A 55,593-nucleotide genomic window follows, 5' to 3' on the forward strand; every position below is an offset into this window, starting at 1 on the left:
GCCGGCGCGGGCCGGCCGGGCCGCACCCTGCGGCGGCGGGCCGGTGCCTCGGAGGTGCCGTAGCCGACGAGGACATTGCCCGAGCCCTCCGAACGGGAACCCTCCGAACGGGGGCCTTCCGAGCGGGAGCCCTCGCCCTGCGTGCGGGTGCCCTCGGCCGCGGCGCCCGGCTCGCCCTGCCGGCCGGCGGGACCGGCGGGACCGGCGGGACCGTCATCGGATGGCTCCCCCACCGCGACCGTCAGCAGCGGCGCGCCGACGGGCAGTTCGGTGCCCTCCTCGCCGAAGCGGGCGGTGACCACACCGCCGTAGGGGCAGGGCACCTCGACCATCGCCTTGGCCGTCTCGACCTCGACGACGGGCTGGTCCACGGTGACCACGTCACCGACCTCGACCAGCCAGCGCACGATCTCCGCCTCGGTGAGCCCCTCACCGAGGTCGGGGAGCTTGAACTCCAGCACCTGTGCCATCAGCCCTCGGCCTCCCATTGCAGACGCCCCACGGCGTCCAGGATCCGGTCCACTCCCGGCAGGTGATGGCGCTCCAGCATCGGCGGCGGGTACGGGATGTCGAACCCGGCCACGCGCAGCACCGGCGCCTCCAGGTAGTGGAAGCAGCGCTCGGTTACCCGCGCGGCGATCTCCCCGCCCGGACCGCCGAAGCCGCCCGACTCGTGGACCACGACCGCGCGTCCGGTGCGCCGCACCGAGGCGGCCACCGTCTCGTCGTCGAACGGCACCAGCGAGCGCAGGTCGACGACCTCGAGGTCCCAGCCCTCGGCCTGAGCCGCCTCGGCCGCCTCCAGGCAGACCGGCACGGACGGCCCGTACGTGATCAGTGTGGCGCTGCGTCCCTGCCGCCGCACCACGGCACGGCCGATCGGCTCGACGGGGGCCGGCTCCTCCGGGTTCCAGGAGTCCTTCGACCAGTACAGCCGCTTGGGCTCCAGGAAGACCACCGGGTCGTCGGAGGCGATGGCGGCGCGCAGCAGCCCGTAGGCGTCGGCGACGGTGGCGGGGGTGACGACATGCAGACCGGGCGTGGCCATGTAGTACGCCTCGGAGGAGTCGCTGTGGTGCTCCACGCCGCCGATGCCGCCGCCGTAGGGGACGCGGATGGTGAGGGGCAGCGGCATCCTGCCGCGGGTGCGGTTGCGCATCCGGGCGACATGGCTGACCAGCTGCTCGAACGCCGGGTAGGCGAAGGCGTCGAACTGCATCTCCACCACCGGCCGCAGCCCGTACATCGCCATGCCGACCGCGGTGCCGAGGATGCCCGCCTCGGCCAGCGGGGTGTCCGTGCAGCGGTCCTCGCCGAACTCCTTGGCGAGGCCGTCGGTGATCCGGAAGACGCCGCCGAGGGTGCCGACGTCCTCGCCCATGACGTGCACGGACGGGTCGTCGGCCATGGCGTCGCGCAGGGCGCGCGTGAGGGCCTGCGCCATGGTGGCCGGCTTGACGGCGACAGTCGTCATCGCTGGGTCCCTTCCGGCTCGGCCTCCGCCTCGAGCTCGGCCCTGAGCTGGGCCTGCTGCTCCCGCAGCTGCGGGGTGGGCTCGGCGTAGACGTGGGCGAAGAGGTCCATGGGGTCGAGGGCGGGGTCCTGGTTCATCCGCTCGCGCAGCGAGGCCGCCATGGTCTCGGCGTCCTGGCGGGCGGCGGCGATGCCGTCCTCGTCGAGCAGGCCGCGCGCGGTCAGCTCGCGCTCAAGGAGCTGGATCGGGTCGTGCTGCTTCCAGGTCTCCACCTCGGCGTCGCCGCGGTAGCGGGTGGCGTCGTCGGCGTTGGTGTGCGCCTCCACCCGGTAGGTGATGGCCTCCACCAGGACCGGGCCGCCGCCGGAGCGGGCGTGCCGCACGGCGTCACCGAGCACCTCGTGCACGGCGGCGGCGTCGTTGCCGTCGACCAGGCGGCCCGGCATGCCGTAGCCGACCGCCTTGTGCGCCAGGGACGGCGCGGCGGTCTGCTTGGCGAGCGGGACGGAGATGGCGAAGCCGTTGTTCTGGACGAGGAAGACGACGGGGGCCTGCCAGACGGCGGCGAAGTTCAGCGCCTCGTGGAAGTCGCCCTCGCTGGTGCCGCCGTCGCCGACCATGGCGAGCGCCACCACGTCGTCGCCCTTGAGGCGGGCGGCGTGCGCGAGGCCCACCGCGTGCGGCAGCTGGGTGGCGAGCGGGGTGCTCAGCGGGGCCACCCGGTGCTCGTAGGGGTCGTAGCCGGTGTGCCAGTCGCCGCGCAGCAGGGTGAGCGCCTCCACCGGGTCCACGCCGCGGGCGACCACGGCGAGGGTGTCGCGGTAGCTGGGGAAGAGCCAGTCGCGCTCCTGCAGCACGAGCGCGGCGGCGACCTCGCAGGCCTCCTGGCCGGTGCTGGAGGGGTAGACCGCGAGACGGCCCTGCTTGGTGAGGGCGGTGGCCTGCGCGTTGTAGCGGCGGCCCTTCACCAGCTCGGCGTACAGCCGGCGCAGCAGCTCCGGACCGGCCTTGGCGGCCGCCTCGGTGCCGAGCACCCGGTAGGGCTCCGCGTCCGGCAGCAGCGGCACGGGGTCCGTGCGGGGCTGCCAGGCGGGCGGCGGGGTCGGCCGGTAGGCACCCCGCTGCTCCATGACCGTCATGACGGCACCTCCTGTGGGAGCAACTCGGCCAGGCGCGTCGCCTGTGACACGCCTCACCAACCGATTGTTCGGTCGCCGGCACATTTTGGCTACGGGTGGCATCAGGCTGTGGACAAACGGTTCCTCAGGACCTGAGATAAATGCAGGACGTCCACATGAGAGAGGCGGGGGCGGGTGACTTCTGAACAAATGGCCGGGGGGTCGGAGGGGACGGGTCAGCTACCGCCGCCGCGGCCGCTGGACTCGATCGATCAGGACATCCTGCGCATCCTGCAGGCGGACGGCCGCGCCTCGATACGGTCGGTCGCCGAACGCGTCCACGTCTCACGGGCCAACGCCTACGCACGGATCAACCGGCTCGTCGAGGACGGCGTCATCCGCGGCTTCGGCGCCCGCGTCGACCACGAGCGCGCCGGCCACGGCACCTCCGCCTACATCACCCTGAAGATCGTCCAGAACTCCTGGCGCACGGTCCGCGAACAGCTGCGGCAGCTCCCCGGCGCCTCGCACATCGCCCTGGTGGGCGGGGACTTCGACGTCCTGCTGCTGGTGCACACCCCCGACAACCGGGCGCTGCGCGAGCTGGTCCTCACCCGCCTCCAGGCGATCCCGGAGGTGCTCAGCACCCGCACCCTGCTGGTGTTCGAGGAGGAGGATCTGGAACCGCAGGGGTGAGGCAGGAGGTGGCCCTTGTGGCGCCGGACGCCTGGGCCTGCAGGGCGCCACGGAGCGGACGGGGCTCGGTCGAACGGCCTAGCGGTCCACTCCCCAGCGCCAGAGCAGCTCGCCGCCCACGGGCACGGCGGCCCAGCGTTCGGTGGCGGCGTCCAGTCGCGGCCCGGTCCTGGCCAGTGCCTCCGCGTCGAGCGGCGCCGTCCCGACTCCGCGGCCCTCGATGGGCAGGCCGCTCCACGCCCGGTAGGCCCACGCCACACGCAGCTCGGCGTCCATCACCGCGTCCCCGCCCCGGCGCAGCACCTTCATCCCGGACCGGCGGTGGCGGCCGGGCGTGACCAGCTCGAAGCCGAGGAAGGTGGCGCCGCGCGCCATCGCGCCCCAGAAGCCGTCGTCGATCCCGAGGGCGGTCTCCACCACCGCATGGACCAGGTCGTGCGGCATCTTCGGTCCGTCGGGGTGGGCGGGCAGCCGGACGTCCGGCCCCTTCTCACGCCGCACCAGGATCTCGTGCTGGTTGTCCGGCAGCTTCCGGAAGGACATCTCCATCGGCAGCGAGGGTAAGCGGCCGGCCGCCTGCCGCCCACCGGATTTTCACCGGCGGGGATTTTCACTGCTGGGGTCTCACACCTTCGTGCCGGCGGAACTCACCCGCGCCCGTCGGCCGCCCTGCGCAGTCCCCCGAAGGCGAGCTGGGCCACCGCGTCGGCCACCTCGCGCTCGCTCATGCCGCGCACATCGGGCCGGTACCACTCGACGATCGAGTTGATCATGCCGAAGACCAGCCGGGTCACCAGGCCCGCGTCGATGTCGTCGCGCACGTCCCCGTCGGCCGCCGCCTCCTTCACCATCTGGGCCACCCGGTGGTCGAACTCGCGCCGCCGGTCCAGCGCCCACCGCTCGGTGTCCGTGTTGCCGCGCACCCTCAGCAGCAGCGTCACGTACGGCAGTTCGGCGATCAGCACCTCGACCATGCGCCGCACCACGTACTCCAGCCGCTCGGCGGGGCGGCCCCGGCGGGCCTGCTCCTCGCCGAGGATGCCGAACAGCTCGTCCAGCGCCCGGCTCACCGCCCGCCGCAGCAGCTCCTCCTTGCCGGAGACGTGGTGGTATATCGACGACTTGGAGATCCCGGCCGCCTTGGACAGATGCTCCATGGAGGTGCCGTCGTAGCCGCGCTCGTTGAACACCTGCACGGCGACGGACAGCAGGGTCTCCGGGGTGTACGTGTCCCGCTTGGCGGTGGTGCTGATGTCGCGCTTGGCGGTGGTCATGGGGTGCCCTCCCGCTTCTCGGTGGCGTAGGCGTGCCGGTACAGCGCGAGCGACGGCGCATAGCGCCCGCAGGCATCGCGCCGGTGCAGCTCGTCGAGGAGGTAGCAGGCCCATGTGCGGCCGAGCTTGCGGTCCCACTCGAAGGGCCCCAGAGGGTAGTTGACGCCGAGACGCATCGCGGTGTCGATGTCCTCCTCGGTGGCCACGCCCTTGGCGACGGCGTCGTGGGCCAGGTCGATGATCCGCGCCACCGTCCGCGCGACGATCATGCCGGGGACGTCGCCGATGACGCTGACCTTCTTGCCGAGCGCCTGGAACAGCCCGGTGGCCTCGGCGAGGGTTTGCGCGGGGGTGTCCCGGTGGTGCGCCAGGGCGATGCGCGTGGCCTTGCGGTAGTCGAGGGCGAGGTCGAAGTGGACGACGTCGCCGGACTCGACCGTGGTCCGTCCGTCGGCGAGGGCCAGCCGTCCGCCGCCGGGCAGCACCAGACCAGCGCGGCCGCCGCCCTCGGCGGGCTTCTGCTCGCGCACCTCGATGCCCGCCTCGCGGATCAGTGCGAGCAGCTCGGCGGCCGGGCCGAGGTCGCCCTCGGCGGTGACCTGCGCGGGCGCCGGGGCCTGCGGCGCGGTGTGCGGCTCGGGGCGCTCGGCGCCGTCGCGGTAGTCGTACCAGCCGTGGCCGCTCTTGCGGCCGAGCCTGCCGGACTCGACCAGGCGGCGCTGGGCCAGCGAGGGGGTGAACCGCACGTCCTGGAAGAACGACTGCCACACCGAGCGGGTGACGGACTCGTTGACGTCCTGTCCGATGAGGTCGGTCAGCTCGAAGGCGCCCATCCGGAAGCCCCCGGACTCGCGCAGCACCGCGTCGATGGTGGCCGGGTCGGCGCCCCGGGACTCGTAGACGGCGAAGGCCTCGGCGTAGAAGGGCCGGGCGATGCGGTTGACGATGAAGCCGGGGGTGTCGGCGCAGGCCACCGGGGTCTTGCCCCAGGCGCGGGCGGTCTCACACGCGCGCTCGGCGCATCCGGCGTCGGTGGCGAAGCCGGAGACCACCTCGACCAGCGGCATGAGCGGCGCCGGGTTGAAGAAGTGCAGGCCGACGAAGCGGCCGGGCACGCGCAGGGCGCCGCCGATGGCGGTGACGGACAGGGACGAGGTGTTGGTGGCGAGGAGGCAGTCGTCGCCGACGATGTCCTCCAGCGCCCGGAACAGCTCCTGCTTGACGTCGAGGCGCTCCAGGACGGCCTCCACCACCAGCGTGCAGCCGGCGAGTGAGGCGAGGTCGTCGACGGGCGTCAGTCCGGCGCGGGCGGCGTCCCGGTCGGCGGGGGTGAGCCGTTCCTTCTCGACGAGCCGGTCGAGGCGGGCGCCTATCGCTTCGGCCGCCTCCCGGGCCCGCCCGGGTGCGGCGTCGTAGAGCCGCACGGTGTGGCCCGCGACCAGCGCGACCTGGGCGATTCCCTGGCCCATGGTGCCGGTGCCGACGACGGCCACGGAGCTGCTGAGGTCGAGTGCTGTCATGAGCGCGATCCTCCCGCACGGGTTTTCCACAGATGCGGCGGACCCCCTTGTCCCGACCGATCGTTCGGTTACTCTAGCTCTGACCGCGCATTCCTGCCCACCTTTCTGCCAGGTCAGGAACTCGACGAAGAGTTCTGAAGACGAGGAGTTGGTCCCGTATGGCCGCCGAACTGACCGCGCACGAGCTGATCGCCCGGCACCGGCCCACCCTGGACCAGGCGCTCGAAGCGATCCGCACCCGCGCGTACTGGTCCCCCCACCCCGAGCACCCCAAGGCCTACGGGGAGAACGGCAGCCTGGACCTGGCCGCGGGCAAGGCCGCCTTCGACGCCCTGCTCGGCACCCGCCTCGACCTCGGCCAGCCCGGCACCGACGGCTGGGTCGACGGCGAGATCTCCCCGTACGGCATCGAGCTGGGCGTGAGCTACCCGCACGCCGACCTCGACGTGCTGCTGCCCGCCATGAAGGCGGGGATGCGCGCCTGGCGCGACGCCGGCGCCGAGGTGCGCGCGGTGGTCTGCCTGGAGATCCTCAAGCGGATCAGCAACCGGACGCACGAGTTCGCCCACGCGGTCATGCACACCTCCGGCCAGGCGTTCATGATGGCCTTCCAGGCGGGCGGCCCGCACGCCCAGGACCGCGGCCTGGAGGCGGTGGCCTACGCCTACGTGGAGCAGGTGCGCACCCCGGACACCGCGGAGTGGACCAAGCCCCAGGGCAAGCGCGACCCGCTCGCGCTGACCAAGCAGTTCATCCCCGTCCCGCGCGGCATCGGCCTGGTCATCGGCTGCAACACCTTCCCGACGTGGAACGGCTACCCGGGCCTGTTCGCCTCCCTCGCCACTGGCAACGCCGTCCTGGTCAAGCCGCACCCGCGGGCGGTGCTGCCGCTCGCCCTCACCGTGCAGGTGGCGCGCGAGGTGCTCGCCGAGGCCGGCTTCGACCCCAACCTGGTCGCGCTCGCCGCCGAGCGGCCCGGCGAGGGCATCGCCAAGACCCTGGCCACCCGCCCGGAGATCCGGATCATCGACTACACCGGCTCCACCGAGTTCGGCGACTGGCTGGAGACCAACGCCCGCCAGGCGCAGGTCTACACCGAGAAGGCCGGCGTCAACACGGTGCTCGTCGAGTCCACCGACAACTACCAGGGCATGCTCTCCAACCTGGCGTTCTCGCTGTCCCTGTACAGCGGCCAGATGTGCACCACCCCGCAGAACCTGCTGATCCCCCGCGAGGGCATCACCACCGACCAGGGTCCCAAGTCCTACGACGAGGTCGTCGCCGACCTGGCCAAGGCCGTCGACGGTCTGCTCGGGGACGACGCGCGCGCCAACGCCCTGCTCGGAGCGATCGTCAACCCGGACGTCAAGGCCCGCCTGGAGGCCGCCGCCGGCCTCGGCGAGGTCGCCCTCGCCTCCCGCGAGATCACCAACCCGGAGTTCCCGGGCGCCGTGGTGCGCACCCCGGTGATCGTGAAGCTGGACGGCTCCAAGCCCGACGCCGAGGCCGCCTACATGAGCGAGTGCTTCGGCCCGGTCTCCTTCGCGGTCGCCGTCGACTCCGCCGGCGACGCGCTGGAGCTGCTGCGGCGCACCATCCGCGAGAAGGGCGCCATGACCGTCGGCGCCTACACCACTTCCCCGGAGGTCGAGGAGGGCGTGCGCGAGGTCTGCCTGGAGGAGGCCGCCCAGCTCTCCCTCAACCTCACCGGCGGGGTGTACGTCAACCAGACGGCCGCCTTCTCCGACTTCCACGGCTCCGGCGGCAACCCGGCCGCCAACGCGGCGCTGTGCGACGGCGCGTTCGTCGCCAACCGCTTCCGCGTGGTCGAGGTGCGCCGGGAGGCGTGAGCCTGATGGCCTGAAGCTGAGCCTGATGGCCTGAAGCTGAGCCTGATGGCCTGAAGCTGAGCCTGATGGCCTGAAGCCCGGGCCGGCCCTGGGCTTCAGGCGGGTGCGCCCCCGAAGGCGCTCCAGTGGTACAGCGTCATCGCCACGCTGGTGGCGAGGTTGTAGCTGGAGACCTGGGGGCGCATGGGCAGCGCCACCAGATGGTCCGCCCGCGCCCGCAGCTCGGGCGTGAGCCCGGTGCGCTCGGAGCCGAAGGCGAGCAGCGCGTCGTCGGGCAGCTTCAGCGAGCGGATGTCCTCGCCCTCCGGGTCCAGCGCGAACAGCGGGCCCGCGGGCAGCTCGTCCACGGTCAGCCGCTCCACGGCGGTCGCGAAGTGCAGCCCCGCCCCGCCGCGCACCACGGTGGGGTGCCAGGGGTCGAGCGTGCCGGTGGTGACGACCCCGGTCGCCCCGAAGCCGGCGGCCAGCCGGATCACGGCCCCGGCGTTGCCCAGGTTGCGCGGCTGGTCGAGGACCACGACCGGTGCGGTGCGCGGAGTCCGGGTCAGCCGCTCCAGATTGCCCGCGCGGGACGGCCGTACGGCCAGGGCGGCCACGGCGGTGGGATGGGGGCGCGGGACCAGCGAGGCGTACGTCTCCTGCGGCACCTCGGTCAGCAGTCCGGCCAGTCTGTCCCTGACGTCCGGGGCCAGCTCGTCGGCCAGGGCGAGCGCGGCGGCCTTGTCGGCGGCGACCGCGACGGGGACCCCGGCGCCGAAGCGCAGCGCGTGCTTGAGGGCGTGGAAGCCGTCGAGCAGGACGGCACCGTCGGCCATCCGGCGCCAGGCGGCCACGGAGTCCGCCGGGGTGGTCGGAGGCTCGCCCTTGCGGGGCTCGTCCTGCGGGTCGGTCATGCCCAGCAGCCTACGTGCGCGGACGCGGGCCTCCTCCGGGTGCGTGGGGGGAGGGCTCGGGGGCGGAGGCCTGGGCGTTCCGGGTCTCCTGCGCCTCCCGAGCGGGATCGTCAGAGAGCCGTTGCGGCGGAAGAGGGGGCCTCGGGGGCGGGCCTTGCTTCGGGGAGGGCCTCGAATGCGGGACTTGCTTCGGGGAGCCCCGCTCCGCGAGCTGCTGCCTCGGGAGCCGCTGCCGGGGAAGGGGCAGGCCGCCCGTGGGGCCGCGCCCGAGCAGCCGGGCCCGTGCGCGTGCCGCTCCGTCGCCCAGGCGGCGCAGGAACGAGGTGGGCAGGAAGACCATGTCCACGGCGATCATCGCCAGCGAGAAGAACGGCAGCCCCAGCACGACCGCGATCACCGCGTGCTCGGTGATCATCAGCGCCAGCAGGACGTTCTTCACCCGCCGGTTGAACAGCGTGAACGGGAAGGCGACCTGCACGATGACCGTGCCGTAGGTCATCAGCATCACCAGGGTGCCGCTGGAGGCCAGCAGGCCGGCGAGGCCGGGCCAGGGGGAGAAGTACTCCAGTTGCAACGGGTAGTAGACGGCCGTGCCGTCCTGCCAGCGGGAGCCCTGGACCTTGTACCAGCCGGCCGTGGCGTAGATCAGACACGCCTCGGCCATGATCACCAGCAGGGCGCCGTTGTGCACGAGGTTGGCGACGACGTCCAGCAGGATCCGCGGCTGGGGGCTCCGGCCGAGGCGCCCGGCCAGCCACCACAGGGCCTGCGCGGCCCAGACCGTCCACAGCAGAACGGGGATCAGGCGTTCACCGTCGTCCATCCGGCCCGCCAGCGTCATGGCGAGCAGCAGAACGCCGGACACCGCCCACAGCGCCGGGCCGGCCCGGTCCCGCACCCGCTCACCGCACGCCAGGGCCTCCACCGCACGGCGGGCGCGCCAGGCGTCCAGGGACCACACCTGGCCGCAGCGCGTGAACACGAGGTACACGGCCATCAGGTGCAGCACGTTGTCACCGCCGTCGCCCATGAAGATGCTGCGGTTCTGCAGCGACAGCACGCCCACCATGAACAGCACCGACATGGTGCGGGTGCGCCAGCCGAGCAGCAGCAGCACGCTCCACAGCATCGCCAGCGCGTAGAGGAGCTCGAACCAGCCCCGGCCGTCGAACCACAGCAGCGCGGTGAACGCGCCGTTCGAGCCGACCAGCTGCTCGGCCAGGTCCGAGCTCCAGGGGCCCTCGGGCCCGTACAGCTCATGGCGGTGCGGGAACTCCCGCAGCAGGAACAGCAGCCAGGTCAGGCTGAAGCCGATCCGGAGCACGGCGGTCTGGAAGGGGCCGAGGGCGGAGTCGGCCACGCGCGCGATCAGGCCGGACACGGCCAGCGAGAGGCGGTTCATCCGGCACCTCCCCGTGCCGTGTCCTCGCCGTTCCCGGCGCCTCCGGCTTCCCCGGTTTCTCTGGCTTCGCCGGCTTCTCCGGCTTCTCCGGCGTCCCCGGCATCCCCGGCGTCCTTCGGTACCGACCACCAAGGCAGGGTGCGGTACACCGGCGCCGTGGAGATCTTCTCGTCACTCCACTCCGGAGGCGGGACGTTCGCGGTGCGGGAGCGGATCTGCACCTGCTGGATCACACCGCCGTCGCCGGCCACGTCCGCCCGGTCCAGGCGGAGCACCGCGATCCGGCGCAGATAGGACTCGGAGAGCGCACCGCGCAGGCCCACCGGACGGTTCTTCTCGTCATGGGTCGCGACGAAGAAGTCCCAGGCGCGGCGCAGCTCGTTCTGCTGGGTGTGACTGGGCAGCGGATTGCCGTCGATGGCCCGCCCGTCCTCGGCGGACAGGTCGTACCAGCGGGTGGTGCGCACTCCCCCGTCCGGGGTGCCTATCTCGGCGCGGACCTGGACGCCGATGTTCTGCTGCAGCGGGTTCGGCGCGAAGAGCTTCCAGTTCTGCTCGAACTCGGGGTAGATCCACTCCTCGATCACCTCGCCGTGCTCCTTGCTGACCGTGTTGGGCGGAGCCACGTGCAGGAACGTCATCCCGAGATGCGCGCAGACGGTCACCGCGACGGCGGCCAGCGCCACGGCGGCGGCGATCCGGTAGCGGAGCGACAGGGCGGCTATGCCGGTAGGGGGGTCGGGCGGTGAGGCCGGCAGTGGTGGGGGTGAGGATTTACGGGAGGAGCCGGAGACGGGGTGGGGGTTGACGGGGGGCCAGCCGGGGGTGGGGGAGTAGGGCGGGGGTGCGGGTGCGGCCACCTGCGCTGGCGGGGGCGTGACGGCACCGGGACCGTTGTCGCCGGAGTCGTGCGGTGCGGCGGCATCGCTGCCGGGGGCGTCCGCCTCGCTCATGCCGCCGCCGTCGCCGTGTGTGGGAGCCGGCACCCTGCCGTCCGCAGCGGTCGGAGTGGTCGGGCCGTCGTTGCCGGCCACCGGCCGGTCGGCGTCGGCCCGGTCCGCAGGTCCCTCGTCCTGCACGGCCGACGTGTCGACGTCGTCGGCCGGCGCCTCGCCGGAGCCCGGCTGCTCGGAGACCGGCTGCTCGAAGAACGGCGCCTCGCCGGAGACCGGCTGCTCGGAGACCGGCTGCTCGAAGAACGGCGCCTCGCCGGAGACCGGCTGCTCGGAGAACGGCGCCTCGCCGGAGACCGGCGGCTCGGAGACCGGCGGCTGGGCGACCGACTGTTCGGAGATCGGCGGCTGGGAGGTCTGTCGCCGGGCGGCCTGCTGCGGAGAGGCCGACTGCTGCGGGGCCTGCTGCCCCGGCGGTATCCGGGACGCGGTGCCGGAAGCGGAGGCCGATTCCGGTGCGGGCTCCGGCCGGCCACGGCGCGCGTCGGGACCGCTCGGCTCGGCCGGCTCACGCCGGGCGTCCGAGCCTTCGTCGTACGCGTCCATTCCGCCCCGTCCCACGGTCTCGTTCCCTCGCCGCCACCGTCCGGCGGCCGATCAGCCGCGAGGCCCGGCGGTGGCGCCACATCCTCGCTGATCCTCTGCGGTCCTCTGCGGTCCTCGGGTTCCTCTGGGTTCCACTGGGTTTTTCTGAGTTCCACTGGGTCCTGTGGAGTTCCACTGGGTCCTGTGGAGTCCGCTCCTCCGCATCGCACGGAACGGTACTCAGCTCCGGCCACCCGAGCCCAGTCCGTGCGGCCGGTCCGTGCCGTGGCCGTGACCACATCGCAGCGCGTCGGGTGCCGTGCTCCCGTCCGGGCCCGCTCCCGCCGTCCGTCCACAGGCAGCCCCCGCAGGTTATCCACAGCGGTTGACACCGTGCGGCCCCCGACCCACCATGGAATCGCACGAACCGAACGATCGGTCGGGAGCGTGCTCCGAGAAGCACCCAGGTCGAGGGGGACCTCATGGCGACAGCAGCCGCCCACGAGACGGCCCGCAGCCAGCCGTCCGGCGCACCGGAAGGCGCCGACGACAGCACTGCGGAGTTCCAGCGCGCCTTCGACGCGGCGGTGGCCGCCGACGAGCGGATCGAGCCGCGCGACTGGATGCCCGACGGGTACCGGGCCACGCTGATCCGGCAGATCGCCCAGCACGCGCACTCCGAGATCATCGGCATGCAGCCGGAGGCCAACTGGATCACCCGCGCGCCCTCCCTGCGCCGCAAGGCGATCCTGATGGCCAAGGTGCAGGACGAGGCCGGCCACGGCCTGTACCTGTACAGCGCCGCCGAGACCCTCGGCACCAGCCGCGACGAGCTGCTCGACAAGCTGCACTCCGGCCGCCAGAAGTACTCCTCGATCTTCAACTACCCGACGCTGACCTGGGCGGACGTCGGCGCGATCGGCTGGCTGGTGGACGGCGCCGCGATCACCAACCAGGTCCCCCTGTGCCGCTGCTCCTACGGCCCGTACGCGCGGGCGATGGTCCGCATCTGCAAGGAGGAGTCCTTCCACCAGCGCCAGGGCTACGAGCTGCTGCTCGCCCTGAGCAAGGGCACCCCGGAGCAGCACGAGATGGCCCAGGACGCGGTCAACCGCTGGTGGTGGCCGTCGCTGATGATGTTCGGCCCGCCCGACGACGAGTCGCAGCACTCCGCGCAGTCGATGGCCTGGAAGATCAAGCGGCACTCCAACGACGAGCTGCGCCAGCGCTTCGTCGACATCTGCGTCCCCCAGGCCGAGTCCCTCGGCCTCACCCTCCCCGACCCGGACCTGAAGTGGAACGAGGAGCGCGGGCACTACGACTTCGGCCCGATCGACTGGTCGGAGTTCTGGGAGGTCCTCAAGGGCAACGGCCCGTGCAACGAACAGCGGCTGTCCCGGCGCAGGCGGGCCCATGAGGAGGGCGCCTGGGTCCGGGAGGCTGCAGCGGCCTACGCGGCCAAGCACACCACCGGCGGTTCCGGCACCAGCGTCCGCCCCGGCCCGGGCGGCACCACCGGCGCGAACGGCGAGACGAACGTGAACGGCGAGAACGTGAACGGCGAGACAGGAGCGAAGCGAGCATGACCACCACCGACTGGCCCCTGTGGGAGGTCTTCGTGCGCTCGCGCCGGGGCCTGTCCCACACCCACGCCGGCAGCCTCCACGCGCCGGACGCGGAGCTCGCCCTGCGCAACGCACGCGACCTGTACACCCGGCGCGGCGAGGGCGTCTCCATCTGGGTCGTGCCGTCGTCCGCGATCACCGCCTCCTCGCCCGACGAGAAGGACCCGTTCTTCGAGCCGAGCGCCGACAAGCCCTACCGGCACCCCACCTTCTACGAGATCCCCGAGGGGGTGCAGCACCTGTGACGACGACCCCCGTCAAGGACCCCGCCCTCGCCCCGGCCGCACTGGCCCTCGGCGACGACGCCCTGGTGCTCTCCCACCGCCTCGGCGAGTGGGCCGGCAACGCCCCGGTGCTGGAGGAGGAGGTCGCCCTCGCCAACATCGCGCTCGACCTGCTCGGCCAGGCGCGGGTGCTGCTGTCGATGGCCGGCGACGAGGACGAGCTGGCCTTCCTCCGCGAGGAGCGCGCCTTCCGCAACCTCCAGCTGGTGGAGCAGCCCAACGGCGACTTCGCCCACACCATCGCCCGCCAGCTGTACTTCTCCGTCTACCAGCACCTGCTGCACACCGAACTGGCCGGCGGGGACGGTCCGTTCGCCGCGCTGGCGGCCAAGGCCGTCAAGGAGACCGCCTACCACCGCGACCACGCCGAGCAGTGGACCCTGCGCCTCGGCGACGGCACCGAGGTCAGCCACGACCGGATGCAGCAGGCCGTGAACGCGCTGTGGCGCTACACCGGCGAGATGTTCCAGCCCGTCGAAGGCCTCGACGTCGACTGGAAGGCCCTGGAGACCGCCTGGCTGGAGCAGATCGAGGACGTGCTGCGCCGGGCCACCCTCTCGGTGCCCGAGGGGGCGCGCACGGGAGCCTGGTCGGCCGGCGCGGGCCGGCAGGGCCTGCACACCGAGCCGTTCGGCCGCATGCTCGCCGAGATGCAGCATCTGCACCGCAGCCACCCGGGGGCGTCATGGTGACCACCACCACTCCGCTGGAGGAGGAACTGCTCGAGCTGGCCGGGTCGGTCCCCGACCCGGAGCTGCCCGTGCTGACCCTGCGCGAGCTGGGCGTCGTCCGCGCGGTGCACGCCCGAGCGGCGGACAGCGTCGAGGTCGAGCTGACCCCGACCTACACCGGCTGCCCGGCCATCGAGGCGATGTCCCTCGACATAGAGCGCGTGCTGCGCGAGCACGGCATACGCGAGGTCACCGTCCGCACGGTACTGGCGCCCGCCTGGTCCACCGACGACATCACCGAGGAGGGGCGGCGCAAGCTGCGCGAGTTCGGCATCGCGCCGCCGCGCGTGCGCAAGGCCTCCGGCCCGGTCCCCGTCGCCCTCGGCCCCACCCGGGACGCCGGCCCGTCCGCCGCCGGCGAGTCCGCCGCCGGGCCCGACGAGCTGGAGGCCGTCCGCTGCCCGCACTGCGGATCCGCCGACACCGAACTGCTCAGCCGCTTCTCGTCCACCGCGTGCAAGGCGCTGCGCCGCTGCCTGGCCTGCCGCGAACCGTTCGACCACTTCAAGGAGTTGTGATGGCCCGCTTCCACCGGCTCCGGGTGGCCGCGGTCGACCGGCTCACCGACGACTCCGTCGCCCTCACCTTCGCCGTCCCGCCCGAGCTGCGCGAGGAGTACCGGTACCTGCCCGGCCAGCACCTGGCGCTGCGCCGCACGGCCGACGGCCAGGAGATACGGCGCACCTACTCCATCTGCTCCCCCGCGCCCGGCGGCGAGGGACCGAGCACCCTGCGCGTCGGCGTGCGCCTGGTCGAGGGCGGCGCCTTCTCCACCTACGCCCTGAAGGAGATCAACCTCGGCGACGAACTGGAGGTCATGACCCCGGCCGGCCGCTTCACCCTCCAGCCGGCGCCCGGCCAGTACGCGGCGATCGTCGGCGGCAGCGGCATCACCCCGGTGCTGTCCATCGTCTCCACCCTGCTCGCGCGCGAGCCCCGGGTGCGGTTCTGCCTGATACGCAGCGACCGCACCGCCGCCTCCACGATGTTCCTCGAAGAGGTCGCCGACCTGAAGGACCGCTACCCCGACCGGTTCCAGCTGGTCACCGTGCTCTCCCGCGAGGAACAGCAGGCCGGGCTGCCGTCCGGCCGGCTCGACCAGGAGCGGCTGACCGGGCTGCTGCCGGCCCTGCTGCCCGTGGAGCAGGTCGACGGCTGGTTCCTGTGCGGCCCGTACGGGCTGGTCGAGGGCGCCGAGCGCACCCTGCGGTCCCTCGGCGTGCCCCGCGCCCGCATCCACGAGGAGATCTTCCACGTGGACGCGAGCCCCGCCCCCGCCCGGCCGGCCACGGCCCCCGCCCACAGCACCGTCACCGCCCTGCTCGACGGACGCGGCGGCACCTGGCCCGTCCAGGACGGCGAGTCCTTGCTCGACACGGTGCTGCGCAACCGCCCGGATGCCCCCTACGCCTGCAAGGGCGGCGTGTGCGGGACGTGCCGCGCCTTCCTGGTCTCCGGCGAGGTGCGGATGGACCGCAACTTCGCCCTGGAGGCGGAGGAGACCGAGGCGGGCTACGTCCTGGCCTGCCAGTCGCACCCGCTGACCGAGAAGGTGGAGCTGGACTTCGACCGGTAGGGCCGGAGAGGGAGAATCCGCAGAATCCGCAGAGAAGGTCCGCGGCGCACACCCGGACCACCCGGAGCCACCCGGAGCCGCACGGACCTTCTCTTCTACTGAAACCTGTTCTATCTTGACGCCCCGTCAGGTCGGCGTCGGACCGGCGCACCCGTGCGCCGCGAGAGGACAGGGACCGTGGACTTCACCCTCACCGAGGAGCAGCAGGCGGCCGCCGAAGCAGCACGGGGCGTCTTCGCCTCCGTCGCCCCGGACACCGTGCCCAGCCCCGCCCTCACCCCGGGCGCCGTCGCCGACGGCTGCGACCGCGCGCTGTGGACCCGGCTCGCCGAGGCCGACCTGCTGAGCCTGCTGCTCGCCCCGGAACACGGCGGATCCGGCCTGGACCCGGTCGCCCTGTGCCTGGTGCTGCGCGAATCCGCGAAGGTATTGGCCCGCGTACCGCTCCTGGAGCACAGCGCCGCCGCCGCGGCCGTCCAGGCCTACGGCAGCCCGGAGGCCAGGTCCGAGCTGCTCGCCCCCGCCGGCCGCGGCGAGATCGTCCTGACCGTCGCCCCGCACGGCCGGACCGGCCACGACCCGGCCGAACGCGCCGTCACCGCACACCGCGACGGCACCGGCTGGGTGCTCGACGGCACACAGACGGCAGTGCCGTGGGCGTACGACACAGACATCGTCCTCGTGCCCGCCCACACCGAAACCGACCGGACCGTCCTCGCGCTGGTGCGCAGGGAACAGGAGGGAGTCACCCTCGCCGAGCAGTTCTCCACCAGCGGCGAGCGGCTGGGCGAGCTGCGCCTTGACTCCGTGCGCATCACCGACCGCGACCTCATCGACGCGGACGGCGCCTGGGACTGGCTGCGCCATCTGCTGACCATCGGAACCTGCGCCCTGGCCCTCGGCCTCGGCGAGCAGGTCCTGCGCATGACCAGCGACTACACCGGCAAACGCGAACAGTTCGGGCACCCGCTGGCGACCTTCCAGGCCGTCGCCATGCAGGCCGCCGACCGCTTCATCGACCTGCGGGCCATGGAGGTCACCCTCTGGCAGGCCGCCTGGCGCATCGCCTCCGGAACACCGGGCGCGCTGCCCACCGCCGCGGACGTCGCCGTCGCCAAGATCTGGGCGGCGGAAGGAGTGCGCCGGGTCGTGCAGACCGCCCAGCACCTGCACGGAGGCTTCGGCGCCGACGTGGACTACCCACTGCACCGCTACCACGCCTGGGCCAAGCACCTGGAACTCACCCTCGGCCCCGCAGCCGCCCACGAGGAGACCCTCGGGGACCTGCTGGCGGCCCATCCGCCGACCTGACGGGCCTGACGGGGGGGACGATGCAGGACGACGGGAGGCGACGGTAGACGGGTCCGCCCGTCCTGCGACGGAACCGCCAGCGGCAGCCCAAGAACTCGAGAGCTACTCGGGAGCTACTCGAGAACTACAGCACGTGCCCAGTCTGTCCGTCGTCCGTGACGACCGGACGCCCGGCGGCCTCCCACTCCTGCATACCGCCGTCCACATTCACGGCGTCGATGCCCTGCTGCACCAGATACATCGTGACCTGGGCGGAACGCCCGCCGGAACGGCAGATCACATGCACCCGGCCGTCCTGCGGCGCCGCCTCGGTCAGCTCGCCGTAGCGGGCCACGAACTCACTGATCGGGATGTGCAGCGCGCCGGCCGCATGACCGGCCTTCCACTCGTCGTCCTCACGGACGTCCAGCAGGAAGTCGTCGTCCTTGACGTCCGCGACCCCGACCGTGGGCACAGCAGCTCCGAAACTCATGTCTGAGACGCTACCCGAAGAGACGGCACCAAGGCTCACGCCAGCAGCGAGGCCAGCTCCGCCTCACGTTCGGCCAGCTGGGCGCGCAGCTGCTCGGCGATCTCGTCCAGCAGGCCGTCGGGGTCGTCCGGGGCCAGCCGGAGCATGGAGCCGATCGCGCTCTCCTCCAGCTCCTTGGCGAGCACGGTGAGCATCTCCTTGCGCTGGGAGAGCCATTCGAGGCGGGCGTACAGCTCCTCGGCGGCGCTCCGGGCACGCTTCAGCTGCGGCCCCGCGGCCCACTCCTCCGCCAGCTCCTTCAGCTCGTCCACGCTGCCACGGGCGTAGGCGGCGTTGACGCGGGTGATGAACTCCTCGCGGCGCTCGCGCTCGGACTCCTCCTGCGCCAGGTCGGGGTGGGCCTTGCGCACCAGCTCGCGGTACAGCTTGCGGGCCTCTTCGCTGGGCCTTACCCGCTGCGGGGGCTTCACCGGCTGATCGGTGAGCATGGCGACGGCCTCGGGGAAGAGCCCCTGGTCGTCCATCCAGCCGTTCATCAGCTCTTCCACGCCGGGTATGGGCGCCAGCCGGGCGCGCGCCTCCTCGGCACGGCGCAGGTCCTCGGGGTCGCCGGTGCGGTCGGCGCGGGCCTGCAGGATCCGGGCGTCCAGCTCCTCGAGACGGGCGTACATCGGTCCGAGCTTCTGCTCGTGCAGCCGGGAGAAGTTCTCGACCTCGATGCGAAAGGTCTCCACGGCGATCTCGAACTCGATCAGCGCCTTCTCCGCAGCCCGGACGGCCTGCTCCAGCCGCTCCTCGGCCCGCGCAGCCTTCTCACCACCGGGGGCCTGCTCCGCCCCGGCGGCACCATCCTGCACACCTTCCGACTCCATCACCCGCCCAGCGTAGGGCACGGGCACTCGGAGCACGGATCCACGTCCTTGTCCTTCCGGGACCTCCGGGGGCCTCCCCCTCCCCCCGCCCCACCCCTCCCCCTCACCCCCTCACCGGTCAAGCCACTCAGTCAGTCCGCAGCCCTCACCCACGCCGGAGTCAGCGCGTCCACGCCCGCAGCCTTCACCCAGGCACGCACACCGCACCCCCTCCCACACCCCCGCACCGGCACGACCACCTCACGCAGACGCCCCCACGACGCAGACGCCCGCACGATCCCCTCAAGCAGCAGGTAGCAGTCCCCACGCACACCCGCCCGCCGTCAGACCCCCAGCTCCGCCGCGATCCGCCCCGAGCGCACCGCGCTCAGCAGGTCGGCGTGGTCGGCCTCCGTGCGGTCGGCGTAGGCGACGGCGAACGCGGCTATCGCCGTGTCCAGCTCGTCGTTCTTGCCGCAGTAGCCGGCGATCAGGCGCGGGTCGGCGCTGTGGGAGTGGGCGCGGGCGAGCAGGGCGCCGGTCATGCGGGCGTAGTCGTCGATCTGGTCGGCCGCCAGCGCCGCCGGGTCCACGCTTCCCTTGCGGTTGCGGAACTGCCGCACCTGGTAGGGCCGCCCCTCGACCGTCGTCCAGCCCAGCAGGCTGTCGCTGACCACCTGCATCCGCTTCTGGCCGAGCACCACCCGCTTGCCCTCGTGCTCGGTGTCGGGCACCTCGAAGCCGGCCGTCTCCAGATGCGGCACCAGCGCCGACGGGCGGGCCTCCTTCACCTGGAGCACCAGCGGCTTGCCCCGGTGGTCCAGGAGCAGGACGACGTAGGAGCGCGTGCCCACGCTGCCCGTGCCGACGACACGGAACGCCACGTCGTGCACCGCGTGCCGGGCCAGCAGCGGAAGGCGGTCCTCCGGCAGCGTGGTGAGGTACTGCTCCAGGGAGGCGGCCACGGCCCTCGCCTCCTCGTCCGGGACTCGGCGCAGTACCGGCGGTGCGTCGACGAACCGGCGCCCGCCGTCCGCCGTCGGCTCGGTGGACTTGGCGGCGAAGCGGCCGCTGGTGTTGGCGCGGGCCTTCTCCGCGACTCGCTCCAGGGTGCCGAGAAGGTCGTGGGCGTCGGTGTGGGAGACCAGCTCCTCGTCGGCGATGGCGTTCCACGCGTCCAGCGCGGGAAGCTTCGACAGCAGGCGCATGGTGCGGCGGTAGGCGCCCACCGCGTCGTAGGCCGCCTCCTGGCACACGGCCTCGTCCGCGCCGGCCTCCCGGCCCGCGAGCACCAGCGAGGCGGCGAGCCGCTTGAGGTCCCACTCCCAGGGACCGTGCACGGTCTCGTCGAAGTCGTTCAGGTCGATGACCAGGCGGCCGCGTGCGTCGCCGTACAGGCCGAAGTTGGCGGCGTGGGCGTCGCCGCATATCTGGGCGCGGATCCTGGTGATGGGCGTGCGGGCCAGGTCGTAGGCCATGAGGCCGGCCGAGCCGCGCAGGAAGGCGAACGGCGTCGCCGCCATCCGGCCCACCCGTATCGGGGTGAGCTCGGGCAGCCGGCCACGGCCGGACTCCTCGACGGCGGTCACCGCATCGGGGCGGGAGGCGTCCAGCTCGAGCCTGGCGTGGGCGCTGCGCGGCACCACCCGGCGCAGGGCCTTGCCGTCCGCCTTGGGCGACCCCGGGGCGGGCCACTCGGCGAAGCCCGGCACGCGCGGCAGCCGCCGCCCGGCACCGGGGCTCCCGTCGGCACCCGAGGCGGACGCGTCCGCCTTCGGTCCGCCCTGCCGCCCCACCGTGTGCGTCCCCTCCACCCCGGCAACGACCTCGCTCACAGCAACCGCCTCCCCCGTACGCAGGTCAGGTCCGTCCGCGCTTCACGGCGAAGCGTCGGAATCTTCGATCGATGGAGACCGTACAACCGGCAACGGAACGGCGTCAGACCCTGTGGACAACTCAGCAGTTGTGGAAAACCCAGCGGATCCGGCGAGACGCAGCCGGCGAACCCCGCAGACAGCCCCAACCCGCCTCCGCACCCGGCGAACCCCGCAGACAGCCCCAACCCGCCTCCGCACCCGGCGAACCCCGCAGACAGCCCCGCTCACCCCCGTCTGCGCAACCGGCGAACACCGCCAGCGGCCCCCAACCCCGCCTCCGCAACCAGCGAATACCGCAGGCGGTGCGGGCCCCCTTCCCGACCACCCCGACCCGCTACCCGGCCTCCGCGACCGGCTCCATCCGCCCCTGCGCCACCAGTCCGGCCGCGCGGTTCTCCGCGATGTCCAGCCGCGCCAGCACAGCAGGCACGGCGATCCCCGGCAGCAAGTGATGGAAGAGAATCACCACCCGGCGTTCCAGATCCTCCCGCTGGCAGCGCAGCTGGGACAGCAGCTGCACCCCCGAGAAGCTGGCCACCAGCAGTTCCGCCGTCTCCGCCGGGTCGACGTGCGGCAGCAGTTCGCCGCCGGCCTTCGCCTCGTTCAGCAGGCGCTCGGTCTGGTCGATCCACATGCCGAAGGCCGGGGTGCGGTCCAGGCCCAGCGCGCCCTGGTCCAGGGCGAGTCCGACGCTGGCCCGCACCAGTGGCTCCGTCCGCAGCCGCAGCGCCAGCACCAGACCGGAGTCCACCAGCTCCTGCAGCTTGCTGGACTGCGGCGGCAGGGAGACCGCCAGCTGCTCCTCGAAGATGCCGAGCGCCAGCTCCTCCTTCGACCCGAAGTGGAAGTACAGCGCCCCCTTGGTCACACCAGCCCGTTCCAGGATCTCCCCGATGGTCGCCGAGGTGTAGCCGCGTTCGTCGAAGACGGCCGCCGCCGCCTCCAGGATGGTCCGCCGTGTGCGGATCGCGCGCTCCTGTCGCGCCATCGGGTGCCTCCTGATCTCCGTGGATCTCTGCTCTCGCGCCGTCGATCGCCTGGACCGCCGCGAGGTCGTGCTGCCTCATCGTGGCGCCATTGCGATGCGGTGATGCCCGTGCTGCGTTCCGCCGGCGCTCTGCGGGCGCGGCGTGGGTGCGCTCGTCCGTCGCTCGTCCCGGCGAAGTGGATCACCCTTGGAAAAAAACCGTCCCGTCCGTATCTTAGTTCGACGTCCACCGGTGCCAGTTCGTAGATCCCGGGGGGGGTTCCCGCATGCCGAAGAAACGCGCCTCGAGCGCGCCCAGGGAGGATCAGACCGGACAGCAGGGCATGGCCGCAAACGCGGCTGGCGGAGACGGTGGAACCAGCACTCGCATCACCCCCGAACTCGCCCACCGCCCCCGCGCCTTAGACGTCTTCCCCACGGACTGGACCCGGCTCTCCGGCACCCGCTTCCGGGTGACCGCCCACTGGCCCGACGACCACCCGTTCTTCGGCCCCGTCGACGACCGCCACCAGGATCCGATGATCGTGGGCGAGACCATACGCCAGACCTCCCTGGCCCTGGCGCACGCGGCGTTCGACGTCCCGGCGGACACCCATTTCGTCATGTGGGACCTGGATGTCACCACGGACCCGCAGGCCCTGCGCCGCGCGGACGCGGCCGAGCCGGTCACGGTGGACGTCGTCTGCTCCGAGATACGCCGCCGGGGCCGCGGCCTGAGCAGCATGCGGACGACGATGGAGTTCCGTCGCGCGGGCCGCCTGGTCGCACGCGGCACCGGCAGCACCGGCTGCACCTCACCGGCCGCCTACCGCCGCCTGCGCGGCGACCGGTTGGCCGCGCGGGAGAAACCCGTACCGCTCCTGCCCGCGATCTCCCCCGACGAGGCCGGCCGCCCCCACGACCAGGACGTCGTCCTCGCCCCGCTCGATGCACCCCAGCCGCATCCCGGCGCCCACCACGGCGGCCGAACCGCCACCTGGCTGCTGCGCGTCAACACCGCCCACCCGGTGCTCTTTCCCCGCCCCAACGACCACGTCCCCGGCATGGTCCTGTTCGAGGCGGCCCGTCAGGCGGCCACCGCGGCCACCGGCAAGCGCCCCTTCCTCCCCAGCGACATGTCGGCCTCCTTCAACCACTACGCCGAACTGCACAGCCCTTGCCTGATCGAGGCCGAGGTCCTCGAGAAGGGTGAGGACGAGACCGCGGTCCGCGTCCACGGCCACCAGGACAACCAGACCGTCTTCACCGCGGTCCTCACCTCCGGCGCCTCCCGACTCGCCGACCCCGCCCCCGCCCCCGCCCCCGGCACCGGAGTACAGCCGCAGCCATGACCGTGCATCTCCTCGTCACCGGCGCAACCGGCTTCATCGGCGGCCGGGTCGCCGCCGCGGCCCACCGCCGCCCAGGCGTACGCGTCAGCCTCCTCACCCGCCACGCCGCACCCGTCCCCACCACGGCACAAACCACGACAACGACCACGACCAAGGCCACGGCCAAAGCCACGGCCACAACCACGGCCACCCCGGCGACCGTCCCCGGCGACCTCGCCGACCCCCTCTCCCTGCACGGCAGTTGCACCGGAGTCGACGTCCTCGTCCACTGCGGCTCCCTCGTCACCGGCACCCCGGAAGCTGTCGCAGCGGTCAACGACCAAGGAACCAAAGCCCTGATGGAGGAGGCGATACGCGCGGGTGTCCGCCGCATCGTCTACGTGAGCACGGCCGCCGTCCACGGCAGAGGCCCCTTCCGCGGCGTACGCCCCGGCGAGGCACCGATCGCGCCGGCCTCCGCCACCAGCGCCACCCGGGCCGCGGCCGAACGGCATGTCCTCGACGCGGGCGGCCTGGTCCTGCGCCCCCACCTGGTCTACGGCACCGGAGACCGCTGGGTGATCCCCGGACTGGTGGGCCTGCTACGCGAGTTGTCCGCCACGCTCACCGACTGCGCGACGCTGCACTCGGTGATCGACGTCGACACCCTGGGCCGCGCGGTCGTCGCCGCGGCCCTCTCCTCGTCCCTCGCCCCCGGCGCCCACTACGTCAACCACCCTGACCCGGTCACCGCGACGGACCTGCTCGCCGCCGTCGCCACCCAGGTCGAGCGCCCACCGGCCGGAGCCGCCATCGACGTCCCCACCGCCCGCGCCCGCGCCGCCGGCTCACCCATGGCCCGGCACCACCTCGGCATGCTCACCGTGGACCACTGGTTCACCGACGACGACTTCTGGAAGTCGGTGGACTGCTCCCCGGGCAAGGGCTTCCCCCGCACCTTCCCCCAGGCAGCCCCCTGGTACCGCTCCTATCTGACCCGCCGCTGACGACCGCGCGGCCGCACGCACACATCCCCCACTCACCTACCGTCCGCGCGGTGTGCGGCGTGCGGCGCCGGCACCTCTGCTCGCCCGTGCGCCGCTCCCCGCAACCAGAACGGCGCCGCCGGCCGGGGCGGCGCCGCTCCCGTCGTCCTGTCTGCCCCCTACCGCGCCGTGCCGACCGGACGGCTCGGGTGCACCTCGCGTTCCAGACGGCCAGGACCGTTCCCGGACCGAACTTGTCGTCGAACAGCTCGAACAGCGGGTACTGCAGCACCAGGATGCTGAGACCCGTGATCCAGAACGGCGCGGACGGGGCCCACTGCGGGGCGTACTGCGCCATGTGCAGGGGATGCCGACCACGAAGCCGAGCGACAGGAACCAGAAGGCGGCAGACAGCAGGAAGTAGCGGGTGGCGCCGCGCACCTCGATGCCCTTGAACGCGGTCAGGCTGATCAGAGGGACGCGGCCGGGCCCGGCCTCCGGATCCTTGCCGAACCGGGTCCTGGGGATGAGAGCGGTGGTGATCAGGCAGAAGCCGAGGCAGAGGGGCGAAGACCACGCAGAAGAGGGTCCGCAGGTCCACGTCCGTCAGGACGGCGCCGAGCAGCGCACCGCCGAAAAGGCCGACCTGCCCGGCCATCTGGAACGCGGAGAACGCCTTGGGCCGTTCCTCCTCGGGAAAGGACACCAGCACGTTCTTCAGCCCCGGGAACGACGTCCCCGAGCCGAAGCCGATGAAGAACGCGAGCACGCTGTACACGAGCACGCCATCGGCGAAGCCCATGAGCCCGAGGGCCACGGCTTCCAGCGCGGTGCCGAGGAACACACCCCCGCGGCCCCCGGCGCGTGCCGCGACCCCCTCATAGCAGAAGGTGGCGAGCAGGCGGCCGACGTACGTCATACACATGACCACGCCCGCCCAGAACCCGCTGTCGGTTCCGCCGAGGGTGGCGACGAGCACCGGGAACCAGATGTAACTGCCGGCGTTGGCGAGCAGGATGCCGCCGACCACATCGGGGACGACTCCGTGCGGCACGAGAAGGACAGAGCCGTCGGCCGGCTGCTGAACTACTACCCGGGCGCGACCACCGAGGCGTGCCGGATTCTTTTCCGGGACTGCGCCAGTGCGCCTCCGCTCCGGTCGGCAGCGCACCCGGGCTGCCTGCCTTCGGCGGAGACGCGCAGACCGCCCGGCACTGGTACGACCGGGAGAGCAGGGTGCTGCAGGCCGCCGTCCGGCTGGGGCAGCAGCACGAATTCCATCGCCTGGCCAGCTATCTGGCCAGAAACACGGTGCTCCATCTGCACGCGCAGGGAGCCTTCCGGGACTTCCGTGAACTCGCGCAGATCGCGGTGGCGGCGGCCCGGAGGGCAGCCGACGCCCAGGCCCTGTGTCTGAGCCTGGCCCTGGCCTCGGCGCACCAGATACTCGGAGAGTTCCAGTCGGCGACGGAGGCCGCCGAAGAGGGTCTGCGAGTGGCCAGGTCCCACGGGGACACCGTGAGCGAAGCAGCGTTCCTGGACCTGGTCGGCTGGGCGCACATCGTGCTCGGCCGCCTGTCCGAGGGATACGACCTCCTGCTGAGCGGCATCGCACTGCACCGCGAACTCGGAGCCTGCAGACGGGAATCCATCGCCCTGTGCAATCTCAGCACCCTGCTCCTGTAGCAGGGGCGGACCAGGGACGCGATCGCCACCGCGGAACGGGCGGTCCGGCTGTGCCAGAAGGTCGCGGGCGTGAGGGCATCGCCTTCATCGCCTTCGCCCCGCTGGGCCGGGGCTTCCTGTCCGGGCTGATCTCCGGCCCCCAGGACCTGCCGAGGGCCGACGGACGGCACCGTCTGCCGCGGTTCAGGCCCGAGGCCATCGGCGCCAACCAGGTCATCGCCGGCAAGGTGCGGTCGGTCGCCGAACGGCTCGGCGCGACCGCGGCACAGGTGGCGATCGCCTGGGTGCTCGCCCAGGGGGACCACGTCGGCGCCATCCCGGGCACCAAGACCCTCCGCCACCTCGAGGAGAACGTCGCGGCCGGCTCCCTCGCCCTGCCGCCCGACGCGCTGGCGGAGCTGGACGCCCTCCCCGAGCCCGTCGGCGCGCGCTGACCGGCCGACCCCGTCCGATCCCCCTCAGGACCGGACCGACATCCGATGACAAACCCCAGCAGATCTACCCCACTAAGGAGTCCCATGCGCGCCGTGCAGTTCGAGTCCTTCGGCGGCCCGTCCGTCCTCACCGTCGCCGACGTCCCGGCGCCCGGGCCGCAGCCCGGGCAGATCACGCTCGACGTCACCCACGCCGGCGTCAACTTCGCCGAGGTGATGTTCCGGCGCGGCCAATTCCCGTCGGCCTGCCGCACGTCCCCGGCCTCGAGGCGGTCGGCACCGTCCGCGCGATCGGCGACGGCGTCACCGGCTTCCGTATCGGCGACCGCGTGGCCGCCCTCACTCTGGGCGGCGGCGGAAACGCCGAGGTGGTCGCCGTGGGCGCGGAGCACGCCGTGCGCCTGGACGGCCCGCTGGCCGGCCTGGACAGCGCTCTCGCGGCCGGCGCCCTGTGCAACGTCACCACCGCGATCGGGGTGCTCACCTCCGCCGGCCGGCTTGCCGAGGGCGAGAGCGTGGTCGTCCTCGCCGCGGCGGGCGGCGTCGGCACGGCGGCCGCCCAGCTGGCGCGGACCCTGGGCGCGGCCACGGTCATCGGCGTGACCAGCAGCCCCGCCAAGGCCGAGTACGCCCGCGGCTTCGGCTACGACAGCGTGGTCTCCTACGACGACCTGGAGCGCGAGGTGGCCGAGCGGACCGGCGGCGCCGGTGCCGACCTGGTCCTGGACTCGGTCGGCGGCGCATTCCGCTCGTCCGTGACCGGACTGCTCGCACCCTTCGGCCGGCATGTCGTCTTCGGCAACGCGGCGGCCGAGGACGTCACCTTCGAGGGCAACCACCCCTGGTACACCAGCACGTCGCTGGCCGGCTACAACCTCGGCGGCGTAGCCGGACGTGCCCCGCACCTCCTCCGCGCCCACCTGGAGCAGGCGCTGGCGAGGGTCGCCGGCGGCACGGTCCGCGTGGACGTCCGGCTCCTGCCGCTCAAGGACGTCGCCCACGCCCACGAACTGCTGGAGACCCGCGCCTCGACCGGCAAGTACGTACTCGACGTGCACGCCTGACCATCACGGCTTCCGGTGCGTCAACGCCCTTACGGATGAGGCCACTTCAGCAGCCGACAAGAATCTCCAGAGCTCGCGGGCCGTCGACGGCATCGACCTCGTCATCCCCCAGGGCATGGTCAACGGCGTGCTCGGCCCCAACGGGGCGGGCAAGACGACGTTCGTGAAGATGCTCACGACCCTGCTGCTCGGCCGGCTCCCTCGGCCACGGCACGATCCGCATCGGTTCAGCAGGCACGGTCGCCATCGCCATCCAGTGCCATGATCGCTCGGACGGCGGCGGGGAAGCACTCCAGGCACCGGTCGTTGACGGCGTACCGCGTCGACGTGCCCCGCGCCTCGGCGAGCACGAAGCGCACTTCGGCGAGGATCTTGAGGTGATGGGACACCGTGGACTGGCCGATCGGCAGCTGTTCCACGATCTCGCCGACAGCCATGGGCCGCCGCTCGACGGCCAGCAGGTTCAGCACGCGTACACGCATGGGGTCGGCCAGAGCCTTGAACCACGTGGCGTATGTGGCGGTGTCCTCGTCGCTCAGCGACGCCGGGCTGTTCTTGGTCTGCTTCATCGATAATCGACGATAGTCGATGAATGGGGGTATCGGTCGGAATCTCCCGGCACTACCGTGGCTGCATGGAGGCACCGCTGGATGTGCTGGTGGTGGGGGCGGGACCCACGGGTCTCGCGCTCGCGGCCCAACTGCGCGCCAACGGGACCAAGTTCCGCATCATCGACCGCTCCCTCGATCGGGTTCACGAATCACGGGCGCTGGCCATCCAGCCCCGCACCCTGGAGGCGCTCGCGGGCTTCGGGGTGACGGACGAGCTGATCGCCCGCGGTAATCCGGCGATGCAGCTGCGGATGCACCTGCCGGGGCGCGTGGTGCGGCTGCCGCTGTTCGACATCGGCCTGGCCGACACCCCATACCCCTTCCTGCTGTTCCTCTCGCAGGCCGAGACGGAAAGCGTCCTCTCCCAGTACCTGACCGACCGGGGGGTGACGATCGAGCGCGGCACCGAACTGGTCGGGATGGAGCAGAAGGATTCGTACGTCCGGTGCCGGCTGCGGGGCGACGGCGGCAGGGAAGAGACGGCGGCGGCACAGTACGTCGTGGGTTGCGACGGCGCACACAGTGGCGTGCGCACTCAGGCGGGCATCGGCTTCGAGGGGTACGCCTACCCGCAGACGTTCCTGCTCGCCGACCTGGAGGCCGACGGACTGGAGCCCGGTGCCGTGCATACCTACATGACCGGGGCCGGGATGCTGTTCTTCTTCCCGCTCGGCTCGCCGGCCACCTGGCGAATGCTCGCGATGCGGCCGCCCGACGCTCCGGACGCGGAGGTGACGCTGCCACTGCTGCAGGAGATCACCAGGCGGTACGTCCCCGAGCGGCTGATCCTGCGGGATGCGGTCTGGATGACCGACTTCCGGCTCCACAACCGCGGTGCCGCCCGGTACCGGGCTGGGCGCTGCTTCCTGGCCGGGGACGCGGCCCATATCCACAGTCCGGCCGGTGCGCAGGGCATGAATACCGGCATCCAGGACGCCCTCAACCTGGGCTGGAAGCTCGCCCTCGTCTGCCGGAGTGCCGCGCCCGAGGAGCTGCTGGAGACGTATGAGGTCGAGCGCGCCCCGGTCGGCCGTACGGTGCGGCGCTTCACCGACCGTGCCTTCACTGTCGGCACCAGCAGCAACGCGCTCATTCGTCTCGCGCGCACCCGACTCGCCCCGCGGCTGGCCCCACTGGCGCTGCGGGCGAGCGGCCCGCGTGGGCGCGTCTTCCGTACGGTCTCCGAGCTCGGCATCCACTATCGCCGCAGCCCCGCTTCCGTGGCGGGCTCGCCTCCGCCCAGGACCGGGCCGCGGGCAGGGGACCGGCTACCCGACCTGCCACGCGGCCTGCAGGCACGGACGGCACCGCCGGGCTGGCACCTGATGTTGTCCGGCCCGCCGCCCCTCTGGCCCGACGAGCGACTCACTCCGCTCCTGGAGGGGCGAGCCGATCTGGTCGCTGTGCACCGGCTCGGAGGGCAGAGTCCGTGGGCGGGCGCCGTACAGGGGCTCGTGCGCCCCGACGGCTATCTCGGCTATGTAGCACGAGGTGCCGATCTGGGCGGGTTGCGCACATACCTCGACCACTGGCTGCCGATCGGCAACCGTTGATTCGACCCCCCTCTATGTTGACAGTCATCGATTCAGGGAGGAGCTTTGCACTCATGGACGTCGATGCAGCCTCGATGCAGTGGAGGTGTGTCATGACCGGGCAGGGCAGCGACCTTCGCGAGCAGGTGCGGGCCAACTACGCGGCGGCCGCGGTCCAGGTCAGCCAGGGAGGCGCCGCCTGTTGCGGCTCCGGAAGCATCGAGGTCGATGAGAGCTTCGGGGTGGGGCTGTATGCGACCGAGGACCGTGCGGGACTGCCCGCCGAGGCGCTCGCCGCGTCCCTCGGGTGCGGTAACCCGCTTGCGGTAGCCGAGCTGCGGGAGGGCGAGCGTGTGCTGGACCTCGGCTCGGGCGGCGGCATCGACGTCCTGCTGTCCGCACGCCGGGTCGGGCCGAGCGGGAAAGCGTACGGGCTGGACATGACCGAGGAGATGCTCGCCCTCGCGCTGGCCAACGCGAAGAAGGCAGGCGCGACGAACGTCGAGTTCCTCAAGGGCGCCATCGAGTCGATCCCGCTGCCCGCCGGCACCGTCGACGTCGTCATCTCCAATTGCGTGATCAACCTGTCGGTCGACAAACCCGCCGTGTTCGCCGAGATGTTCCGGGTGCTCGCGGCCGGAGGACGGATCGGCATCACCGACGTCGTGGCCGAGGATCAGCTCACGCCCGACCAGCGGGCCGAGCGTGGGGACTACGTCGGCTGCATCGCCGGGGCGATGTCGTTCGCCGAGTACCGGCAAGGGCTGGAGTCCGCCGGGTTCGCGGACGTCGAGGTCACCGCGACGCATGCGGTGGCCGACGGGATGCACTCGGCGATCGTGCGGGCGGTCAAGCCCGTCACGGCTGCGGAGCTGCCGATTGTCGAGACGATCGTGGCAGGTGGCGGTCGTCGTGCTGCGGGCCGTGCTCCGAGGGCTGACCCTCGGCCGTCCGACCGGTGCGGGCCGGAGGGGCAACCCAGCCGAGGACGATGACGTTCCGGATCTCGCTCACGCGGTGGTCTCCGGCTTCTCCGGCGCGATCTCCTCGATCAGGCCCTCGACGAGCTCCTTGATCTCGTCGCGGATCTGCCGCACGGCCTCGACGCCCTGGCCGGCCGGGTCGTCCAGCTGCCAGTCGACGTACTTCCTGCCGGGGAAGACCGGGCAGGTGTCGCCGCAGCCCATGGTGATGCAGACGTCCGACTCCTTGACCGCATCGATGGTCAGGATCTTCGGGGTCTCGGTGGAGATGTCGATACCGACCTCACGCATGGCCTCGACGGCAGCCGGGTTGACCTTGTCGCCGGGCGCGGAACCGGCGGAGCGGACCTCGACGCGGTCCCCGGCCAGGTGGCTCAGCCACGCGGCGGCCATCTGGGAGCGGCCCGCGTTGTGGACACAGACGAAGAGCACAGAGGGCTTGTCGGACATCAGAGGTCTCTCTTGCCTCGCAACAGGAACGGGCACGACTCACATCAGCACCCGGTGGTATCAGCTACCACTGATGTAAACATCAGTCCATGACGACGTCAGTCGACACTGACCTGATTCGGGTTCTGGCCGACTACAAGGCGGTTCGCCCTGAAAGAGCCGGGCGGGGTCTGCCCGAGGAGCGGACCGCGCCCATCCCTGGCGGTGTCGGCGGCCGGCTGCCGACACCGCGAGCCTCTGGTTGCGTCCTCCGCCCGGGCGGAGGACGCAAGCGTGGCACGGATCTCGATCCGGGGCTGCGCCCGCGCTGCTGGCGCTGGTCGAGCCCGATGAGCGGGGTGATCCGGATATCGTCGCCGACAGCCCAGCCACCGCCCCGGCCACGTCGCCGTTGAAGCCCTCCAGCAGATCGACTACAGCCTCCGGCGCGGCTACCTGGCGGGCGACCGCGCCTACAACGGCCAGAGGCCGGAGAACTTCCAGCTCCCCATCCGCGCCATGGGCTACGAGCCCGTCTACGACTACGCGAAGGACCAGCTCGGGGTGCAGGCCGGCTTCGCCGGCGCCGAACTCGTCGAGGGCAACTGGTACTGCCCCTCCATTGCCCGAGGGGCTAAAGGACGCCACCAAGGACCTGATCAATGAGAAGATCGACAAGCAGACCTGGATCAACCGCATCCGCGCCCGAGCCGCCCATCTCTTCATGGCCAAGCAGCGGCCCGACGACGAAGGCCACCGCCGTGTGATGTGCCCGGCCGGGGCAAACGGGACCCAGTGCCCCCCTCAAGGCCCACACCCTCGGCAGGGGCATCCACCTGCCGCTCGTCGACCCGGCTCCCAGCCCCGCTGACTCGCCGCCCTGCTGCGGCCAGAGGACCGTCACCGTCCCGCCGGAGGCCGGCGCCAACCTCTGGCAGCCCCTCCAGTACGGCTCCGAAGCCTGGCAGCGCGTCTACTTCCGGCTCCGCAACAGCGTCGAAGGTATCAACGGCTTCGCCAAGGACACCCTCCACGAGCGCCTCGAGACGCCAGCACCCGCCGAATCCGCGGCATCGCCGCCCAGACCCTCCTGCTGGCCTTCCAGCTCGCCCACGACCCCCAAGGGCTACGTCACCCAGCCCTGAGACCTTGCTCACAAGCCACCAGTAGCCCCCGGTCGAACAGCCGGCCCGCGGCAGAACAACTGAAGATCCACGCCTGAACAAAAAGCCGGAACGGACGGCATCATGATCGATGCCGCCCGTTCCGTCGGTGCAACCAGAGCACTTTCGTCGGTGCTCCCTGGTCGGTAACCGACGAAATGGGCTGGTCAGGGGATACGGGTACTGAACTCACGGTGAGATCCCGCGCTCATCAAGATCTTTTCCCACGCAGCAGGTGAGGCTCGCCACAGGTGACGGGATGTCTTGCGCCGGATGCTCCGGTGCATGCGGTGTCCGAACCTCCATTTACCCTGTCCGATTTGGCGGCATTCACGGTGCTTAGGCGTGCTAGGCAGCGGCCGCCCGGGTGGGGGACGATCGGTCGCCGTATCACTCGTATGAACGGACGGGGGGTGCATGGACACACGGTCAGCAAGACGTGCGGGAGAGGCAAACGGAGCTCGGTCACTGCTGAAGGTTCCAACGGTGCCACTGCACGGGGTGAACGGCCACCATCCGATCGGCCACGCCGCCGGCGGAATGACCGAGCCCACCCGATTACTGTGCGCGGTCGCGCATCTGCGGCCGGACAGGGCAGAGGAGTTCGCCAAGAAGTTCAGAGAGTGGCGGCGCAGGATGACCAAGCACCTCGGCGACAAGCTCACCTCCAAGAAGGTGCGCGAGCGGCGCCTGGAACAGGCAACCAAGCGGGCCCTGGCCGATGAGCAGAACAATCTCAGAAAGCTGTTGGACGACGAGGAGGAGCCGACCGCGCCCAAACAGCCGCGGGTACTGGTCGGCCACGAGTACGCGCGATGGGTGCGCCGCCGGATAGCGGCCGGAGGGCGGCCAGTGCCGTCACAGGGCTTCGACCTGGAAGCTGTCCTGAACGCATGCGCGCAGGCGCAACGCCTGCTGTGGCTGCGCCGTGGCCTCACGGCCCTGGCCAGTGCAGCGGGCGGGCTGTGGGTGCTGACGCCGCTCGCCTACCTGGCGCCGCTGGTCACATTGCTCGGGCTGTGGGCAGCTTTCTACACGGACCGGGCACTTGCCCAGAGGCGGCTGCGCGCGGTGATCGGCGCTGACGTCGGCGCCACGTGGGGTGCCGATGTGCCACGCCGGTTCCGGCGGGCAGTGGAGGGCATCCGGGACGCCTCATACGGGGAGGTCGTGCCGTATCGGAACCAGGTCCGCGCCTCCGGTGCGAAGTACCACTTCGTCGGGGCGGGCAAGGTCTGGTTCGAGACCCAGATCGGTATCGACGTGACAAGGGCGAAGTCGAACGACGAGGACGACAGCCAGCGTTCCGAAGACGCGAAGGGTCCCTCTCGGGCCCTGCCCAGTGTCGAGGAACTCCTGGCAGGGGCCCGGCCCGGCGACGGAGTGGTCCGCTTCACCCCGGACGACCTGCACGCGCATGTGGCCCGTGAGCTGCAGCGTCCCATCGATCCGCTGCCGGACTTCCACCCCGAGAGTGTGCAGGAGGTGTTCGGTGTCGCGGCCATCGCCGCTGACCGCTGGGACGCGCTGACGCCCGAGGGGTGGGAGGGACTGGTCACGCTGGCCCGGGAAGGCGTGATGGCAGCGGACGCTCAACGCGCGCCGAAGGTCGCCCGACGCTTCCTGTGCGCGCGGATGACCTCGTGGGACGGCGAGCTGGTGGCCTCGATCTTCGTGGGCTTCGCCTACGAGAACCACTACCTGCGCGTCGTCGTTCGTCCCCACGTGGTCAACCCTGTCCACCCCGTGGTGCGCGAGGCGGAGAAGGAAGCGGCGGGCGCCGGCTGGTCGTGGCGGCGCCGCACGGCGTATCTCGCCGCCGTGGACACGATCTGGCTCGTGGCCCGGCTGTTCAAGCGGGCTACGAGCGACGAGCGGCAGCCGGCACAGGATGCCGGTCAGGGGCCGGTGAGTCTGCGGGAGGTCTACTCGACCCGGTACATGGACGACATGCTCCAGTACGACGACGCCCGCCGCTACATCGAGATGATGCAGGGCCGCGTCCTGGCCGCGGTCGAGGGCTTCCTCGTCGACCATAACGTCGACACCGGCGAGTACCGGGAACGGATCACGGTTGTCCTCAACAACGGCGTCATCAACACCGGTGAGATGAGCAACGTGCAGAACCAGCCGGGGGCCGTCGGCTCCCACCAGAAGGCAGGAGGAGCAGCGTGATGTTCGGTCGCAGGCAGCAGCCCGGTGGCACCAACACGGGCATTCAGAACAGCGGATCCATGCAGAACGTGCAGAACCAACCGGGCGCCTTCCACTCGACGCAGAGCCAGGACAACTCCGGCCTCGGACGAGACGAATTACAGGCCATCGCCGAGCTCCTGGGACGAATCCGCCAGGACATGGAGCGCGAAAAGGCCCACGTCGAAGACTACGACCTGTGCGTCGGTCTCCTGGACACGGTGGCTGAGCAAGAGCTGGACAAACCCGAGGGGCGGGCCGTGGCCAAGGGACTGCTGGAGAAGATCCAGCAGAAGTGCGGAGGCGTGCCCGGTCTGGTGTCCCTCATCGCGTCCACCCTCTCGGCGGTCTCCACGCTCGCCTGACGAACACCGCCCCTGCTAGAGGAGCCGAGTCACCCAGACCGCCGGCGGTGCACGGGCAGGGCGTCGCCAAGAGTGACGAAAACCGCTGGTCACGCCAAGCGTCACGGTTACCGATGACGAACAGGTGGCGCCTGGCGCGGCCAGCGGTGACGTTCGAGAGGTCTGGGCGAAAGCTGGCCCTGGCACGGGCGCGGCTGCGTCGACGATTCCCGACCACCGTGCAGAAGACGCGGCGCCGACTCAGGACCTGATCCGTCGTGCGGCCGCCCCAAGCACCTCCTCGGGGCTGTAGGTGCGCAGCAGCTCGTTCAGCGAACAGTCCAGCTCGGCTCGGCGCGCGGACCGGTCGCGCGCGAGTGCTTGAACAATCGCTCGTTGCACGTACTCCTCCGGAGTCCTTCGCTCGGCCACAGCGAACCTCTGGATCCGCTCGTGGACCTCCGCACTCAGCGGGATGCTCATCAAGTACTTACCGTCAGGCCCAGGAAAGAGACTGCAGAGCACGTCGATGGGGAGCGCGCCTTCCAACCGTTCCCAAATCCTTCTGACGGCCCTGCGTTCGTTCTTGGCCGACACCAGCACCACGAGCCGTTTCCTGTCGGCGGCAGCCGCCATCAGGAGGGCGCTTTGCTGCTGCGCGGCCTTCAGTTCGGCGGCTTCAATGGAGCGGGTCAGGGTGATCTCGATGGCGTGCACGTTCATGGTGCGCTCCTGCTTCGGGCTTGGGCATACGAGAAGTTGAGCGCTGTCGGTTTCGCAGCGTCCGGTGCCAGGGGCGTAGTGACGGTTCACTCGAGCGAGATCTCTCCGTCCGGCAGCCATCCGTCCCAGTAGCCGTCCATGAAGTCGAGCAGTTCAGCGGGCTCGACCTGCGCTCGGTCGGAGCGCAGGGCCGCCGTCGTCCACCAGCAGGCTTCCGGGGCGATGGCGAAGCGCATGGCCGACGGCCAGCTACCCGAAGCGGGACGCACCACGATGACGTACTGAACACCTTCCGCCCCGTCCGTACGGGAGAGCCGGCCGATGAGAGGCGAGATACGAAGCGGAGGGAGACGGCAGATGCCACGCAGATGACGGGTTGCCGCGCGGCGGATGGTTTCACCAGGGCGCACAGCCACTGTCGGCAGCGTCCAGATTTCTCCGTCCGGCCCTGACGGGATCAGGAGGAGCAGCCGCTGCGGAGAGTCAATGACAACGGGGCGTACTACGTCGCGGCTGTACAAGTGCGCGTCATCCATACGTCACCCCTTCCGCGATGTTATTCGAATAACACCTGCATACCTCCTAATGGGTGCCCTGCGGGGATCAGCTTCCGTAAACGAAGACATTCCTCGGTAACCCACATCAGTGGTCCGCTCAGGAGCCACGATTCAGCAGGGTGCGCCTGCCGCAGGATGCGCGTCGTGAGTACAGCGAGGAAGACGGCGCAGAAGCGTCGCACCCTGATCGAACCGGTGATTCAGCCGATCCCCGGGGAGTCTCTGACCAGTTGGATCGGTGCGCTGGCCGAGCAGCAGGGCTTCGAGATGAAGCCGCTCCTTCGGGAACTGCACCTCGACCGGCTCGGCGGGATCGCTGGCTCCGAAATGCGGTTGTCCGATCCTGTGGTTCGACGGATGGAGAAGCTGACCGGAGTCGGCGCCGAGCGCCTGCACGCGATGACCCTGGCCCGCTATGCCGGCAATGCGCTACCGCATCTGCCGCTCCTCTCGTCCGACGGTGTGGCGGTGCAGCAATGGCACAAGGGAGCGTGGTTCCACCACTGGCAGGCACGCTGGTGCCCGAGGTGTCTGCGGGACAACGACGGCCCGCGCTGGCTCCTGCGGTGGAAACTTCCATGGTCGTTCGCGTGTGTCGACCACAGTGTCTACGTGGTGACCGAATGCCAGGCGTGCTGGGACACCGTCCGATTCCGGCAGGACGCCCCACCTGAGCGCACCTGCGAAAACTGGACAGACGAGGGTGAATGGTCTTACGGCTATGGCCTCGGAGAACCATGTGGCTTCCCGCTTGTCCTGTGCCAGCCTGTGCCGGTGAGTGACGACTCCGTTCTGGCCTTGCAGAAGCGTGTCAACGCGTGGCTCGACGGAACGCCCACGCATGAGGACAGGATGCTCGTGGCCCTGGCCGCCGTGCTCATCCCCCTCTTGTCGCCGTCCATGGTGCGGCGTGGTGATCCCCTCCTGCGGTATGCAGTGCGCTCTTCCAGGGCACCACCCAACGACAGAGGAGGGGTAGAAGGCCGTGGACCGACTCACTTCGGGTGGCGGCCGCCGTCTATGCCGCGGACGGGTTTCTGCGCCGCGGGTATTCCGCCGGCGAGGTCGCCGCATCGATCGCCGACCTTCGGTTCCTCGACCACCGGCGTACGCCGTGGCGTATGGACATGGCGGAGTTGGCGTACGGGCCTTCGTTCCGGCCGAATCCCTTCGTCGAGCCACTCGTGCACCGCGGGCTGATCACTCTCGGCAACTGGTTCTGACGGCGGGCTCGAAGTTCAGATCAGCACGTGGGTGGCGCAGCGGCCTGACCGTGCGGGCTGTGTTCGAAAGCGATGAGGGCCGCCAAGGAGGAGAGAACCGCACTGGCTACTCGGCGACCGCGCCACCGACCGCCAGCAGCCAACCCGCAGACGAAAAAGGCTCCCCACCAGGACTTACACAACGGACAAGACACTCCGCGCCCTTGCCCGCTCCCGCAACTCGTGGAGCCCCGCAGGGGCATATCGGTCGTCCGACAGAGGCCGGCGCACGCTCACCTCACCGAGCAGACGGTCATTGCATTTCGGGACGGAAGGTACCAAGCGAGGGGTATCGGTCGGACCACCCGGAGGACCACTCTCTGCGAGGTTTTCCGGTCGCCGCTCCACAAGGTACCTTTTCTTGCGCGCCCTTCGGGCTTACAGCGCCCGGCGTCAAGGCGCTTCAACCAGTAACCCCCCGCAGTGGCAGTCGTACAGGGCGTCCATTCAGAGAGGGTGGTGGGAAATGCGTGTGGTGGAAAGCTGGTCCCGCGTAATGGGTCTTCTTCGGGAGCACGCCCCGGCCGATCATGCGGATCTGCCCGGGCCGACCACGGAACAGATGCTCGCGACCGCCGAGGAACGGATGGGTGTCCCGCTTCCTCAGGAACTGCGGGCATGGTTGTTGCAGAACAATTTGGATCTTCCTGAGGAAGATTTCGACGACGATGTGGCATGTTGCGGTTTCGCCGGGTTTCCGGACGAGGGAAGTTTCTTTCTGGGAATTCGGGCGATGGAGAAGCTCTACGCGAACCATCCTATGTCCGGTGGGGGCGACTGGAACGAAGCGTGGGTCCCGTTCCTGTCGGATCAGGATGGCTGGACGGGAAGGTTCATCGACGTGCGGGACGGGCGTGTCGGCAGGTGGTTCGTGGGGGAGACCCCGACTGCTGGCGAGTACGTGTGTCACTCGCCGACTATTTCGACTCTGTGGCCGAGATGCTGACGAGGATCGGCGAGGGAAACCACCCGGTCTGTACGGTCGCCGAAGGGCGACTGGTCTGGTTGTGAAGTCTCGCATCACCGATCGTTATGAGTGCCCCCCGGTCCAACCGGGGGGCACTCTTCATTAGGTGGTTACGGTGTCGGCGCGGTAAATCCGTCGAGGTCGAGCCAGTAGTCGTCGTCCTCCATCAGGCGCTGTTGCTTGATGAATTCGCCGAACGGTCGCATCGACTGGGTGTTCTGCCAGTTCGACATCGAAGACCGGCCGCAGGGCTCCTTCCACGTCGGTGCCGGGGCATCCGGACGCAGGTGGAGTGTCATGGTGTCGTCGGCGTTGCGCCTGACGTACGTCTGCACGCATTCCTTGCCGCTGTACGCGACAGGGTTGGGACCGGCGGAGTTTCCAGCGCTCTGGAAGGAATTGGCGAAGGCGAACTCGTCACAACTCTTTGGGTCGGTACGTGCTTCACCTGCATCCAGCGTCCACATGTCACTGAAGTCGCCGGTGCCACTGTAAGCCTTCCACTGCCTGCCGCAGATGAGCTGACGGTTACGGTCCTGCTGCGTCTTGCCGGAGCCGTCGACGGCCATCTTGTTGCCCAGGTAGGTGAGCGGTTTGCCGCTGCTGCGCTGACCCCACTTGATGTTGGTCTTGCGCCACATCATGTCGACGTGAGCGGCGGCACCGGGGAACTTCTTGGAGTTCATGACGTAGGTCGGCTTGTAGCCGGAGAACACACAACCGGTTCCGGCGTTGGGGATCTCGCTGTCGCACCGGATGTCCAGCTCAGCCTTTTCGGCTTCGAGGGGGATGGCGATCGGTGTACCGTTGGCCGATCCGCCGAAGTACCAGTACGGGACAATCGTGTTCTTGGTGGCGCCGCTGGGCGTCCACTTGAACCGCGTGGTGATGGTCCGCTCGAGAATGTCACCATTCTTGAAAATCTTCGACCCGGCCCAGTTGACGCTGGTAATGGTGCAGTACCCACGGCAATTGGCCTGGTAGTCAAGGTTGACCGTGTTCATCACGCCGGCCATCCTCTTCAACCGGATCGTGGTGACCTGGGAGAACTCATCGCTCGCAGGGTCGAGATAGATCGTGTTGTAGTAGTCGAACGATGCCGTTCCGTCCGGCGTGTTGTTCGTGTAGTGCGTCACGCGCAGATCGCCCTCACCCTGCGGGTGGTGTGCGGGATGACCACCACGCAGATCGCCCGGGCGTTCCTGGTCCGGGAGTCCACCGTCGCCCAGCGCATCACCCGCGCCAAGCAGAAGATCACCAGGGCCGGGATCCCGTACCGCGTGCCCGACGACGAGGAGCTGGGCGACCGCCTTTCCCAGGTCCTCGCGGTGATCTACCTGCTGTTCAACGAGGGATACCTGTCGACCGCCGAGCAGGCGCAGTCCCGCGACCTCGCCGACGACGCCGAGTGGCTGGCAGCCCTGCTGCACCGGCTGATGCACACCGAGCCCGAGGTGGCCGGGCTGCTGGCGCTCATCCGGTTGCACCGCGCTCGTACCGCCGCCCGGTTCACCCCCGAGGGCACGCTGGTACGGCTGCAGGATCAGGACCGCTCCCTGTGGGACCACGAAGCCATCGCGCAGGCCACAGTCCTGCTGGCCCGGGCGATCAGACGCCGACACCCGGGCCCCTACCAGCTCCAGGCCGCCATCGTCGCATGCCATGCGGAGGCGGCACGCTGGGAGGACACCGACTGGGAGCAGATCGCGCTGCTGTACGACATGCTGCTCCACCTCGCCCCGTCCCCGGTCACCCGGCTCCACCGGGCCGTCGCCCTCCGTTACACGCAAGGGCCGAAAGCCGCGCTGGCAGAGGTCGACAGCCTTGCCGGAGAACTCGACCGCTACCACCTGTTCCACGCCGTCCGAGCCGACCTGCTGCGCGACCTGGACCGCCCCGACGAGGCCCGCACCGCCGACAAGATCGCGCTCCAACTGACCGCCAACCCCGCCGAACGCGCCGTACTCCAGGAACGCGCGGGCTTCTGAACAGGCCGATCCCTGCCCCTGGCCACGACCACCCCAGGGCAGGCGGCCACCAGGAGACACTCCGAGCAACCGCACCGGTGGCCCGGCCCGCGCCGCAGATCCCGGGCTCAGGGATCTACTGGGCGGCTTGGATGACGCCTTGGACTGCTTGTCTGATGCGCTCGGCGGCGTGGTCAGGGTCGGGCTGACCGGTGTCGAGCCAGGTGATGACTGCTTCGAGGGTGAGGGTGGGCACGAGCTGCGCTGCCCAGGTCCGCCAGGGGCCGTCCGGGATGGCGTCGGCAAGGTGGCGGGCAGCGATCTCCATCGAGGCGGAGCGGATGCTTTCGATGACGTCGCGGAACTCGGGCTCGCGGGCGGCGTGGCGGAACAGCAGCCGGAACCCGTCCGGATCCGCCGCGGCGGCGCGTAGCAGCGCGGCGACGCTGTGCTCGTCGTAGTCATCGGTACCGACGGTCTCGGCAAGCCGGGTGCAGGCGCGGTCGAGCACGGCGCGATACAGGTCGCTCTTCGAGGCGAAGTGGCGGTAAAGGATCACGTGGGTCACTCCGGCCTCTGCCGCCACGTCGTCCAGGCCGGTGGCGGCGAAGCCGGTGCGGGCGAAGGCACGTGTGGCTGCGTCGAGGAGTTGCTCGCGCCGCTCGGCGCGGGGCATTCGCCGGGCACGCTCAGGCGGAGGTGCGGACGTCGAGCGAGCGGGCTGCCGGTCCTCTGGGTTCACACACACCTCCCCTTGTTTAAGCGAGACTATACAAGTAGCTTCGTTTAAGTCGACTTATACAAGAGCGATTGAACCTGATGGGGGCAGCCATGATCACCGCGGCACAGTTGCCGTTCGAGCAGACAGATCCCCTGCAACTCGCTCCGCGACTGCGCGAGTTGCAGGCACAGGGCACGGTGCACCGGGTGCGCACCGCAGTGGGTGATGCGGCGTGGCTGGTCACCGGCCACGCCCAGGTGCGGCGGCTGCTGGACGACGACCGGCTCGGCCGGGCGCATCCGGACCCTCGGAGCGCGCCACGAGCCGGGGAATCGGCGCTGTTCGGCGGGCCGCTGGGCAACTTCGCCACCGAGGCGGCCGATCACGCACGCATGCGCTCCCTGCTGCAGCCGCACTTCTCCCCCAGGCACCTGCGGGCCCTGCGCCCCCGCATCGAGACCCTGACAGCACGGCTGCTGGACGGGCTGACCAAGCTGGGGCCGCCCGCAGATCTGCACACCGCGGTCGCAATGCCGCTGCCGATCCTGGTGATCTGTGAGCTGCTGGGTGTGCCGTACCAGGACCGGGAAAAGTTCCGCGCCTGGACCGCCGATGCCGCCAATATCCGCGACCGGGCTCGATCGGAACGGGGGCTGGGCGAGTTGTTCGGTTATGGCAAGAGGCTTGTCGCACGCAAGCGTGCCGAGCCCGGCGATGACGTGATCTCCCGGTTGTGCGCGACCGAGGGCGTCTCTGATGACGAAGCGGCCGGCTTGTCGATGGCGTTGCTGTTCGCCGGGCACGAGACCACAGTGGTCCAGATCGGGCTGGGCGCTCTGCTGTTGCTGGCCCACCCGGAGCAGTGGCAGGCCCTGGTGGACAACCCCGTTCTGGTCCCGAATGCGGTGGAGGAGATCCTGCGCGCGCCGGGGAAGGGCGGCGGCGGAATCCCCCGCTACGCGCGGACCGACCTGGACATCGACGGAGTCACCATCCGGGCCGGGGAGCTGGTGCTGCTGGACAACGGCGCCGCCAACCACGACCCGGCGGTCTTTCCCGACCCCGATCGGGTGGACGTCACCCGCTCGGCCGCGGCCCATCTCACCTTCGGGCACGGCGCCCGCTACTGCCTCGGCGCGCCCCTGGCCCGCATCGAACTGCAGGCGGTGTTCACCGAGCTGGTGACACGTCTGCCGACGCTGCGACTTGCCGTCGGCGTAGAGGAGTTGACCATGAGGCGGGACACGCTCACCGGCGGCTTGGCCGAACTCCCGGTGCGGTGGTGACAGGCATGGGACGCGACACCTATGTGCATCATCCGGTCTTTGCGCGGCTCTACCCGACGATGGGCCGGGCCATGGAGCGGGCTGGTATGACCGAACGCCGCCAAGCCCTGCTCGCCCGGCTCACCGGCCAGGTGATCGAGGTCGGTGCCGGTGACGGGCTCAACTTCGCGCAGTACCCGACCACCGTCGCCCGGGTCCTGGCCGTTGAGCCAGAACCGCACCTGCGGAGCCTCGCCCGCACTGCCGCCAGCCAGGCACCGGTGCTGGTCGAGGTCGTCGACGGCCGGGCCGAACGCCTGCCCGCTGCAGACGCCACTGCGGATGCGGTCGTCGTGTCGATGGTGTTGTGCTCGGTGCACGACCAAGACACGGCACTTCGGGAGATGCACCGGGTCCTCAAGCCGGGCGGGCAGTTGCGCTTCCTCGAACACGTCCAAGCCGACACTTCTGGTCTGGCCCGCGTCCAGCGCGTGCTCGACGCGACCATCTGGCCGCGAGTGGCCGGCGGATGTCACACCGGCCGTGACACGGCGGCATCGATCGAGCGGTCGGGGTTCGTCATCGAGCGGCTCGACCGCTTCCTGTTTCCCGACGCCCGCACGCCTGCCTCGTTCCACATCCTCGGCACCGCCGTACGGTCTGGTTCGAGCTGACCGACCGCGGCATGCGTGCAAGTGGGAAGGCAGATGGGAAATCGAATTCCTGCAGGTAACCCGCACGAACGGCGACGCCCACTAGGGCACAAGCACCAGATACGGCGGCTTCGCCCTGCACTTCTTCTCCGTGCCCTGGTCCACGCCTTGGCTGAGAACTCGTTGCTGAAGGACGCCATGACGGTCATCGCCGGTGAGCGCTGGCGGCGATGACAGGCAGGAGTGCCAGTGAAAGGACGCCTCCGGTGAGGGCGAGAGCGGGGTAACTGGCTGCCGCGACGACGATTCCGGAGGCCATGCCCCCGGTTGCGCCGGCGATGGCGATGGCGACGTCGACCATGCCCTGGGTCTTGGCACGGGTGGCCAGCGGCACGGCGTCGGTGATCATCGCTGTGCCGGACACAAGTCCAAAGTTCCAGCCGAGTCCGAGCAGGGCCAGGGATACAGCGAGCAGGGCGACGGAGTCGCCGGGCGCGGCTGCGGCGAGAATGCCTGCGGCCAGCAGGGTGACGCCGGAGGTGGCGGCTATGGCGAGGCGGCCGTGGCGGTCGACGAGCCAGCCGGTCAGCGGGGAGGGCAGGTACATGGCGCCGACGTGGATGGCGATGACCAGGCCGGAGGCTGCGGTGCCGTGGCCATGGTCGTGCATGTGGACCGGTGTCATCGTCATGATCGCGACCATGACGAGCTGGGTGAAGATCATCACCAGCGCGCCCAGGGCCACTCCGCCCTGGGGCCTCTCGACGGGCGGATCCTGTGGAGAGGCGCTGCCGGTAGCGGGCTTGGCGGTGTGGAGGGTGCGGGCCAGCAGGAGCGGGTCGGGGCGCAGCCAGATGGTCAGGACCAATGCGGCCAGCGCGTAGGCGGCGCCGGCGAGGAGGAATGGCCCGGCCAGCGACGGGATGCCCAGATCGTCGGCGAGGGCGCCGGTGGGGGCGGCGAGGTTGGGTCCGACGACGCCACCGAGGGTGGTGGCGACCAGGACGGTGGACACGGCGCGGGCGCGGCGGGAGGGGTCGGCCAGGTCGGCTCCGGCGTACCGGGCCTGGAGATTGGTGGCGGTGCCCGCGCCGTAGATGAAGAGGGCGATGAACAGCAGGACGGGGCTGTCCAGCACCGCGGCGGCGAGGACGCCTGCGGAGCCGAGGGCGCCTGTGAGATATCCGGCTGCGAGGCCCGGGCGGCGGCCTCGGGCCTGGGAGATGCGTCCGACGGCGACGGCGGCAAGTGCGGAGCCTGCGGTGAACAGGGCGCTGGGCAGTCCGGCCAGGCCGGTGGAGCCGAGCATGTCCTGCGCGAGCAGGGCGCCGACGGTGATGCCGGCAGCGAGGCCGGCGCCGCTGAGGACCTGCGAGGCGACCAGGACGGTCAGGATGCGGTGCTGGGCCTGAGCGGTATCGGGTATGCCGGATCCGGCGGTCATGGTGGCGGGGACAGGCCTGGTCACGGTGGCTCTTTCTAAGGGGAGGGCTGGTGTGGAGTCTGCCCGGGCCAGGGCGGGCCCAGGCCGACCGTGGGGCGATTACGTAGCGTTGAAGGAGGTCGTCAGCGAACGCAAGGCCGACGGACAGGGGCTGCGGGCGGCGCCGCCCCTACCGCGCGACAGCCGCCTTGCCCAGCGCGTCTGCCGCCGTCTCGATGTCGGCGTGCGTGCTCCAGCGGCCCAGCGACAGCCGCAGCGCGCCCAGGGCACGAACAGGTTCGAGGCCCATGGCGGTCAGCACCGGCGACGGGGCGTGGGTGCCGCTGTGGCAGGCGGATCCGGTGGACGCCGCGATCTCTGGTACTGCGGCGAGGAGTTCGTGTCCCAGAACGCCGTCGATGCTGATGTTCAGCGTGTTCGGCAGGCGTTGCTGCACGGGGCCGTTGAGGCGGACACGGCCCGGCAGGGCCGCCTCCAGGCGCCGGTGCAAGTCGTCCCGCAACTGCGCGTTACGACCGGGTGCGCCGTCGGCGAGCTCCTGCCCGGCCAGCTCGGCGGCGGTGCCTAGGGCGACGGCCAGGGCGACATTCTCCGTCCCGGCACGCAAGCCGCGCTCCTGCCCGCCCCCGTAGACGACCGGCTCCAGTGCCACGCCCTCGCGCACGCACAGCGCGGCCGTGGCCTTCGGCGCGTACATCTTGTGCCCGACCACCGTGAGCAGGTCCACGCCCAGCTCGGCTACGTCCAGGGCAATCTTTCCTGCGGCCTGGGCGGCGTCGCAGTGGAACAACGCGCCGCGTGAGTGGGCAAGTTCGGCCAGCTCGCCGATCGGCTGCAGAGCCCCGGTCTCGTTGTTGGCGGCCATCACCGACACCACAGCCGTGTCCTCGTCCATGGCGGCGGCAAGCACGGCCGGGTCGAGGAGCCCGTCGCTGTCGACGGGCAGTACGGTGACGCGCACGCCGTGCAGGCGCTCCAGAGCGCGGGCCGTCTCCAGCACGGCCGGGTGCTCGGTGACCTGTGTGATCAGGTGCGCGCGGGGCAGGTCCGCGGCCAGGACCGCGCCGCGCAGCGCGAGCAGATTGGCCTCCGAACCAGAGCCGGTGAACACGACCTCCGGCTCCCTGGCGCCGATCAGCGCGGCGACCTGGGCGCGGGCGTCGGCGAGCGCCCGGCGCGGGGCACTGGCGTAGGGGTGGCTGCTGGAGGGGTTGCCGAACAGCTCCCTCAGATACGGCAGCATCACATCCGCCACCCGTATGTCGACGGGGGTGGTGGCGTTGTAGTCCAGATAGACCGGACCTCCGATCAGGCCCGGATGCGTGGGAAGCGCCTGGCCGGTCACGTCAGGTCCGCGGCGTCGACGGGCAGCTCGGACAGCCGCCACTCCAGCATGCCGTCGTTCAGCCGGATGGCGCGGCGCCCGCGGTCGGTCAGCAGCCTCACCGCGTCGTAGGCGAGCACGCAGTACTCGCCCCGGCAGTACACGACGATCTCCACATCCTCCGGCAGCTCGTTGATCCGCTCGGCCAGCTCCTCTACCGGGATCGAGACCGAGCCGGGGATGTGCCCGGCTCGGTACTCCTCCACCGGACGCACGTCCAGCACCACCACGTCCCCGGCCCCGATCCGGGCCGCCAGCTCCTCGCGAGTGACTGCTGCCGCACCGTCAGTACCGAGATAGGCGTCACGGGCGGCGGGAACAGACGCCTGGCGAGCCTCGGCGACCTTGCGCAGCAACGCGAACAGCCTCGCCACGTCGTCACCGGCGAGCCGGTAGTGGATGCGCACGCCTTCACGGCGGGTGGCGACGAAGCCGGCCCGCTTGAGCGTCTGCAGGTGCGCCGAGGCCGTCGTCAGGTTCAGCCCGGCCGCCTTGGCCAGCGCTTCCACCGTGCGCTCGCCCTGAGCCAGCAGATCCAGCAGCTCCAGACGCTTTCCGCTGGCCAGTGCCTTGCCGCTGGCCGCGAACGCCTCATACAGCCGCGCCCTCGTACCGGTTGCGGTGTCCTGCACCATCCCACCATCCTCCATATATCCATGGAATACCGTAGATGATCCCGACGGCCGTCGCCTCATCGGATGCCAGAATTCAAGGGATCTATAGAGGAAGGTGTCGGTGACGTGACCGGGATACGAACAGTTCAGGGAGCGGGGCTGCGCTGCGTCCAAGTGCTGCTCAAACTGCGCCAGCAGATGACCGGCGCCCCACCCGGAACCGTCTTTCACGTGGTCACAGACGATCCGGCGGCCTCGCTGGACCTGGACGCCTGGTGCCACATGACCGGCCATACCTTCCTCGGCAAGGTCGAAGAGTCGCAGCGGACCGGCCGGATCCCCGTCTACGCACTCCGGCTCGAGGAAGCCGCCCTGCATACGGACCCGGCCCGCCCCTGGCACGCGAGGAACTGAACCTCCGGCTCGCTCCCCGCATACGTGCAGGTCACAGCGGCGCGACCGGCAGAGACCAGTGATCGTGCCAGCCGAGGTGGCCGGAAGTCCTTGCTTATGAGCTCATCCTCTAGATATCTTTTGAAAACCAAAGAGCGACCGGAGGTGCCATGTCGGAGCGGGAAGTACGGGAGGGCCTCTTCGGCCAGCTCGCTCGCATCGGCAAGGCCATCAGCAACCCCAAGCGGATCGAACTGCTCGACATCCTGGGGCAGGGACCGCGGTCCGTGGAGTCGCTGGCCGTCGTCACGAACATGACGGTGGGCAACACCTCCAGCCACCTGCAGGTGCTTCGCAGTGCCCGCCTGGTGGAGACCCGCAAGGAAGGCACGAAGGTCATCTACTCGCTCGCCGACGAGCGGGTGGCCTGCTTCCTGCGTGAGCTGTGGTCGCTGGCGGACGCCCGCCTTGCCGAGGTGCAACGTCTGATCACGGAATACCTGCAGGGCGAGGAGACGCTGGAACGGGTCACCAAGGAAGAACTGGTGGCGCGGTCACTGCGCGGCGACGTGTACATCATCGATGTGCGGCCGGCCGAGGAATACGCGGCGGGACACATCCCGGGTGCGAGGTCCGTGCCGTTCGACGAGCTCACCGAGCACTTGTCCGATCTTCCGTCGGACATGGACATCGTCGCGTACTGCCGTGGCCCGCACTGCGTCTTCGCTCCGAAGGCGGCACAGATTCTCAGACAACGGGGACTTCGGGCCATGGTGCTCGAGGACGGAATGCCGGAATGGCGTCAGGGGGGACTTCCTGTGAGCACTGTCAGCACATGACCGACCGGCCGCGGCAACCGCGGTACCGGATGACAGCGTCACCTTTCACACGGCCGGGTGCACCGCCCGGGCGCGTCCTTTGACGCGCCCGCACCCCCAACCCCGGCTGCAGTTCCACACGTCACCACGAGGCCGCGTACACGCGACCCCGCGATTTGACGTGCACTTGTCATGCTCGTGAACTGTAGGGGCGTACGTGAAGAAGAACCGACTGGTCCTGGCTCTTGCCTGCATCGCCATGGCGGCCACCGCCTGCGGCAGCGCGGACGCGAAGGGCAGCACCAACAGCAAAGGCGTACCCGAGAAGCTGCGGGTGGGGATCATCCCCAACGTGGCGCCGGACAAGCAGGGAGCCAAGTACGAACCGCTCCGGGCCTACCTGGCCAAGCAGCTGGACGCAGACGTCGAACTGTTCGTGGCTACCGACTACGCCGGCGTCGTGGCGGCGCTCGCTTCCAAGAAGGTCGACGTCGCCTACGTCGGCGGTCTGACCTATGCGCAGGCCGAGGAGCAGGTCGACGTCACACCGCTCGTCACGGAGACCGACAAGGAGACCGGCACCAAGCAGTACCTGTCCGGCATCTTCGTACGCAGCGACTCTCCGTACAAGAGCGTCAAGGATGTCCTGGCGGCGAAGGGCAAGCTCGCATTCGGCGATGTCAGCTCCACCTCCGGCAGCCTGTATCCGCGGATCATGCTCAACGAGGCCGGGGCCGAGTGTTCACCCAAGACGGTCGACAAGTGCCCGCCGCTGTCGAAGGTCACCTTCACCGGCGGCCACGACGCCACCGCCCAGGCCGTGCTGAACGGGTCCGCCGACGCCGGCGGCCTGGAGGTGCGCATCATGCACCGCCTGGAACGCGACGGCGCCATCCCCAAGGGCAAGCTGAAGATCCTCGAAAGCAAGAAGGTCATGGGCTACCCGTGGGTCATGCGCGCCGAGCTGGGAGACAAGGCCGGACAGTCGATCACCAAGGCGTTCACGGCGATGAAAGACCCCGAGTTGCTCGACCTGATGCAGACCACCGGATACCAGCAGGTCGCCGAGGCCGAGTACGCGCCTTTGAAGAAGCAGGCCGAAGAGCTCGGCCTGCTCACCTCCGGGCAGTGACGCCCGCGTCCCGCCCCGCCTGATCCTTCCCATTCCAACGGGGGATTCACGCCATGAACATCGAACTGACGGGTGTGTCCGCGTCGTTCGCCGACCGCGACGTGCCCGCACTCGACGACATCTCACTGACCATCGACCAGGGCGAGCACGTCGTACTGCTCGGCCCGTCCGGCTCGGGCAAGACCACTCTGCTGCGCTGCATCCTCGGCGCCGTGGTCCCGCAGACCGGCGCCATCCGTGTGGGCGGGCTCAATCCCGCCTTACCGTCAGAACTGCGCGCCATCCGCCGCAAGACCGGAGTGGTCCGCCAGGGCAACGACCTCGTCCTGGGACTGCGCGCCCAGACCAACGCCGTCCTCGGCACCGCTCCCACCTGGGGGATGCGGGAATGGGCCGCCGTGCTGCGCGGCAGCATTCCCTCCCGCTATCAGGAGCGGGTGCACGCCCTGGCCGAGACCCAGGGCATCCGGGCCTTGCTGCGCGCCCGGGTGGAGCATCTGTCCGGCGGTCAGCGCCAGCGGGTCGCCCTGGTCCGGGCTGTGCTGGCCGAACCACAGCTGCTCCTCGCGGACGAGCCCACCTCCGGCCTGGACCCGGTCACCTCGCAGGCCGCAGTCGACACACTCCGCGAGGCCGACGGTGTCACGGTGGTCGTCTCCACCCACGACCTGACCATCGCCCGGCAGTTCCCGCGGATCGTCGCGTTGCGCGGCGGGCGCGTCTGTTACGACGGCGGCGAGCTCACCGAGCGCGACGCCGAAGAGATCTACCAGGGAACGGCGGTGTCCGCATGAGCACCGGCACCAGCTCCAACACCAAGGCCACGACCACCCCGGGTGGCCGCTGCGGCCCGAAGGTCCCCGTGCAGGGCGACGGCGGAGGCAACCGTCCGCCGGACGCGGCCGTGCAGATGAGCGGCCCGAAACGGTCCAGGACCACATGGATCGTGCTGGTGATCGCGCTGGCCGCGGTCGTGTGGTCGCTGAACGGCACCGGCGTCAGCATCGCCAACATCGTCTCCGGCTGGGACGGCGCCCGGGAGATCGCCTCCGGGCTCTTCCCACCCCAGCTGGACCAGGAACTGCTGCAGTCCGTCGGCACTGCGGTTCTGGAAACACTGCAGATCTCCATCGCCGCCCTTTTCTTCGGCACCCTCATGGGCCTGGTCCTCGCGGTGCTGATGGCAGGCAACGTCGGCGCACCGCGCTGGCTGGCCACCGGTGCCCGGCTGGTCGCCACCGTCTTCCGGTCGGTGCCCGAACTGCTCTGGGCGCTGGTGTTCGTGGCCATCGTCGGCCTCGGTCCGGCGGCCGGCGTCTACGCGATCTCCCTGCACGCCGCCGGCCTGCTCGCCAAGCTCGTCTCCGAGCAGCTGGAGGCCGTCGACCCGGCCCCGGTCGAGGCCATGCGCATGACCGGCGCCTCCAAGCTCGCCACCGGCCTACTGTCGATCATCCCGCAAGCCCGCAACAACATCGCCTCCCTGGTGCTCTACCAGTGGGAGTGCAACATCCGCAGCTCGGCCATCATCGGCTTCGTCGGCGCCGGCGGCATCGGCCAGGCACTCGGAATCTCCATGCGCCTGTTCCGCTACCAGGAGCTGGCCACCCTGATGATCGCCCTGCTGATGCTCGTGCTCGCCGTCGACCAGGTCTCGCGGTTCCTGCGCCGCCGCATGGGCGCAGCCACCCGCTGAGACCGGAAACTTCCGCTCCACCGCCTGGACAGGCCACCCAGCCTTCCCTACTCTTCAAGAGTTCTCTAGAACAGGAGAAAATGAAATGACGACGAAGTTCCTCTTCGTGCTGCACGACCCGCCGTACGGCACGGAGCGCGTCTACAACGGGATGCGCTGGGCGACGGAGGTGGCCCGCCGTGAGGACACCGAGGTGAAGGTCTTCCTGTTCGGCGACTCGGTGGTCTCCGTGGTGGAGGGCCAGAAGACGCCGGACGGCTACTACAACGCCGGGAAGATGGCGACGACCTTCGCCCGGCTGGGCGGTGAGATCGGCTGCTGCGGCACCTGCATGGACGCCCGCGGTATGAGCGACGACAACCTCACCAAGGGCGCCCACCGCTCCTCCATGAAGGAACTGACCGACTGGACCGAATGGGCCGACAAGGTCATCAACGTCTGAGGCAGGAGCACCACACCATGCGACGCAACATCCTCGTGCTGGGCGCCGGCTTCGGCGGTCTGAGCACCGTGCGGGAACTGCAGAAGCACGTAGCCCCCCACGACAAGATCACCCTGGTCGACCGCAGCGACAGCCAGGTGCAGGGACTGTCCCTGCTGTGGCTGCTGCGCGGCTGGCGCGCCCTTGACCAGGTGCAGCTCGTGCCGACCAAGGACGCACTCGGCCGAGCCGAGCATGTCCTGGCCGAGGTCGAGCAGCTCGACCTCGCCGCCCGCCAGGTCCGCACCTCCCAGGGGGAGTTCCCCTACGACGCGCTCGTCGTGGCCCTGGGGGCCGAGCTGAACACGGGCGCCGTGCCGGGCCTGGACGAGGCGCTCACGGCCGGAGTGGCGGCGCACTACTACACGCCCGAAGCCGCCGTCGACGCGCACACCAAGCTGAAGGGCGTCACCTCCGGGAAGGTCGTCTTCCTGGTGACCCGCATCCCCTTCAAATGCCCGGCGGCCCCGTACGAGGGGGCGATGCTCACCTCCGACCTGCTGACCGAGACCGGCGTGCGCGACAACGTGTCGGTCGACGTCTACACCCCCGAGCCGCAGCCGATGCCCGTCGCGGGTCCGGTCGTGGGCCAGGGAGTGGTGCAGATGCTTCAGTCCCAGAAGATCGGCTTCCACCCGGGCCGCCAGGTCGCGTCAGTTGACGCTGCCTCCCGTGAAGTGGTCTTCGAGGATGGCGAGCGGGTCTCCTTCGACCTGCTGGTGTTCATCCCGCCGCACCAGGCGCCGGCGCCGGTCAAGGAAGCCGCGCTGTCGCCTGCGGGCTGGATCCCGGTCGACGCCGGCACCCTGGGCACCATGGTCGACGGCGTCTGGGCGCTCGGGGACGTCGCCTCGATCACCCTGGCCAATGGCAAGCCACTGCCCAAGGCCGCGGTCTTCGCCAAGGGCCAGGCCGAAGCGGTCGCCGCCGGAGTCGCCCGTCACCTGGGCTACGAACAGGCGCCCGAACCCCACTTCAGCGGCGACGGGCACTGCTATCTGGAGATCGGCGCGCACCTCGCAGCCAAGGGCGAGGGCAACTTCTACCACCCCGACGGCCCGAAGATCGAGCTGTCGGAGCCGTCGGAGGAGCTGCACCGCGCCAAGGAGCTCGAAGAGCAGCAGTGGCTGTCCGAGTGGACCACCGGCAAGCACGACGCGTGAGGCAGCCGCTGCCCCACTGAGACCCTCCCGGCCGCCCGCCCAGGGCGGCCGGGCCCCGCCTGCACCCCCACCGCACCCCGGACCCATTCGTCCCCCTGGGCCGCACCCAGCCGCATGCCGAGCACCATCCGTCCGGGGCGCCCGTCCCGCCCAGCTGCGGGACACCTCACCGCCCAACGGAGGTCATCATCATGTCCGTCGGCACGTCCGACCCCGTACGCACGCAAGATCCGCCGGAACGGCGGCGCACGCTGGCCGACCGCACCGCCGCCGTCATGGTCCGGCGCCGCAAGCTGGTCATGCTGGCCTGGCTCGTGATCGTCCTGGTGGCCGCGCCGCTGGCGGCCACGCTCAACGGCGCCCTGTCCGGGGCTGGCTGGAACGCCCAAGGCTCCGAGAGCGAGAAGGTCCGCGCCGAGCTGCGCCGGGACTTCGCCGAGCTGGGCGCCGAGGCCGCAGTCGTCGTCGTCCAGGTGCCCAGCCAGAGCGAGCGCGACGCCGCGGTCGACGCCGTGATCCAGGAGGTGGATGGTTCCGCATCGGTCAAGGAGGTGACGGATCCGCGCGAGCAGCCGCCGCAGGCCGGGCTCGTCAGCGAGGACGGCCGCACGGCTCTGGTCCCCGTCCACCTCAAGGCAGGCGACGAGGCGGAACTGCCCGAAGCCGCCGGGAAGGTGAGCGACGCCGTCGACGAGGCCAAGCTGCCCGAGGGCGCGAGCGCGGACGTGACTGGCGAGTGGCCGGTGTGGGCGGACTTCAACGAGTCCAACGAGAAGGCCATGCTCAAGGCTGAACTTCTGTCCGGCCTGCCCATGATGGTGCTGCTCGTGGTGGTCTTCGGCAGCATCGTCGCCGCCGGGATGCCGATGATGCTGGCGATGGTCGGCATCGCGGGCGCCTACGGCGCTCTGCACCTGCTCACCATGGCCACCCCGCTGTCGGTGTGGTCGATGAACTTCTCGATGATGATCGGGATGGCGCTCGGTATCGACTACAGCCTGTTCATCATCACCCGCTACCGCGCCGAGCGCGCCAAGGGCCACGACGCCGAGACGGCGCTCGCCACGACCCTTGCGACATCCGGCAAGGCGATCGTCCTGTCCGGCCTGGCGCTGGTCATGGCGCTGGGCGCGCTGTTCCTGCTGCCGGTGATGGTCTTCCGGTCCATGGCGCTCGGGATGATCCTCGCCGTCGTCGTGGTGGTGGTCGCCGCCCTGACCCTGCTGCCCGCGGTGCTGGCCGCACTTGGCGAGCGGGTGCTGCGGGGCCGGGCGAAGGGCACCGGCCGCAGCGAGGCCCGCTGGGGCCGCTGGTCCGACGGTGTCGTGCGCCGGCCCGCGGTCGGACTGATCGCCGGCCTGCTGCTGCTCGGCGGGCTGACCGCCCCGGTCGCCGGCGTCGACCTGGGTATGCCGGGCGCGCGTGTCGTGGACGCCGGATACTCCAGCCGCGACGGCTACGAGACGCTCACCGACGCCTTCGGCCCCGGCGCGGGCGCTGCCATCTACGTCACCACCCCGCAGGCCGATGCCGAGCAGGTCGTGAAGACCGCCAAGGACCACGACGAGGTCAAGGACGCGGCGGTGGCCGCCGAGGCGGCGGACTCGGGCCGCACGGTCGTGCGGATCACACCGACCACGGCCATCGACGACGACCGCACCTCCGACCTCGTCGCCGACCTTCGCGACGACCTCGACAGGGACGCGCCGAAGGCGCTGGTGGGCGGACCGGCCGCGCAGAACCACGACATGACCGAGGCGCTCGCCGCCTCCGCGCCCGGCATCATCGCCCTCGTGCTGGTGATGTCGCTGCTGATGATGCTGATCGTCTTCCGCAGCGTGCTCATCGCGCTGGTGTCGGTGGTGATGAACCTGCTCACCGTCGGCGCGGCGTTCGGCATCGCGTCGATCATCTTCCAGCACGGCGTGGGCGCCTCGCTGATCGGAATCGACTCCCAGGGCTTCATCAACGCCTGGGCGCCGGTGTTCTTCTTCGCGATCCTCTTCGGCCTGTCGATGGACTACCAGCTCTTCCTGCTGGCCTCGATCCGCGAGAAGTACGAACTGACCGGAGACACCCGCACCGCCGTACGCGACGGCATCGCCGCGACCGGCCGGCCCATCACGAACGCCGCCGTCATCATGGTCATCGTCTTCGTCGCCTTCGGCGTCACCGGCCCGATCCCGCCCACCGAGCTCGGCATCACCCTGGCCATCGCGGTGATCCTCGACGCGACGATCGTGCGCATGCTGATCGTGCCGGCGTCCCTGGCCATCTTCGGCAAGGCCAACTGGTGGATGCCCCGCTGGCTGGACAAGGCACTGCCCGCCTTCACCTTCCGGCACTGAACCACAAGGCACTTCCCGGGTGGTGCGGGGCGGCTCCCGCACCACCACGCCCCTTGACGTGACCGTACGCCGTACGCCCTTGTGAGGAGCACCGTGCCCCGCTTCGGAATGCTGATCGACCTCAACACCTGCATCGGATGCCACGCCTGCTCGGTGGCCTGCAAGAACGAGTTCGACGTGCCGCTCGGAGTCTTCCGCGACACGGTCAAGTACGTCGAGGACGGCGAATACCCCAAGGCCACCCGGCACTTCATCCCCGTCCTGTGCAACCAGTGCGAGGACGCGCCCTGCCTGAACGCCTGCCCCACCGACGCCATCACCCGGCTACCCAACGGCGAGGTCGTCATCGAGGAGGGCGACTGCAACCTCAACCGGTTCTGCATGGCGGCCTGCCCGTACGACGCGATCTACGAGGACCTGCAGACACAGACCGCGAGCAAGTGCACGTTCTGCGAGCACCGCACCTCCCAGGGCGGCCAGCCCGCCTGTGTGGAGGCATGCCCCACCGGCTGCCGCATCTTCGGTGACCTCGACGACCCGGACAGCCAGATCTCCGCCAGGATGCGCGAGAACGACGTCGACGTGTGGAAGCCGGAGGCGCACACCCAGCCGAAGGTGTTCTACGTCGACCCCAAGCGGGCCTTGCCCCTCATCGCGGTCGACGGCGTCCAGGTGGACCAGTCCGCCGACCTGAAGGGGCAGTGACCCGATGTTCACCACCCTGGCCCAGGTCGCACCGATACCGCACGCCGCCCCCTGGGGCGCCCTGCTGACCGCCTACTTCACCCTGATCGGCATCCCCAGCGGCCTCACCCTGGCCACCTGGTGGCACCGCAGCCGCTTTCCCGCAGCCTCCCTCACCGTGGACTGGCGTGCCACCTGGCTCTGCCTCGCCCTGCTCTCCGGAGCCGGGCTGCTGCTGACCCTCGACCTCGGACGGCCGGAGCGGTTCTTCCTGATGCTCACCCGGTTCGGGAACTGGGACTCGCCGATCTCCCTCGGCGCAAAGATCATCGCGGTGAAGAGCTTCCTCCTCGCCGTCGCGCTGTACCTGCTGTGGCGTCGGCGTACCGCCTCCCAGGAAGCGCCGACGCCGCTGCCTGCGCGGGGGGCAGCCAAGTATGTGGACGGCACGGTGGTGTGGCTGCTGGGCGTCTCCAGCGTCGCGCTGGCCGTGTACCCGGTTGCCGTCCTCGCCCGCACCTGGGTCTCCCCACTCGCCTCCACCAGTGGCTCCGCTCTCGTCTACCTGGTCACGTCACTGCTGATGGGCGTCGCCGTCGTTCAGTTCGTGCAACTCGGTGACGAGGAACCCGCAGGCCGGCACGCAGCGGCGTACCGCCAGGTCACGCTCGTGCTGCTGATGACGTACGCCGCCGCTCTCGTTTTCACCGCTGTGTCGGTGTCCAACGGTCCGGCCAAGCAGTCCCTCGACACGGTGCTGACCGGCGAATGGGCCCCACTGTTCTACGTCGTCGGGATCGGTGCCGGTCTCGTGACGCCCGTTCTCTTCCTCGTACTCGGGGGAAACCGGCGCTGGGCCCGCTTGACCGCGGCCGGCACGGTCCTCGCCGGCACCGGCATCGTCCGCTACCTGATCTTCACTGCCTGACACCTGGGGGAAGTCACGCATGACCGCCAACACCACAGGACCGGACACGGAACAGCCCAAGCCTGAGCCCGCTCCGGCCGCTTCCGAGAGCTGGGAGCTGGGCCGCCGGGACCTGCTGCGGATCGGCACCGCAGCGGGCGCGGCGCTCGCCGGGCTCGGCACCATCGAGATCGTCCGCGACCAGCAATCGACCGCGCCGGTTCCCGAGGCCGCCGCCAAGACCAAGGCGATCCCGTCG

At 70.5% G+C, this 55,593-nt stretch carries 56 protein-coding genes and 3 pseudogenes (1 of these 59 only partly in view); 37 read left to right on the forward strand and 22 right to left on the reverse strand.

Annotated elements, in window-relative coordinates; all coding sequences use genetic code 11:
• The 3 genes from ABD207_RS24800 to pdhA all read right to left on the reverse strand — a co-directional run.
• Positions 1-470, reverse strand: a 470-nt coding sequence (locus tag ABD207_RS24800; protein ID WP_344015324.1) for a biotin/lipoyl-containing protein, incomplete at its 3' end; no start/stop codon positions are given.
• Positions 470-1,474 (reverse strand): alpha-ketoacid dehydrogenase subunit beta, encoded by a 1,005-nt coding sequence (locus ABD207_RS24805; protein WP_344015325.1) that lies wholly within the window; start codon positions 1,472-1,474, stop codon positions 470-472. The genes ABD207_RS24805 and ABD207_RS24800, both read right to left, overlap by 1 nt.
• Complete coding sequence (pdhA, locus tag ABD207_RS24810) at positions 1,471-2,613, reverse strand: pyruvate dehydrogenase (acetyl-transferring) E1 component subunit alpha (protein WP_344015326.1); 1,143 nt, start codon at positions 2,611-2,613, stop codon at positions 1,471-1,473. The genes ABD207_RS24805 and pdhA overlap by 4 nt, the downstream gene beginning before the upstream one ends.
• Positions 2,614-2,802: 189 nt before the next feature.
• Here pdhA and ABD207_RS24815 point away from each other — a divergent pair, with 189 nt between their 5' ends.
• Positions 2,803-3,288, forward strand: coding sequence for an Lrp/AsnC family transcriptional regulator (locus ABD207_RS24815; RefSeq protein ID WP_344015388.1), 486 nt, complete (start codon positions 2,803-2,805; stop codon positions 3,286-3,288).
• Between the two features lie 78 nt (positions 3,289-3,366).
• On the opposite strand, the gene ABD207_RS24820 is transcribed toward ABD207_RS24815, so the two are convergent.
• The 3 genes from ABD207_RS24820 to ABD207_RS24830 form a co-directional block, all read right to left on the reverse strand.
• Positions 3,367-3,837, reverse strand: a complete 471-nt coding sequence (locus tag ABD207_RS24820) for a hypothetical protein (RefSeq protein ID WP_344015327.1) — start codon at positions 3,835-3,837, stop codon at positions 3,367-3,369.
• Positions 3,838-3,935: 98 nt separating this feature from the next.
• Positions 3,936-4,562 carry a TetR/AcrR family transcriptional regulator gene (locus ABD207_RS24825; RefSeq protein ID WP_344015328.1) on the reverse strand — a complete coding sequence of 209 codons (627 nt, stop codon included), beginning with the start codon at positions 4,560-4,562 and terminating at the stop codon, positions 3,936-3,938.
• Positions 4,559-6,082: a 3-hydroxyacyl-CoA dehydrogenase gene (locus tag ABD207_RS24830; protein WP_344015329.1), complete on the reverse strand. Its 1,524-nt coding sequence runs from the start codon at positions 6,080-6,082 to the stop codon at positions 4,559-4,561. Before ABD207_RS24830 ends, ABD207_RS24825 begins: the two co-directional genes overlap by 4 nt.
• Before the next feature lie 158 nt (positions 6,083-6,240).
• On the opposite strand from ABD207_RS24830, the gene paaN reads away from it, so the two are divergent.
• The gene (gene paaN / locus ABD207_RS24835) at positions 6,241-7,932 is read left to right on the forward strand and encodes a phenylacetic acid degradation protein PaaN (protein ID WP_344015331.1); all 1,692 of its coding nucleotides are present in this window, start codon (positions 6,241-6,243) and stop codon (positions 7,930-7,932) included.
• A 95-nt stretch (positions 7,933-8,027) separates the two neighbouring features.
• On the opposite strand, the gene ABD207_RS24840 is transcribed toward paaN, so the two are convergent.
• Genes ABD207_RS24840 through ABD207_RS32190 form a run of 3 tightly spaced genes read right to left on the reverse strand, consistent with a single transcriptional unit; the run spans position 8,028 to position 11,741 of the window.
• Positions 8,028-8,825: a TrmH family RNA methyltransferase gene (locus ABD207_RS24840; RefSeq protein WP_425580812.1), complete on the reverse strand. Its 798-nt coding sequence runs from the start codon at positions 8,823-8,825 to the stop codon at positions 8,028-8,030.
• 10 nt (positions 8,826-8,835) lie between these two features.
• Positions 8,836-10,227, reverse strand: a complete 1,392-nt coding sequence (locus tag ABD207_RS24845) for an HTTM domain-containing protein (RefSeq protein WP_344015333.1) — start codon at positions 10,225-10,227, stop codon at positions 8,836-8,838.
• Positions 10,224-11,741: a DUF5819 family protein gene (locus ABD207_RS32190; RefSeq protein WP_425580813.1), complete on the reverse strand. Its 1,518-nt coding sequence runs from the start codon at positions 11,739-11,741 to the stop codon at positions 10,224-10,226. The genes ABD207_RS24845 and ABD207_RS32190 overlap by 4 nt, the downstream gene beginning before the upstream one ends.
• A gap of 446 nt (positions 11,742-12,187) precedes the next feature.
• On the opposite strand from ABD207_RS32190, the gene paaA reads away from it, so the two are divergent.
• The 6 genes from paaA to ABD207_RS24880 all read left to right on the forward strand — a co-directional run bounded on the left by paaA (position 12,188) and on the right by ABD207_RS24880 (position 17,232).
• A complete protein-coding gene (gene paaA, locus ABD207_RS24855) occupies positions 12,188-13,291 on the forward strand; it encodes a 1,2-phenylacetyl-CoA epoxidase subunit PaaA (protein WP_344015334.1) in 1,104 nt (367 codons plus the stop codon).
• Positions 13,288-13,575 (forward strand): 1,2-phenylacetyl-CoA epoxidase subunit PaaB, encoded by a 288-nt coding sequence (paaB, locus tag ABD207_RS24860; protein WP_344015335.1) that lies wholly within the window; start codon positions 13,288-13,290, stop codon positions 13,573-13,575. The genes paaA and paaB overlap by 4 nt, the downstream gene beginning before the upstream one ends.
• Positions 13,572-14,306, forward strand: a complete 735-nt coding sequence (gene paaC, locus ABD207_RS24865) for a 1,2-phenylacetyl-CoA epoxidase subunit PaaC (protein ID WP_344015336.1) — start codon at positions 13,572-13,574, stop codon at positions 14,304-14,306. Before paaB ends, paaC begins: the two co-directional genes overlap by 4 nt.
• Entirely contained in the window at positions 14,303-14,863 is a 561-nt protein-coding gene (gene paaD, locus ABD207_RS24870) for a 1,2-phenylacetyl-CoA epoxidase subunit PaaD (protein ID WP_344015393.1), read from the forward strand. The genes paaC and paaD overlap by 4 nt, the downstream gene beginning before the upstream one ends.
• Positions 14,863-15,921, forward strand: a complete 1,059-nt coding sequence (paaE, locus tag ABD207_RS24875) for a 1,2-phenylacetyl-CoA epoxidase subunit PaaE (RefSeq protein ID WP_344015337.1) — start codon at positions 14,863-14,865, stop codon at positions 15,919-15,921. The genes paaD and paaE overlap by 1 nt, the downstream gene beginning before the upstream one ends.
• A gap of 177 nt (positions 15,922-16,098) precedes the next feature.
• A complete protein-coding gene (locus ABD207_RS24880; protein ID WP_344015338.1) occupies positions 16,099-17,232 on the forward strand; it encodes an acyl-CoA dehydrogenase family protein in 1,134 nt (377 codons plus the stop codon).
• Between the two features lie 124 nt (positions 17,233-17,356).
• On the opposite strand, the gene ABD207_RS24885 is transcribed toward ABD207_RS24880, so the two are convergent.
• The 4 genes from ABD207_RS24885 to ABD207_RS24900 form a co-directional block, all read right to left on the reverse strand.
• Entirely contained in the window at positions 17,357-17,686 is a 330-nt protein-coding gene (locus ABD207_RS24885) for a rhodanese-like domain-containing protein (protein ID WP_344015394.1), read from the reverse strand.
• 53 nt (positions 17,687-17,739) lie between these two features.
• On the reverse strand, positions 17,740-18,576 hold the full coding sequence (locus ABD207_RS24890; protein ID WP_344015396.1) for a hypothetical protein: 837 nt from the start codon (positions 18,574-18,576) through the stop codon (positions 17,740-17,742).
• Between the two features lie 323 nt (positions 18,577-18,899).
• Positions 18,900-20,390 carry a DUF2252 domain-containing protein gene (locus ABD207_RS24895; protein ID WP_425580814.1) on the reverse strand — a complete coding sequence of 497 codons (1,491 nt, stop codon included), beginning with the start codon at positions 20,388-20,390 and terminating at the stop codon, positions 18,900-18,902.
• Positions 20,391-20,766: 376 nt separating this feature from the next.
• On the reverse strand, positions 20,767-21,420 hold the full coding sequence (locus tag ABD207_RS24900; protein ID WP_344015339.1) for a ScbR family autoregulator-binding transcription factor: 654 nt from the start codon (positions 21,418-21,420) through the stop codon (positions 20,767-20,769).
• A gap of 323 nt (positions 21,421-21,743) precedes the next feature.
• Between ABD207_RS24900 and ABD207_RS24905 the strand changes: the two genes are divergently transcribed.
• The 6 genes and pseudogenes from ABD207_RS24905 to ABD207_RS24930 all read left to right on the forward strand — a co-directional run.
• Entirely contained in the window at positions 21,744-22,751 is a 1,008-nt protein-coding gene (locus tag ABD207_RS24905) for a ScbA/BarX family gamma-butyrolactone biosynthesis protein (RefSeq protein ID WP_344015340.1), read from the forward strand.
• The gene (locus ABD207_RS24910; protein WP_344015341.1) at positions 22,748-23,737 is read left to right on the forward strand and encodes an NAD-dependent epimerase/dehydratase family protein; all 990 of its coding nucleotides are present in this window, start codon (positions 22,748-22,750) and stop codon (positions 23,735-23,737) included. The genes ABD207_RS24905 and ABD207_RS24910 overlap by 4 nt, the downstream gene beginning before the upstream one ends.
• Positions 23,738-24,829: 1,092 nt before the next feature.
• Entirely contained in the window at positions 24,830-25,402 is a 573-nt protein-coding gene (locus tag ABD207_RS24915; protein WP_344015342.1) for a hypothetical protein, read from the forward strand.
• A 50-nt stretch (positions 25,403-25,452) separates the two neighbouring features.
• The gene (locus ABD207_RS24920; protein WP_344015343.1) at positions 25,453-25,836 is read left to right on the forward strand and encodes an aldo/keto reductase; all 384 of its coding nucleotides are present in this window, start codon (positions 25,453-25,455) and stop codon (positions 25,834-25,836) included.
• A 62-nt stretch (positions 25,837-25,898) separates the two neighbouring features.
• Positions 25,899-26,900 carry a quinone oxidoreductase family protein gene (locus tag ABD207_RS24925; protein ID WP_425580816.1) on the forward strand — a complete coding sequence of 334 codons (1,002 nt, stop codon included), beginning with the start codon at positions 25,899-25,901 and terminating at the stop codon, positions 26,898-26,900.
• A 73-nt stretch (positions 26,901-26,973) separates the two neighbouring features.
• Positions 26,974-27,087 (forward strand): annotated as a pseudogene (locus ABD207_RS24930) (ATP-binding cassette domain-containing protein); the annotation flags it as partial.
• Between the two features lie 40 nt (positions 27,088-27,127).
• On the opposite strand, the gene ABD207_RS24935 reads toward ABD207_RS24930, so the two are convergent.
• On the reverse strand, positions 27,128-27,469 hold the full coding sequence (locus ABD207_RS24935; protein WP_344015344.1) for an ArsR/SmtB family transcription factor: 342 nt from the start codon (positions 27,467-27,469) through the stop codon (positions 27,128-27,130).
• Positions 27,470-27,534: 65 nt separating this feature from the next.
• Between ABD207_RS24935 and ABD207_RS24940 the strand changes: the two genes are divergently transcribed.
• Both ABD207_RS24940 and arsM read left to right on the forward strand, forming a co-directional pair.
• Positions 27,535-29,064 (forward strand): FAD-dependent monooxygenase, encoded by a 1,530-nt coding sequence (locus tag ABD207_RS24940; RefSeq protein ID WP_344015345.1) that lies wholly within the window; start codon positions 27,535-27,537, stop codon positions 29,062-29,064.
• 92 nt (positions 29,065-29,156) lie between these two features.
• The gene (gene arsM, locus ABD207_RS24945) at positions 29,157-30,038 is read left to right on the forward strand and encodes an arsenite methyltransferase (protein ID WP_344015347.1); all 882 of its coding nucleotides are present in this window, start codon (positions 29,157-29,159) and stop codon (positions 30,036-30,038) included.
• Between the two features lie 15 nt (positions 30,039-30,053).
• Here arsM and ABD207_RS24950 read toward each other — a convergent pair whose 3' ends face one another.
• Entirely contained in the window at positions 30,054-30,476 is a 423-nt protein-coding gene (locus tag ABD207_RS24950) for an arsenate reductase ArsC (protein ID WP_344015348.1), read from the reverse strand.
• A gap of 239 nt (positions 30,477-30,715) precedes the next feature.
• On the opposite strand from ABD207_RS24950, the pseudogene ABD207_RS32195 reads away from it, so the two are divergent.
• The 4 genes and pseudogenes from ABD207_RS32195 to ABD207_RS24965 all read left to right on the forward strand — a co-directional run.
• Positions 30,716-30,921: pseudogene (locus ABD207_RS32195) on the forward strand (hypothetical protein); the annotation flags it as partial.
• Between the two features lie 53 nt (positions 30,922-30,974).
• Positions 30,975-31,121, forward strand: a complete 147-nt coding sequence (locus tag ABD207_RS24955) for a hypothetical protein (RefSeq protein WP_344015349.1) — start codon at positions 30,975-30,977, stop codon at positions 31,119-31,121.
• A gap of 983 nt (positions 31,122-32,104) precedes the next feature.
• Positions 32,105-33,793 carry a hypothetical protein gene (locus tag ABD207_RS24960; RefSeq protein WP_344015350.1) on the forward strand — a complete coding sequence of 563 codons (1,689 nt, stop codon included), beginning with the start codon at positions 32,105-32,107 and terminating at the stop codon, positions 33,791-33,793.
• Entirely contained in the window at positions 33,793-34,176 is a 384-nt protein-coding gene (locus tag ABD207_RS24965) for a hypothetical protein (RefSeq protein WP_344015351.1), read from the forward strand. Before ABD207_RS24960 ends, ABD207_RS24965 begins: the two co-directional genes overlap by 1 nt.
• Positions 34,177-34,416: 240 nt before the next feature.
• Here ABD207_RS24965 and ABD207_RS24970 read toward each other — a convergent pair whose 3' ends face one another.
• Both ABD207_RS24970 and ABD207_RS24975 read right to left on the reverse strand, forming a co-directional pair.
• Positions 34,417-34,878 carry a hypothetical protein gene (locus ABD207_RS24970; protein ID WP_344015353.1) on the reverse strand — a complete coding sequence of 154 codons (462 nt, stop codon included), beginning with the start codon at positions 34,876-34,878 and terminating at the stop codon, positions 34,417-34,419.
• Between the two features lie 86 nt (positions 34,879-34,964).
• A complete protein-coding gene (locus tag ABD207_RS24975) occupies positions 34,965-35,414 on the reverse strand; it encodes an NUDIX hydrolase (RefSeq protein ID WP_344015354.1) in 450 nt (149 codons plus the stop codon).
• Positions 35,415-35,570: 156 nt separating this feature from the next.
• Here ABD207_RS24975 and ABD207_RS32200 point away from each other — a divergent pair.
• The 3 genes and pseudogenes from ABD207_RS32200 to ABD207_RS24990 form a co-directional block, all read left to right on the forward strand.
• Positions 35,571-35,984, forward strand: a pseudogene (locus ABD207_RS32200) (TniQ family protein); the annotation flags it as partial.
• 455 nt (positions 35,985-36,439) lie between these two features.
• Entirely contained in the window at positions 36,440-36,658 is a 219-nt protein-coding gene (locus ABD207_RS24985) for a hypothetical protein (protein ID WP_344015356.1), read from the forward strand.
• A 505-nt stretch (positions 36,659-37,163) separates the two neighbouring features.
• Positions 37,164-37,643, forward strand: coding sequence for an SMI1/KNR4 family protein (locus tag ABD207_RS24990; RefSeq protein ID WP_344015357.1), 480 nt, complete (start codon positions 37,164-37,166; stop codon positions 37,641-37,643).
• A gap of 131 nt (positions 37,644-37,774) precedes the next feature.
• Here ABD207_RS24990 and ABD207_RS24995 read toward each other — a convergent pair whose 3' ends face one another.
• A complete protein-coding gene (locus ABD207_RS24995; RefSeq protein ID WP_344015359.1) occupies positions 37,775-38,800 on the reverse strand; it encodes a hypothetical protein in 1,026 nt (341 codons plus the stop codon).
• Here ABD207_RS24995 and ABD207_RS25000 point away from each other — a divergent pair.
• A complete protein-coding gene (locus tag ABD207_RS25000) occupies positions 38,792-39,652 on the forward strand; it encodes an RNA polymerase sigma factor (protein ID WP_344015360.1) in 861 nt (286 codons plus the stop codon). The genes ABD207_RS24995 and ABD207_RS25000 overlap by 9 nt on opposite strands.
• Positions 39,653-39,767: 115 nt before the next feature.
• Here ABD207_RS25000 and ABD207_RS25005 read toward each other — a convergent pair whose 3' ends face one another.
• On the reverse strand, positions 39,768-40,307 hold the full coding sequence (locus ABD207_RS25005) for a TetR/AcrR family transcriptional regulator (RefSeq protein WP_344015361.1): 540 nt from the start codon (positions 40,305-40,307) through the stop codon (positions 39,768-39,770).
• A gap of 155 nt (positions 40,308-40,462) precedes the next feature.
• On the opposite strand from ABD207_RS25005, the gene ABD207_RS25010 reads away from it, so the two are divergent.
• Both ABD207_RS25010 and ABD207_RS25015 read left to right on the forward strand, forming a co-directional pair.
• Positions 40,463-41,638 (forward strand): cytochrome P450, encoded by a 1,176-nt coding sequence (locus ABD207_RS25010; protein ID WP_344015362.1) that lies wholly within the window; start codon positions 40,463-40,465, stop codon positions 41,636-41,638.
• 5 nt (positions 41,639-41,643) lie between these two features.
• Positions 41,644-42,291: a class I SAM-dependent methyltransferase gene (locus tag ABD207_RS25015; protein ID WP_344015363.1), complete on the forward strand. Its 648-nt coding sequence runs from the start codon at positions 41,644-41,646 to the stop codon at positions 42,289-42,291.
• Between the two features lie 184 nt (positions 42,292-42,475).
• Here ABD207_RS25015 and ABD207_RS25020 read toward each other — a convergent pair whose 3' ends face one another.
• The 3 genes from ABD207_RS25020 to ABD207_RS25030 form a co-directional block, all read right to left on the reverse strand.
• Positions 42,476-43,714, reverse strand: coding sequence for an MFS transporter (locus ABD207_RS25020; RefSeq protein WP_344015399.1), 1,239 nt, complete (start codon positions 43,712-43,714; stop codon positions 42,476-42,478).
• A gap of 169 nt (positions 43,715-43,883) precedes the next feature.
• Positions 43,884-45,059, reverse strand: a complete 1,176-nt coding sequence (locus tag ABD207_RS25025; RefSeq protein ID WP_344015364.1) for a cysteine desulfurase family protein — start codon at positions 45,057-45,059, stop codon at positions 43,884-43,886.
• Positions 45,056-45,733, reverse strand: coding sequence for an ArsR/SmtB family transcription factor (locus tag ABD207_RS25030; RefSeq protein WP_344015365.1), 678 nt, complete (start codon positions 45,731-45,733; stop codon positions 45,056-45,058). Before ABD207_RS25030 ends, ABD207_RS25025 begins: the two co-directional genes overlap by 4 nt.
• A 105-nt stretch (positions 45,734-45,838) precedes the next feature.
• Here ABD207_RS25030 and ABD207_RS25035 point away from each other — a divergent pair, with 105 nt between their 5' ends.
• The 11 genes from ABD207_RS25035 to ABD207_RS25085 form a co-directional block, all read left to right on the forward strand.
• A complete protein-coding gene (locus tag ABD207_RS25035) occupies positions 45,839-46,126 on the forward strand; it encodes a sulfurtransferase TusA family protein (protein WP_344015366.1) in 288 nt (95 codons plus the stop codon).
• A gap of 149 nt (positions 46,127-46,275) precedes the next feature.
• On the forward strand, positions 46,276-46,944 hold the full coding sequence (locus ABD207_RS25040) for an ArsR/SmtB family transcription factor (RefSeq protein WP_344015368.1): 669 nt from the start codon (positions 46,276-46,278) through the stop codon (positions 46,942-46,944).
• 196 nt (positions 46,945-47,140) lie between these two features.
• On the forward strand, positions 47,141-48,055 hold the full coding sequence (gene phnD, locus ABD207_RS25045; RefSeq protein ID WP_344015369.1) for a phosphate/phosphite/phosphonate ABC transporter substrate-binding protein: 915 nt from the start codon (positions 47,141-47,143) through the stop codon (positions 48,053-48,055).
• A gap of 53 nt (positions 48,056-48,108) precedes the next feature.
• Positions 48,109-48,849, forward strand: a complete 741-nt coding sequence (locus tag ABD207_RS25050) for a phosphonate ABC transporter ATP-binding protein (RefSeq protein ID WP_344015370.1) — start codon at positions 48,109-48,111, stop codon at positions 48,847-48,849.
• On the forward strand, positions 48,846-49,751 hold the full coding sequence (gene phnE / locus ABD207_RS25055) for a phosphonate ABC transporter, permease protein PhnE (RefSeq protein ID WP_344015371.1): 906 nt from the start codon (positions 48,846-48,848) through the stop codon (positions 49,749-49,751). Before ABD207_RS25050 ends, phnE begins: the two co-directional genes overlap by 4 nt.
• An 85-nt stretch (positions 49,752-49,836) precedes the next feature.
• Positions 49,837-50,193 (forward strand): DsrE/DsrF/TusD sulfur relay family protein, encoded by a 357-nt coding sequence (locus ABD207_RS25060; RefSeq protein WP_344015374.1) that lies wholly within the window; start codon positions 49,837-49,839, stop codon positions 50,191-50,193.
• Positions 50,194-50,210: 17 nt separating this feature from the next.
• A complete protein-coding gene (locus tag ABD207_RS25065) occupies positions 50,211-51,395 on the forward strand; it encodes an NAD(P)/FAD-dependent oxidoreductase (protein ID WP_344015375.1) in 1,185 nt (394 codons plus the stop codon).
• 191 nt (positions 51,396-51,586) lie between these two features.
• Positions 51,587-53,743: an MMPL family transporter gene (locus tag ABD207_RS25070; RefSeq protein ID WP_344015376.1), complete on the forward strand. Its 2,157-nt coding sequence runs from the start codon at positions 51,587-51,589 to the stop codon at positions 53,741-53,743.
• Between the two features lie 93 nt (positions 53,744-53,836).
• A complete protein-coding gene (locus tag ABD207_RS25075) occupies positions 53,837-54,448 on the forward strand; it encodes a 4Fe-4S dicluster domain-containing protein (protein WP_344015377.1) in 612 nt (203 codons plus the stop codon).
• A gap of 4 nt (positions 54,449-54,452) precedes the next feature.
• Positions 54,453-55,355 (forward strand): NrfD/PsrC family molybdoenzyme membrane anchor subunit, encoded by a 903-nt coding sequence (nrfD, locus tag ABD207_RS25080; RefSeq protein WP_344015378.1) that lies wholly within the window; start codon positions 54,453-54,455, stop codon positions 55,353-55,355.
• Positions 55,356-55,374: 19 nt separating this feature from the next.
• On the forward strand, positions 55,375-55,593 hold the 5' end (the start) of the coding sequence (locus ABD207_RS25085; RefSeq protein ID WP_344015379.1) for a molybdopterin-containing oxidoreductase family protein. Its footprint extends 990 nt past the window's final position; 219 of the gene's 1,209 nt are visible here — the first part of the coding sequence; its start codon is at positions 55,375-55,377; the stop codon falls past the right edge of the window.

Origin of the sequence: Streptomyces thermospinosisporus (assembly GCF_039526425.1) — a bacterium.
In the GTDB taxonomy this organism is placed as follows: Bacteria; Actinomycetota; Actinomycetes; order Streptomycetales; family Streptomycetaceae; genus Streptomyces; species Streptomyces thermocarboxydovorans.

Coding starts and splice junctions, on each gene's coding strand:
- ABD207_RS24805 (WP_344015325.1), bottom strand. CDS start 1,474: ATGACGACTGTCGCCGTCAAGCCGGCCACCATGGCGCAGGCCCTCACG.
- pdhA (WP_344015326.1), bottom strand. CDS start 2,613: ATGACGGTCATGGAGCAGCGGGGTGCCTACCGGCCGACCCCGCCGCCC.
- ABD207_RS24815 (WP_344015388.1), top strand. CDS start 2,803: ATGGCCGGGGGGTCGGAGGGGACGGGTCAGCTACCGCCGCCGCGGCCG.
- ABD207_RS24820 (WP_344015327.1), bottom strand. CDS start 3,837: ATGGAGATGTCCTTCCGGAAGCTGCCGGACAACCAGCACGAGATCCTG.
- ABD207_RS24825 (WP_344015328.1), bottom strand. CDS start 4,562: ATGACCACCGCCAAGCGCGACATCAGCACCACCGCCAAGCGGGACACG.
- ABD207_RS24830 (WP_344015329.1), bottom strand. CDS start 6,082: ATGACAGCACTCGACCTCAGCAGCTCCGTGGCCGTCGTCGGCACCGGC.
- paaN (WP_344015331.1), top strand. CDS start 6,241: ATGGCCGCCGAACTGACCGCGCACGAGCTGATCGCCCGGCACCGGCCC.
- ABD207_RS24840 (WP_425580812.1), bottom strand. CDS start 8,825: ATGACCGACCCGCAGGACGAGCCCCGCAAGGGCGAGCCTCCGACCACC.
- ABD207_RS24845 (WP_344015333.1), bottom strand. CDS start 10,227: ATGAACCGCCTCTCGCTGGCCGTGTCCGGCCTGATCGCGCGCGTGGCC.
- paaA (WP_344015334.1), top strand. CDS start 12,188: ATGGCGACAGCAGCCGCCCACGAGACGGCCCGCAGCCAGCCGTCCGGC.
- paaB (WP_344015335.1), top strand. CDS start 13,288: ATGACCACCACCGACTGGCCCCTGTGGGAGGTCTTCGTGCGCTCGCGC.
- paaE (WP_344015337.1), top strand. CDS start 14,863: ATGGCCCGCTTCCACCGGCTCCGGGTGGCCGCGGTCGACCGGCTCACC.
- ABD207_RS24890 (WP_344015396.1), bottom strand. CDS start 18,576: ATGGAGTCGGAAGGTGTGCAGGATGGTGCCGCCGGGGCGGAGCAGGCC.
- ABD207_RS24900 (WP_344015339.1), bottom strand. CDS start 21,420: ATGGCGCGACAGGAGCGCGCGATCCGCACACGGCGGACCATCCTGGAG.
- ABD207_RS24905 (WP_344015340.1), top strand. CDS start 21,744: ATGGCCGCAAACGCGGCTGGCGGAGACGGTGGAACCAGCACTCGCATC.
- ABD207_RS24910 (WP_344015341.1), top strand. CDS start 22,748: ATGACCGTGCATCTCCTCGTCACCGGCGCAACCGGCTTCATCGGCGGC.
- ABD207_RS24935 (WP_344015344.1), bottom strand. CDS start 27,469: ATGAAGCAGACCAAGAACAGCCCGGCGTCGCTGAGCGACGAGGACACC.
- ABD207_RS24940 (WP_344015345.1), top strand. CDS start 27,535: ATGGAGGCACCGCTGGATGTGCTGGTGGTGGGGGCGGGACCCACGGGT.
- arsM (WP_344015347.1), top strand. CDS start 29,157: ATGACCGGGCAGGGCAGCGACCTTCGCGAGCAGGTGCGGGCCAACTAC.
- ABD207_RS24950 (WP_344015348.1), bottom strand. CDS start 30,476: ATGTCCGACAAGCCCTCTGTGCTCTTCGTCTGTGTCCACAACGCGGGC.
- ABD207_RS24955 (WP_344015349.1), top strand. CDS start 30,975: ATGGGCTACGAGCCCGTCTACGACTACGCGAAGGACCAGCTCGGGGTG.
- ABD207_RS24965 (WP_344015351.1), top strand. CDS start 33,793: ATGTTCGGTCGCAGGCAGCAGCCCGGTGGCACCAACACGGGCATTCAG.
- ABD207_RS24970 (WP_344015353.1), bottom strand. CDS start 34,878: ATGAACGTGCACGCCATCGAGATCACCCTGACCCGCTCCATTGAAGCC.
- ABD207_RS24975 (WP_344015354.1), bottom strand. CDS start 35,414: ATGGATGACGCGCACTTGTACAGCCGCGACGTAGTACGCCCCGTTGTC.
- ABD207_RS24990 (WP_344015357.1), top strand. CDS start 37,164: ATGCGTGTGGTGGAAAGCTGGTCCCGCGTAATGGGTCTTCTTCGGGAG.
- ABD207_RS25005 (WP_344015361.1), bottom strand. CDS start 40,307: ATGCCCCGCGCCGAGCGGCGCGAGCAACTCCTCGACGCAGCCACACGT.
- ABD207_RS25010 (WP_344015362.1), top strand. CDS start 40,463: ATGATCACCGCGGCACAGTTGCCGTTCGAGCAGACAGATCCCCTGCAA.
- ABD207_RS25015 (WP_344015363.1), top strand. CDS start 41,644: ATGGGACGCGACACCTATGTGCATCATCCGGTCTTTGCGCGGCTCTAC.
- ABD207_RS25020 (WP_344015399.1), bottom strand. CDS start 43,714: ATGACCGCCGGATCCGGCATACCCGATACCGCTCAGGCCCAGCACCGC.
- ABD207_RS25030 (WP_344015365.1), bottom strand. CDS start 45,733: ATGGTGCAGGACACCGCAACCGGTACGAGGGCGCGGCTGTATGAGGCG.
- ABD207_RS25040 (WP_344015368.1), top strand. CDS start 46,276: ATGTCGGAGCGGGAAGTACGGGAGGGCCTCTTCGGCCAGCTCGCTCGC.
- ABD207_RS25050 (WP_344015370.1), top strand. CDS start 48,109: ATGAACATCGAACTGACGGGTGTGTCCGCGTCGTTCGCCGACCGCGAC.
- phnE (WP_344015371.1), top strand. CDS start 48,846: ATGAGCACCGGCACCAGCTCCAACACCAAGGCCACGACCACCCCGGGT.
- ABD207_RS25060 (WP_344015374.1), top strand. CDS start 49,837: ATGACGACGAAGTTCCTCTTCGTGCTGCACGACCCGCCGTACGGCACG.
- ABD207_RS25065 (WP_344015375.1), top strand. CDS start 50,211: ATGCGACGCAACATCCTCGTGCTGGGCGCCGGCTTCGGCGGTCTGAGC.
- ABD207_RS25070 (WP_344015376.1), top strand. CDS start 51,587: ATGTCCGTCGGCACGTCCGACCCCGTACGCACGCAAGATCCGCCGGAA.
- nrfD (WP_344015378.1), top strand. CDS start 54,453: ATGTTCACCACCCTGGCCCAGGTCGCACCGATACCGCACGCCGCCCCC.